This is a genomic window from Colwellia sp. F1 (assembly GCF_056238625.1).
In genome coordinates, this window is the sequence record NZ_JBWDLI010000003.1 from 1 (window position 1) to 57,671 (window position 57,671).

Annotated in this window: 46 protein-coding genes (1 of these 46 running past the window's edge); 12 read left to right on the forward strand and 34 right to left on the reverse strand. The window is 38.9% G+C overall.

Features of this window, described 5'->3' with window-relative positions; genetic code table 11:
* Window positions 1–825: 825 nt before the first annotated feature.
* The 3 genes from AC0UA9_RS03100 (at window position 826) to AC0UA9_RS03110 (ending at window position 6,929) form a co-directional block, all read left to right on the forward strand.
* Window positions 826–3,366 carry a TonB-dependent receptor plug domain-containing protein gene (locus tag AC0UA9_RS03100; RefSeq protein ID WP_475656901.1) on the forward strand — a complete coding sequence of 847 codons (2,541 nt, stop codon included), beginning with the start codon at window positions 826–828 and terminating at the stop codon, window positions 3,364–3,366.
* A gap of 709 nt (window positions 3,367–4,075) precedes the next feature.
* On the forward strand, window positions 4,076–4,942 hold the full coding sequence (locus AC0UA9_RS03105) for a PEP-CTERM sorting domain-containing protein (RefSeq protein WP_475656904.1): 867 nt from the start codon (window positions 4,076–4,078) through the stop codon (window positions 4,940–4,942).
* 190 nt (window positions 4,943–5,132) lie between these two features.
* Window positions 5,133–6,929, forward strand: coding sequence for a DUF885 domain-containing protein (locus AC0UA9_RS03110; protein ID WP_475656907.1), 1,797 nt, complete (start codon window positions 5,133–5,135; stop codon window positions 6,927–6,929).
* A 100-nt stretch (window positions 6,930–7,029) separates the two neighbouring features.
* Here the strand turns inward: AC0UA9_RS03110 and AC0UA9_RS03115 are convergent, their stop codons facing one another.
* From AC0UA9_RS03115 to AC0UA9_RS03140, 6 genes are all read right to left on the reverse strand, one after another.
* Window positions 7,030–8,964 carry a hypothetical protein gene (locus AC0UA9_RS03115; RefSeq protein WP_475656910.1) on the reverse strand — a complete coding sequence of 645 codons (1,935 nt, stop codon included), beginning with the start codon at window positions 8,962–8,964 and terminating at the stop codon, window positions 7,030–7,032.
* A gap of 405 nt (window positions 8,965–9,369) precedes the next feature.
* Window positions 9,370–10,788 carry a polysaccharide lyase family 7 protein gene (locus AC0UA9_RS03120; RefSeq protein ID WP_475656913.1) on the reverse strand — a complete coding sequence of 473 codons (1,419 nt, stop codon included), beginning with the start codon at window positions 10,786–10,788 and terminating at the stop codon, window positions 9,370–9,372.
* Between the two features lie 319 nt (window positions 10,789–11,107).
* A complete protein-coding gene (locus AC0UA9_RS03125; protein ID WP_475656917.1) occupies window positions 11,108–11,989 on the reverse strand; it encodes a mechanosensitive ion channel family protein in 882 nt (293 codons plus the stop codon).
* A gap of 47 nt (window positions 11,990–12,036) precedes the next feature.
* On the reverse strand, window positions 12,037–12,822 hold the full coding sequence (locus AC0UA9_RS03130) for a DUF432 domain-containing protein (protein ID WP_475656921.1): 786 nt from the start codon (window positions 12,820–12,822) through the stop codon (window positions 12,037–12,039).
* A 103-nt stretch (window positions 12,823–12,925) separates the two neighbouring features.
* The gene (locus tag AC0UA9_RS03135) at window positions 12,926–13,423 is read right to left on the reverse strand and encodes a hotdog fold domain-containing protein (protein WP_475656923.1); all 498 of its coding nucleotides are present in this window, start codon (window positions 13,421–13,423) and stop codon (window positions 12,926–12,928) included.
* Window positions 13,424–13,630: 207 nt separating this feature from the next.
* Complete coding sequence (locus tag AC0UA9_RS03140) at window positions 13,631–15,823, reverse strand: OsmC domain/YcaO domain-containing protein (protein WP_475656927.1); 2,193 nt, start codon at window positions 15,821–15,823, stop codon at window positions 13,631–13,633.
* Window positions 15,824–16,063: 240 nt separating this feature from the next.
* Here AC0UA9_RS03140 and AC0UA9_RS03145 point away from each other — a divergent pair, with 240 nt between their 5' ends.
* Window positions 16,064–16,519, forward strand: coding sequence for a methylglyoxal synthase (locus AC0UA9_RS03145; protein WP_475656930.1), 456 nt, complete (start codon window positions 16,064–16,066; stop codon window positions 16,517–16,519).
* 191 nt (window positions 16,520–16,710) lie between these two features.
* Entirely contained in the window at window positions 16,711–17,010 is a 300-nt protein-coding gene (locus AC0UA9_RS03150) for a DUF6172 family protein (RefSeq protein ID WP_475656932.1), read from the forward strand.
* Between the two features lie 229 nt (window positions 17,011–17,239).
* Here AC0UA9_RS03150 and AC0UA9_RS03155 read toward each other — a convergent pair whose 3' ends face one another.
* From AC0UA9_RS03155 to AC0UA9_RS03180, 6 genes are all read right to left on the reverse strand, one after another.
* A complete protein-coding gene (locus AC0UA9_RS03155) occupies window positions 17,240–18,580 on the reverse strand; it encodes a tetratricopeptide repeat protein (protein ID WP_475656935.1) in 1,341 nt (446 codons plus the stop codon).
* 101 nt (window positions 18,581–18,681) lie between these two features.
* On the reverse strand, window positions 18,682–19,311 hold the full coding sequence (locus AC0UA9_RS03160) for an energy transducer TonB (protein WP_475656937.1): 630 nt from the start codon (window positions 19,309–19,311) through the stop codon (window positions 18,682–18,684).
* Between the two features lie 34 nt (window positions 19,312–19,345).
* A complete protein-coding gene (locus AC0UA9_RS03165; RefSeq protein WP_215974551.1) occupies window positions 19,346–19,756 on the reverse strand; it encodes an ExbD/TolR family protein in 411 nt (136 codons plus the stop codon).
* 66 nt (window positions 19,757–19,822) lie between these two features.
* Window positions 19,823–20,350, reverse strand: coding sequence for a MotA/TolQ/ExbB proton channel family protein (locus tag AC0UA9_RS03170; RefSeq protein ID WP_475656940.1), 528 nt, complete (start codon window positions 20,348–20,350; stop codon window positions 19,823–19,825).
* Window positions 20,351–20,353: 3 nt separating this feature from the next.
* Complete coding sequence (locus AC0UA9_RS03175; RefSeq protein WP_475657557.1) at window positions 20,354–21,712, reverse strand: MotA/TolQ/ExbB proton channel family protein; 1,359 nt, start codon at window positions 21,710–21,712, stop codon at window positions 20,354–20,356.
* 79 nt (window positions 21,713–21,791) lie between these two features.
* Window positions 21,792–22,580 carry a DUF3450 domain-containing protein gene (locus AC0UA9_RS03180; protein WP_475656943.1) on the reverse strand — a complete coding sequence of 263 codons (789 nt, stop codon included), beginning with the start codon at window positions 22,578–22,580 and terminating at the stop codon, window positions 21,792–21,794.
* A gap of 342 nt (window positions 22,581–22,922) precedes the next feature.
* Between AC0UA9_RS03180 and AC0UA9_RS03185 the strand changes: the two genes are divergently transcribed.
* Entirely contained in the window at window positions 22,923–24,038 is a 1,116-nt protein-coding gene (locus tag AC0UA9_RS03185) for a polysaccharide lyase family 7 protein (RefSeq protein ID WP_475656946.1), read from the forward strand.
* Window positions 24,039–24,380: 342 nt separating this feature from the next.
* On the opposite strand, the gene AC0UA9_RS03190 is transcribed toward AC0UA9_RS03185, so the two are convergent.
* Window positions 24,381–26,198 (reverse strand): acyl-CoA dehydrogenase C-terminal domain-containing protein, encoded by a 1,818-nt coding sequence (locus tag AC0UA9_RS03190; RefSeq protein ID WP_475656948.1) that lies wholly within the window; start codon window positions 26,196–26,198, stop codon window positions 24,381–24,383.
* A 227-nt stretch (window positions 26,199–26,425) separates the two neighbouring features.
* Here AC0UA9_RS03190 and AC0UA9_RS03195 point away from each other — a divergent pair, with 227 nt between their 5' ends.
* A complete protein-coding gene (locus tag AC0UA9_RS03195) occupies window positions 26,426–26,860 on the forward strand; it encodes an RNA-binding S4 domain-containing protein (RefSeq protein ID WP_475656951.1) in 435 nt (144 codons plus the stop codon).
* Window positions 26,861–26,932: 72 nt separating this feature from the next.
* Here the strand turns inward: AC0UA9_RS03195 and AC0UA9_RS03200 are convergent, their stop codons facing one another.
* From AC0UA9_RS03200 to zwf, 4 genes are all read right to left on the reverse strand, one after another.
* On the reverse strand, window positions 26,933–27,580 hold the full coding sequence (locus AC0UA9_RS03200) for a bifunctional 4-hydroxy-2-oxoglutarate aldolase/2-dehydro-3-deoxy-phosphogluconate aldolase (protein ID WP_475656955.1): 648 nt from the start codon (window positions 27,578–27,580) through the stop codon (window positions 26,933–26,935).
* Window positions 27,581–27,701: 121 nt separating this feature from the next.
* Window positions 27,702–29,519: a phosphogluconate dehydratase gene (edd, locus tag AC0UA9_RS03205; protein ID WP_475656958.1), complete on the reverse strand. Its 1,818-nt coding sequence runs from the start codon at window positions 29,517–29,519 to the stop codon at window positions 27,702–27,704.
* Between the two features lie 76 nt (window positions 29,520–29,595).
* Window positions 29,596–30,291, reverse strand: a complete 696-nt coding sequence (gene pgl, locus AC0UA9_RS03210; protein WP_475656962.1) for a 6-phosphogluconolactonase — start codon at window positions 30,289–30,291, stop codon at window positions 29,596–29,598.
* 2 nt (window positions 30,292–30,293) lie between these two features.
* On the reverse strand, window positions 30,294–31,763 hold the full coding sequence (gene zwf / locus AC0UA9_RS03215; RefSeq protein WP_475656964.1) for a glucose-6-phosphate dehydrogenase: 1,470 nt from the start codon (window positions 31,761–31,763) through the stop codon (window positions 30,294–30,296).
* Between the two features lie 546 nt (window positions 31,764–32,309).
* Here zwf and AC0UA9_RS03220 point away from each other — a divergent pair.
* Both AC0UA9_RS03220 and pyk read left to right on the forward strand, forming a co-directional pair.
* Window positions 32,310–33,158: a MurR/RpiR family transcriptional regulator gene (locus AC0UA9_RS03220; RefSeq protein ID WP_475656967.1), complete on the forward strand. Its 849-nt coding sequence runs from the start codon at window positions 32,310–32,312 to the stop codon at window positions 33,156–33,158.
* A gap of 157 nt (window positions 33,159–33,315) precedes the next feature.
* Complete coding sequence (gene pyk, locus AC0UA9_RS03225) at window positions 33,316–34,767, forward strand: pyruvate kinase (protein ID WP_475656970.1); 1,452 nt, start codon at window positions 33,316–33,318, stop codon at window positions 34,765–34,767.
* A gap of 105 nt (window positions 34,768–34,872) precedes the next feature.
* On the opposite strand, the gene AC0UA9_RS03230 is transcribed toward pyk, so the two are convergent.
* The 10 genes from AC0UA9_RS03230 to AC0UA9_RS03275 form a co-directional block, all read right to left on the reverse strand.
* On the reverse strand, window positions 34,873–36,345 hold the full coding sequence (locus AC0UA9_RS03230; protein ID WP_475656972.1) for an NAD-dependent succinate-semialdehyde dehydrogenase: 1,473 nt from the start codon (window positions 36,343–36,345) through the stop codon (window positions 34,873–34,875).
* Between the two features lie 884 nt (window positions 36,346–37,229).
* On the reverse strand, window positions 37,230–38,600 hold the full coding sequence (gene nhaD / locus AC0UA9_RS03235) for a sodium:proton antiporter NhaD (RefSeq protein ID WP_475656975.1): 1,371 nt from the start codon (window positions 38,598–38,600) through the stop codon (window positions 37,230–37,232).
* A gap of 89 nt (window positions 38,601–38,689) precedes the next feature.
* Complete coding sequence (locus AC0UA9_RS03240; RefSeq protein WP_475656978.1) at window positions 38,690–39,250, reverse strand: CBS domain-containing protein; 561 nt, start codon at window positions 39,248–39,250, stop codon at window positions 38,690–38,692.
* Window positions 39,251–39,457: 207 nt separating this feature from the next.
* On the reverse strand, window positions 39,458–39,787 hold the full coding sequence (locus AC0UA9_RS03245; RefSeq protein ID WP_475656981.1) for a hypothetical protein: 330 nt from the start codon (window positions 39,785–39,787) through the stop codon (window positions 39,458–39,460).
* Window positions 39,788–39,900: 113 nt separating this feature from the next.
* Window positions 39,901–40,779: a glucosaminidase domain-containing protein gene (locus AC0UA9_RS03250; protein ID WP_475656983.1), complete on the reverse strand. Its 879-nt coding sequence runs from the start codon at window positions 40,777–40,779 to the stop codon at window positions 39,901–39,903.
* Window positions 40,780–40,802: 23 nt separating this feature from the next.
* Window positions 40,803–41,636, reverse strand: coding sequence for a hypothetical protein (locus tag AC0UA9_RS03255; protein WP_475656988.1), 834 nt, complete (start codon window positions 41,634–41,636; stop codon window positions 40,803–40,805).
* Window positions 41,637–41,790: 154 nt separating this feature from the next.
* Window positions 41,791–42,441, reverse strand: coding sequence for a LysE family translocator (locus AC0UA9_RS03260; protein ID WP_475656990.1), 651 nt, complete (start codon window positions 42,439–42,441; stop codon window positions 41,791–41,793).
* A 16-nt stretch (window positions 42,442–42,457) separates the two neighbouring features.
* Window positions 42,458–43,054: a DUF1415 domain-containing protein gene (locus tag AC0UA9_RS03265; RefSeq protein WP_475656993.1), complete on the reverse strand. Its 597-nt coding sequence runs from the start codon at window positions 43,052–43,054 to the stop codon at window positions 42,458–42,460.
* Between the two features lie 149 nt (window positions 43,055–43,203).
* The gene (locus AC0UA9_RS03270) at window positions 43,204–44,028 is read right to left on the reverse strand and encodes a substrate-binding periplasmic protein (RefSeq protein ID WP_475656996.1); all 825 of its coding nucleotides are present in this window, start codon (window positions 44,026–44,028) and stop codon (window positions 43,204–43,206) included.
* 21 nt (window positions 44,029–44,049) lie between these two features.
* Window positions 44,050–45,837 carry an ABCB family ABC transporter ATP-binding protein/permease gene (locus AC0UA9_RS03275; protein ID WP_475656999.1) on the reverse strand — a complete coding sequence of 596 codons (1,788 nt, stop codon included), beginning with the start codon at window positions 45,835–45,837 and terminating at the stop codon, window positions 44,050–44,052.
* A gap of 167 nt (window positions 45,838–46,004) precedes the next feature.
* Between AC0UA9_RS03275 and AC0UA9_RS03280 the strand changes: the two genes are divergently transcribed.
* Together AC0UA9_RS03280 and AC0UA9_RS03285 are read left to right on the forward strand one after the other, a co-directional pair.
* The gene (locus AC0UA9_RS03280; protein WP_475657003.1) at window positions 46,005–46,253 is read left to right on the forward strand and encodes a DUF3297 family protein; all 249 of its coding nucleotides are present in this window, start codon (window positions 46,005–46,007) and stop codon (window positions 46,251–46,253) included.
* A gap of 171 nt (window positions 46,254–46,424) precedes the next feature.
* On the forward strand, window positions 46,425–47,024 hold the full coding sequence (locus tag AC0UA9_RS03285; RefSeq protein ID WP_475657005.1) for a 3'-5' exonuclease: 600 nt from the start codon (window positions 46,425–46,427) through the stop codon (window positions 47,022–47,024).
* 178 nt (window positions 47,025–47,202) lie between these two features.
* Here the strand turns inward: AC0UA9_RS03285 and AC0UA9_RS03290 are convergent, their stop codons facing one another.
* On the reverse strand, window positions 47,203–47,772 hold the full coding sequence (locus tag AC0UA9_RS03290; protein WP_475657007.1) for a PhnA domain-containing protein: 570 nt from the start codon (window positions 47,770–47,772) through the stop codon (window positions 47,203–47,205).
* Between the two features lie 213 nt (window positions 47,773–47,985).
* On the opposite strand from AC0UA9_RS03290, the gene sstT reads away from it, so the two are divergent.
* On the forward strand, window positions 47,986–49,212 hold the full coding sequence (sstT, locus tag AC0UA9_RS03295; RefSeq protein ID WP_475657010.1) for a serine/threonine transporter SstT: 1,227 nt from the start codon (window positions 47,986–47,988) through the stop codon (window positions 49,210–49,212).
* A gap of 104 nt (window positions 49,213–49,316) precedes the next feature.
* Here the strand turns inward: sstT and tilS are convergent, their stop codons facing one another.
* From tilS to lpxA, 6 genes are all read right to left on the reverse strand, one after another.
* Window positions 49,317–50,672 carry a tRNA lysidine(34) synthetase TilS gene (tilS, locus tag AC0UA9_RS03300; RefSeq protein ID WP_475657014.1) on the reverse strand — a complete coding sequence of 452 codons (1,356 nt, stop codon included), beginning with the start codon at window positions 50,670–50,672 and terminating at the stop codon, window positions 49,317–49,319.
* Between the two features lie 31 nt (window positions 50,673–50,703).
* A complete protein-coding gene (gene accA, locus AC0UA9_RS03305) occupies window positions 50,704–51,660 on the reverse strand; it encodes an acetyl-CoA carboxylase carboxyl transferase subunit alpha (RefSeq protein WP_475657015.1) in 957 nt (318 codons plus the stop codon).
* Between the two features lie 243 nt (window positions 51,661–51,903).
* Entirely contained in the window at window positions 51,904–55,464 is a 3,561-nt protein-coding gene (gene dnaE / locus AC0UA9_RS03310) for a DNA polymerase III subunit alpha (RefSeq protein WP_475657018.1), read from the reverse strand.
* Complete coding sequence (gene rnhB, locus AC0UA9_RS03315; RefSeq protein ID WP_475657020.1) at window positions 55,457–56,089, reverse strand: ribonuclease HII; 633 nt, start codon at window positions 56,087–56,089, stop codon at window positions 55,457–55,459. Before rnhB ends, dnaE begins: the two co-directional genes overlap by 8 nt.
* A gap of 16 nt (window positions 56,090–56,105) precedes the next feature.
* On the reverse strand, window positions 56,106–57,257 hold the full coding sequence (lpxB, locus tag AC0UA9_RS03320; protein WP_475657560.1) for a lipid-A-disaccharide synthase: 1,152 nt from the start codon (window positions 57,255–57,257) through the stop codon (window positions 56,106–56,108).
* 138 nt (window positions 57,258–57,395) lie between these two features.
* Window positions 57,396–57,671: the final stretch of an acyl-ACP--UDP-N-acetylglucosamine O-acyltransferase gene (lpxA, locus tag AC0UA9_RS03325; protein WP_475657022.1), read on the reverse strand. The gene runs 495 nt beyond the window's last position; only the last 276 of its 771 coding nucleotides appear in the window; its start codon lies off the right edge, out of view — the gene reads right to left on this strand; the stop codon is at window positions 57,396–57,398.

Here is a 57,671-nt window from a genome sequence, read left to right on the forward strand (position 1 = left end):
ACCACGAGCATAGACTGAAGACAGGTGTCACGACGGAACAAGTAAGGTAGGCGCTGTTAACCAACAGGTTAATAATCCACGAATATCAGCATGATAACCGACGAAATTACTTGCTTCATCTACTGCGTTAACTCATTTTTTAAACATAAAGCGAATATGGCTCGAAAAAAAGCAGAGATTTTTATGGTTTAACTTGACGTGGGGAGTCATACCAACGCCCCAAACAGGGGCTTTATGTAGTTTACTAAAATGTGAAGCGCAACGGAACAAAGCAAACTACAAAATCCCGCTGATTTGGCTTGTTATGTGCCATTTCCCGAGTATTCTTTTTTTTACAATATCCTGAGCTGCTAAAACTGCGTCATTGTGATTACCAAGTGTTTAACCTTGATAGTAGCGCCACTGCTATATAGAGAAGTTAAAAAACTAACGCGCAAACACAAAAACATCCCTGAACAAAAACTTGCTAATTCGTATTTAAAATTAACTATACTAGCCATGTTAATTTTTATTGGCCTTGTTAACTTTAGGCATAAATCACAAGCCATTCACGATTTACATAGGCAATTATGTGCCATATGGTCAGGCTTGAGCTTTTACTAAACAAGTGTGCGCAACTAACCAACATGTTCACTAAATTCATAAATAGCTCAATAAACAGCCAAGTATTACGTTAGTTTTGATATATTGAACTTTATTCATTTATTTTGAATAATAATACTATTTTTTCGTATCTTTTTATTCATATAAATTGCTAGGATGTTCCCTACATACTAGGATTAGCACAATTATAAAATATAATAGAATACAAACCGGAACATCATTATGCAACATTACCGTTTAAACACATTAGCACTCGCCATTACTTTAGCCGTTAGTGCCCCAAGTATTGCCAATGCTCAGACGACAAAAGTAACCGCAACAGAAAACCTTGAGCGAATTTCTGTGTTAGGGTCGCGCGTATCTAACCGCACCTCAACTGAATCATCCTCCCCTATTGATTTAATTGACGCAGACGATTTAAACAAAGGCGGTTTTACTGAACTTGGACAAAGCTTACAGGCGACAGCACCGTCATTTAACTTTTCTCGCACACAAATTTCTGATGGATCAGACTTATTTAGACCTGCTACCCTGCGTGGTTTGCAACCTGATCAAACCTTGGTATTAATTAACGGTAAACGTCGTCATAACCAGTCTATTTTTGGCCTTAATGGCACAGTTGGTGCTGGAGCCGCAGGCACTGATATGAATGCTATTCCGCTAACAGCGTTGAAAGGCGTAGAAGTATTACGCGACGGTGCAGCTGCACAATATGGCTCAGACGCGATAGCAGGTGTTATTAATTTATCACTTAATAACTCTACCGGCGTTACAACGGGTTACGTGCAATATGGTGGTACTAGTGAAGGTGACGGAGATACCCTTTCTACAGGGATTAACCGTGGTTTTGAACTTGGTGATAATGGCGGATTTATTAACTTGTCTCTTGAATACCGTGATGCCGACGGTACTAACCGTGCTGAGCGCGATATAGGCGGTTCACTTGACGTAGAGCCTGGCACATTATCAGACCAGGTACGTTGGAGCCAAGGAAATTCAGCAAGTGAATTTACTTCCTTGTTTTATAATATGGCCATTCCGTTTGGCGATAACGAGCTATACTCATTTGGCGGTTATTCTGAACGTACTGCCTTAGGTAATGGCTTTTTCCGCAACTTTGACGAAGCAAACAAAAACGTGACGCAAGTATACAGCGACGGTTTTTTACCACGTATCTTTAACGAGGCTGAAGACACATCTATTGCACTAGGTTTAAGAGGCGACATAAGCCCTGATTGGGCGTATGATATTTCAGCCGTCTATGGCGAAAACCAGTATGATTTCTCTTCACGTAATACCATAAATGCTTCTTATGCGGCTGAGTATTTATTTAATAACCCGTCGGCAACTGATGCAGACATTGCCGCAAATGCAGGACCTTCAGGGGGTTATTCCGGTGGTTTTAGGTTTGACCAAACAACAATAAATGCTGATATTGAGGGTATTATTGACATAGGTAGTAATGAGCCACTTTACGTATCCGTTGGTGCTGAATACCGTGAAGAAAATTATACCATCGTAGCAGGCGAAGAGGCATCATACGCCTGTGGCTTAGCCAATATGGACACCTCATATCCTGCAGTGAATGATCCAACGCAATTTGCTGAATGTGGTTTTCAGGCATATAACGGTTTACGCCCAGAAGCAACTAACGACAGTAACCGTAACAGCTACGCTTTTTATGCCAATATTGAAACTATGATTACCGATACATGGAACGTTAGCGGCGCACTACGTTATGAAGACTTTTCTGATGCCGGTGATGATATCATTGGTAAATTGGCCACACGTTATGAAATTAGCGATGATTTTGCCATGCGCGCTGCCGCATCTACAGGCTTTAGAGCGCCCTCACTGCAACAAAGTGGTTATACTGCTTTTACAACCAACTTAGGCTCGGATGGAGTTTTAACACAATCATTCACAGCAACTACAGGCTCTGAATTTCCTAGTGCCTTAGGCGTTGATAGCCTAGCACTGGAAACATCTAAAAATTTAAGTGCTGGTTTTGTTTACGATGTTAATAGTGAATTATCCCTAACGGTAGATTTTTATCGCGTAGAAATTAAAGACCGTATTAACTTAGGTAGTTTACTGTCTGCTGATGATGTTGCCTTTAGTGCTGACGCCGTCAGCGCGCTACAAGCAACCGGCGCTGTACAAGCTAACTACTTTTCAAACTCGGTAGATTCAACCACACAAGGTGTTGATGTGATTGCGTCATATCGTACCCAGCTTGATGATGCTAACCTAGCTATTACCTTTGCCGGTAATATCAACGATACCACCATTGATAAGGTTAATGCGTCTGAAGGTATTCCTGAAAGTGTTGCCTTAGACGACTTACAACGCAGTTTTTTAACTGACGGACAACCGGGCGAGCGCGCAACGCTGACGTTTGATTACGGATGTGATGCCTATATAGCGACATTACGTTTTAATTATTTTGGTGAAACTGACGTTAAATATTTCGGTAACGACCATATTTCTTTACCAGGTGAGCTTTCGCCAACGGGCTCATTTAAACCAACCAGTACGGTTGAGTCTGCGGTGCTAGTTGATTTAAATATTAGTTACCAAATTAATGACATGTTAGCACTTTCACTAGGTGCCGATAATCTGTTTGACGCAACACCAGACGAGCTGGGAGAAGATGAGGTACTAAACTTTATTACGAATGGCGCCTTAAAATACCCAGTACGGGCATTGCCTTATGGCTTTGATGGCAGAACTTATTACGCTAAATTGAGCTTTAGTTTTTAATGACTAAAACCACTGATTAAGTCAATAAAGGCTCTCTCATAAACGCAGTTAATTACTGCGTTTTTTATGCTTTGTTTTGTCCTTGAATAACAATATTTATTTTGCTAAAACATACTAAACGACCATAATAATGCTTGCCTGCTGGTAAATTGAGCATACAATCGCCACCTTACTAGTAAGCTGATTTGAAGCAGAGCGTTAATTAGAGGCATAGCATCATTGATAATGCCATGCCTTTATTGTTGTAAGCTGCTATAACATAATCTTATTTACCCTCCCCTCGCACAGTAAAATAGTAGAATTTTTTCAATATTTACGCTGCATAAAAAGCTGACACTTTTTACCTATAAAATCGATAGCGGCTAACAAACCGCCTAATAATTGAGCAGCAACACAACTGTTTAACGATAGTATTAATGTTTATTGCGTTAAGTGTCAGGTTTGCACTTCACATAGATCACAAGATGAAACTTTTAAAGCAAGCTAAGCCCTAAAGTAAACATTTAAGCGCAATGATGTTTGGCGACATAAAATTTAATGCCAATGTATCAATTTTATATTTTTCATATAAAACAATGGCTAATATTATTTTGTATAAAATACTATTTAAACAATCAACTTGTAACCAAAAGAAAACTGCAGGGTAAATAAGATGTAAACAGCTACCGCAAGCTTAGTAAATTTTCAGACGTTTAACGGTGATGTTGCTATGTCAAGCGATGGCTGGGGTGGCTTAAGCAACGAAGGTATCATTAGTGCGAAAGTAGATTCAGGCTCAACTGTTTTAGCTGCTTATTTATATGTCGCTACTCAAGGCTCAACTGGTATGCCAACGGTTCTTCTCGATGGTAGTACTGTCTCTTTAGGGCCAGAAGTAACGAATACTTCATTTTCACTCACAGGGTCGCATCGTGCTGATGTAACCAATATTGTAAAAAATACAATTGAAACCGGTCCTGGTGGTGTTTATGATTTTACAATAGAAGAGACTGTGTTGGGTAATAATGTAGATGGCTCTGCATTAGTGGTCGTTTATGAAAATCCATTATTAGCACTTGCGTCAGTAGGTATTTTTGATGGGTTCTCTGCGATTGGCGGCGAAACAACCTTTATTAATTTTGACGACCCGCTTGATCCAAGTGCGCCAGGTTTTTTTGCCGAAATGATCTTAGGCATAAACTTTAGTTGCTGCGATCAGGCATCAACGATTGAGGTGAATGGTAATGTCATTTCTACCGTTGCTGGTAACTACGATGATGGCGAAGATTTAGCGAATGGCTCTCTAATTACCGTAGGTGGGTTTGAAGACGCTTTTACACCAGATAATCCAACCTATCTTGAAGATCACGAACGCTATAATTTAGTGCCTAATATAACGACAGGAGATACAAGCATTGAAATTCACACCAATAACCCTAGTAGTGATGATAATATTTTTCTAGCGGGTTTTTATGTTGCTGGCAATGCTGGTTTTAATGAGCCGCCTCCATCAACATCGGTACCCGAGCCAACGACATTAGCTATTTTTGCTTTTGGGTTAATAGGCTTAGCATCAAGAAAATTTAAAAAGCAGTAAACTAACCTGTTCACTTAATGTTACTTTAAAGCACCACTTAGCTGGTGCTTTTTTATTGCCTATAGTTTCTTCTACTATGTATTACTGTAAACTCATTAATATGAATCATAAAACCCAAATAAACTGGCTAGAAAGCCTATTCGCTTTGTTGTTAGTTACTTTACAATAGTTGATAAACACTAGGAATATAATGAAAAATATAACATTCACTAGCATTCGCAATATCAGTTGCAGGCTTATCTTTGCTTGGTTTTTACTTTATAGCAACAACTCCATTGCCAATGACACATTGCCTAAAAATGCGAATGAGAAATTAACAGACATTATTAACGAAAGATGGGACTATTCTTTAAAAGAAAACCCTTTATCAGCCACACGCGCTGGACTGAACGATTACAACCATTTACTTCCACGCGTGTCACAACAGGCTAACGATAAACGCTGTAATAAAGAAAGAGCGTTTTTAACGCGTTTAACAAACATAAATATTAACGCATTAACGGACGAAAACCGCATTAACCATCAGTTACTGCAATGGGTAATTGAGGGGGCTATCAGTCGATATGAATTAAACTTGTCGCGTATTCCATTAAATACTTTTAGTAGTTTTTTTCTGTCGGTACTTAATATGGGTAATGGTTTAGTCATGAATACCGCTAAAGACTACCAAAACTATATTGCTCGGATAAATGAGATACCAAGGTACTTTAATGAAAACACCATTAATATGCGTACTGGTATTGAAACTAACTTTACTCTGCCTAAAGTTGTGGTTGAGGGCATTCTTCCAACGGTTAATGCACAAAACTATCAAGACCCAACAAAAAGCAGTTTATATAAGCCTTTTATAAAGATGCATCATTCACTATCGCAAGCAGACAAAGCAAAACTTAGAGCCAGTGCAAAACTAGCTATATCACAGTCTGCTATACCTGCTTTTGCAACATTCGCTGAATTTTTTGGCGGTGAATACCTGCAAGCAGCTTCAAAAACACTCGGCGCTGAGCAAATGAATAACGGCAAAGCGTATTATGCTCACCAAATAAAAACCTACACCACATTAACCAATATTACCGCGCAAGAAATACATCAAATAGGGCTCAATGAAGTAAAGCGTATTAGAGCAGAGATGGAGCAGGTGATAAAAGATCTTAATTTTAAAGGTTCTTTTGAAGAATTCACCCATCTGCTTCGTACAGACCCGCAGTTTTACGCGAAATCAGAGAAAGACTTATTAAAAGAAGCTTCATATATTGCTAAACGTATTGATTATGTAATGCCTGAGTTTTTTGGCAAACTGCCACGTATTCCATATGGTATTGTCCCTGTACCTAAAGAAATTGCGCCTAACTATACAACAGCCTCTTATAATAGTGCCGTCGTTGGTGGTAATCGTGGTGGTGCCTACTGGCTAAATACCCACCAATTAGATCAAAGACCACTCTATGAATTGACCGCATTAACTTTACACGAGGCGGTACCTGGCCATCATCATCAATTTGCTATTTCTCGTGAGTTACAACATGTGCCTAAATTTCGTCAAGGTCTTTATTTTAGCGCTTATGGCGAAGGGTGGGGTTTATACACAGAAAAATTAGGCATAGAAATGGGCGTTTATGACACCCCTTATGACCACTTTGGCCGGTTAAGCTATGAAATGTGGCGCGCAAGCCGGTTAGTTATTGATACAGGGATTCACTCTCAAGGCTGGAGTAGACAACAAGGTATTGATTTCCTTGCCAGCAACACCTCTTTATCTCAAGCAAATGTTAAGGCTGAAGTAGACCGCTACATATCATGGCCAGGACAAGCACTTTCTTATAAATTAGGTGAAATCGCTATTTGGCGTTTTAGACATAAAGCAGAGAAAGCACTCGGAGCCAAGTTTAACCTGCCAGATTTTCATGATGCTTTATTGGGGAACGGTGCATTACCGTTAACCATGGTTGAAGCCGAAATTGACCGATATATTACTGCTACTAAATAAGGTTAATAAAAGCGTTAGTCAACAATGCAAAAAAATAGCGCTAATCAATAGCGCTATTTTTTAAACATCAAGAGTTAACTTTTTTAGTTATTCACTATGATTAATTTCCAACAACAACTTCTGCCGAGCTACTGTTATAAGGTGATTCAGCATTATCTGTATCAAGTGAGTCACCTAAGTTATAATCTTCAAAGTTATCAGAAAATACTTCTGTAGTACCCGCAATATCTGAATAAAGTACAAAGTCATCAATTAAAAACTCTGCTGCGGTTACACCGCTATTGTCACCTAGCTTAAAGATAACTGTTGATACGCCGTCAGCGGTTAAATCACCTGGCTCTGGTGCTGATGACAGGAATGGTCCGTACATAACACCATCAATTGACAGCGTTAATTCTGTCACTTCTGTACTACTTGTTGAATCCCAAGTTATTTCAACGTCATGCCACTCACCTAAAGTATAAGTTACCGCCTCAAGGATAGCATCACTATTGTCACGAATTTCAAAAACACCATTTTGAATTCTTAAATCAATAACCGCATTTTTAACACTGGTTGAGCCGCCATACAAACCGATGTAAGCATCTTTACCATCGTCCATCGACTTGTTAAATGAAACAGTCATTTTACCTTGCTCTAAGATTGAATCTTTATAACGTAGTTCACCTGCGTCATCTGTCATGTTGTCAGTAATTACTGCAAATTGACCACGTGGAACAGCGGGCGTTTCTGGCTCTGTTGGCTCGTTGCTACTACCTTCTTTGATAACTTCAACAACAAAAGCTTCTGCTGTACTTGAGTTATACGGTGCACCATCAAGTGATGTATTAATCTCATAACTTTCAAAGTCATCTTCAAAAGCAACAGTAGTACCTGCTAAATCAGAGTAAAGGGTGAAGTCATCAACCAGGTAAGCACCTGTAACAGTAGAGCTTGTATCACTGAGCTTAAACACAACGGTTCTAACACCGTCCATAACTGAAGCAAGATCCGTTGAAACTGAAGAGAAAGCTTCGGTAGTTACAGCGCTACCATTAATCGCGATTGTCACTAAAGGCGCAACAGAATCACTTGCACTTGAGGCATCCCAAGTCATTTCTACGTCTATCCATTCTCCGGGGGTAAAAGTAGACGTAACTTCAATATCACTATTGCGTATAGTGTAAGTACCATTGCCAATCCTTAAATCAACAACTGCCGCGGCCGTCGAGGTCGATGAACCATATAAAGCAATGTAAGCTTCTTTTGCTGTTCCGTCTGCGGTCATTACTTCATCTTTAGCAAAAGATACAGAAATTTTACCTGCCTCTATAGTTGCGTCATGCTTATATCTTAACTCACCTGCATCATCTTCCATATTGTCAGTGATAGAAGCAACTTTACTCGCTACCACATCAGAAGGTTTAACTGTAATTGCTGCAGTAGGGTAAGATATTAGGTTTGTTTCTTCAAAACCATCATTGTCTGTGTAGCTTACGGTAACTGTAATTGTTTTGCCAAGCTCTGCTTCTGTTAACTTATAGCTTTGTTCTGTGGCGCCTTCTATAACAACACCATCTGCAGACCAAACATATTCAATAGGCGTATCACCATGACCATTGTCGTCTGTTATCGCGGCAGTTAATTCAAAGTCTACGTATGCATCACCTGTGATAGCAACACTACCTTCAGATTGTACAGCAGGAATTTCAACCGTATCTGATTGGTTAGAAGTTGCTACTTCGCTATAACCGTCGTTATCAACATAACTCACATTGACTGACAGTTTAGCACCTTCATCAGATGCAGCAACAACGTACGAGTCAGACGAGGCGCCGGCAATAGCAACGCCGTCAAGCATCCAAGTATAAGTAACACCGCTGGCTTCAAAACCATTATTATCAGTAATATCTGCTGATAATGTTTCGCCAACAATGGCATTACCCGCTAAGGCAACACTGCCTAATGAATTACCACTTGATGGTAGCTCATAATCACTTTTACATGCACTTAACGCTAGCGCACTGGCTATTGCGATAAACAATTTTGTTTTCATTATAGTTATCCCCGTAAAAATTTAATTGTTTTAGTTATTAAGTTATCTAGCTATTTAGTTAAAGGTAACCCAGAAAATATGCTATTTAACTAAAATACTGACCACCATAATTACAATACATTACCAAACTGTCAACCAATAATGGTAACAAAAGTAAAATTTTAGTGAAATTGGTAAGTCTAAGCTGATTGATAGCTAAAGTAAGCGCAACAGCAAAAAATACTTATCGATAACGCTTTAAGCAGGTCTAGCGGTGAGTTGTTCGGTGCTAGCTAGGTAATCTAATGTGCTGGTCTACTTTGAATACGGCAACAATGTGCCATGACACCCAATTATCACGTGAGAAGACCCAAGAGCCCTGTAATAATGATTATTACAGGGATGGTCAGGTAAGCTTAACTTAATTTATTGCGTATAACCTGTGTGGCTATTTTCTATTGAATAAAAAGTAGCCTGCACATAATCTTTAGGCTCACCGGTATTATTTTGATTATACACCCCAGCTTTAAAATACATGTATTGACCCCCTACATCATAACCGCTGTTACTCATATCAACTTTTTGAATAAGATCAGACTGGCCCGCTCTTGTTAACGTGAAAGTTAATAAGTTACCTGTAACCGATATACGGTAGCCAAAACGTTCATTTAAACGAATACCATCTGTAGGATTACTCGCACTTTTAGAACGACTGCCAATTAATTCATAATAAATATCATTGCCACCTTCCACTTCATGCGCAAGATAAATAGCACCTTTGCTATTATTCGGCAGTTTACGATAGTAAACCCGTATAGGTTCGTCATCATTTGCGTGAATTTGACCAATAATAACCCGGCCAACTTGTGAGTCATCACCCGTTTCAGTAACATGGTTTACCGCTAGCTCAGCGACTAATTCACCGTCTACTCCCCCAGCGGATTGTTGGTCACTGATTGGCGCGCTTGAAAACACCCAGTTATTCTTGTTCACACCTTGCGTTTTAATGCTCGTATTGCCTGATCTCAGCATTTCTCTAAGCTCTGTACGGGTATAACTCGTATTGGCTGAGGTTTTAGCACCTTCAATTGGTGCACGAAAAACGAGGCCATTATCTTCACTTGGGAAGAAGAACTCATGATGAAAATAATCATTATTTAACGCTGACTCATAAATACTCTTCGCTTTCGCATTGGTGTGTGCATCAACGGGTATACTTAAATACCAATCGTTTAACTGAATGGCCGTACTTATATTACGCTGACAACCAAATGCCTCAACCTCAACTAGGTGTGTCGTGTTATCTTTGGTATTGCCTTGTGGCATCACTTTCACATAGTTAACTGAATGGGGTGGAATTTCAAAAAACTGCGCTCGTGTCGATGTCATATCAGAATTTGCAGACGAAATTACCGGCGTCCAATTTTCATTGTCTTTTGAAACCGCAACATCATAGCTGTAGCTGCGTGCATCATTATTATGCCAAGTAAATGATAAACCTTTAAGTAAGGCAATATCATTAATTTTTAAGGTGAGTGAAGCATTGCTCGCAGAGGCTGACCAACGAGACTTGGCTAGAAAGTTACCATCAATACTATTTGTCGCTTGATAATTAGCCATTTCATCTGTGGCAAATGCATCAATAAAATTAAGTTTTGCCATACCCGAACAAGTAACATCTTGTAGCGATATTTCATTGTCTGTCGGTTGCCCCACTTCTGGCTGTTCTACCTCAGGTTTTTCTATCTCAGGTACCGGTAATTCATCTTCCATATTAGAAGATGAATTACAACCGCCTAAAATTGTTAATAAACAGATATAAACTAAACCACTATAAATTCGCAAAGCACACCTCAATAATTATAAAATAAAAACCATATTACCAAAAACCAAGGCGCAGTAAACCAAAATAAAGTTTTTGGTATGACAATGAGTTTTACGTTAACCATAAAGTTGAATACGTAGTAGTATGTTTGTGAGCACGCCTTGCTGCTATGTTATTTATAATCTTAACAATAATACCTTTCGATATTTTTGCACAGGAGGTAGTTCAGCAAGTTTATACGCTCCTTATCCTGTAAGGTATCTTATATGAAATGTCAGCTGTTAAATCTGGAGCGTTAAAACGGTTGAATATTGAAGATATTCAACCTTGGTAAATGCGCTATTTTTCCGGGTCTGATCCTAAAACAGTGTTTTCGCCCTTGTTTATTTTTTTTGTCATTGCAACGTCAAAAGGCTTACTTTGTGCACCTGCATACAAGCTGACGTGGGGGAATGGAATTTCAATGCCTTGTTCATCGAACGTTTTTTTAATGTTTTGATACATTTCATTTTTAAGCGCACGGAAATTTTCTCTTTTTGACCAAACAGAAAACTGAATATCAACAGATGAAGCGCCAAAACCCGTTAACATGAAAAGTGGCGCGGGTTCTTCTAAGCAAATAACACTTTTTTCTGCTATTGTTAACAAAACTTCTCTTACCCGTTCAATGTCTTCTTTGTAAGCAATTCCTATTGTTAAATCAGCCCTTCTAATAGGATACTTCGTTAGCGTGGTAACAGCGCTTTTGATCATACTTTCGTTTGGTATTCTAACAAATAGGTTGTCGAAAGTTCTTAACTTTATTGATAATAGGTCAATAGAAATTACTTCGCCTACAATGTCATTCACTTTAATAACATCTCCAATGGAAAAAGGCCGCTCTATCATTAAAAATAAACCGCTAATTAAATTCGAGGCTGATGTCTGAGACGCAAAACCAATGGCGACCGTAAAAATACCTGCCGCGCCGAGCAATATCGTCAAATCTATCCCTATATGTTTTAATGCAGACAAAACAAACAGCATTAACAAGGTATAGAATACGGTTCTTTTTAATAAAAAAAGGCCATGTGTTGTCATTTTCTTTTCAGCTGCTTTCGATGCGGCGCCACTGATAGCTTTAGCAATGAAATAGCCCACCAAAACGAACACTAATGCTTGAACAAATATATATAAATGCGATGCTTTTGACATACTAAAAAATTCAGAAATAACGGCCATTATTTATTACCTACTGGTTACTTAATTAATGATTAATTGGACTACAGTTAGCCAAACAAGTTACTGAGCCTGCGTATTAGTTTTCCATGTTCTGCTGAAATTCTTGGAGTACTCACCAGGGTATGAGGGCCAAATTCAGTAGGAAAATTTTTATCGATAATTAATTCAACTTCCGATGACACACCTTCTATTTTAATTGAAACTCTTGATGTCCATAGTTGATTTTTAGCATCACTGTACAGAGTTAAATAGTTTACAGGGACATTAATTCGGTTAATGGTTAAGGGCTTATTATGGCTATTAAATACTATAATAGCCGTTGTAGCCCTATGCGGGTGTAAGTCAAGTTCATCAAGGTTAGTTTTGGCTGAGGTGTATTTTGCATAACATAACTGCCCATCTATGGTCGAGCTACCAAACCAGGAGTCTGATGGCCGCCAAAAAGGTAAATCAACTATACATTTACCACTAGGGAGTGTTTGTGCATAAAACCAAATAGGCGTGCTAACATAGAGCTGAATTTTCTCGCCCGCTAAAATGGTGAGCGGTGAAGACGGTCTTGCGATCATGGTGCGGTCGGCTAAAGCTGGGTAGACCTTAATTTTTTCTGACGTTTGTTTTTCCAAAAAGCGATCAATAACGGCGTTATTTTCTACAGTAAGCGCTGCACCGTTAGACACCAATATGTCGTTCTCTGTGGGTTCACTTTCAAGGCTCCAAGTATTCCATTCGGTTAGTTTTCGTTTGATTAAAATAGCTCGCTCGCCAATACTCCAACACTTTATCTCTTGGGGTTCAAAAGCAAATTCTCCCCACCAAACATTGTTACTCATACGCTACTCTTTAGACATTAATGTTAAACACCTCAACTAGCCTAGTATAAATGATAGTGAACTAAAAAGTTTAATTACTTGCGGTGACAAAGCGTGGGGTTTCTTATTTTTCAGACACCCAAAGTTTAATGTGCCCTTTTACCACAACAACATTGTTGCTGTCGTATGCCGTTACCGCCACTAATAAATCACCGGGTTGCCATTGCTCGGGCTCAACTTGGGCAACACAGCGTATGTCTGAGCCAGCCTTTGCGGTATAGTCTAACGACATGCCTTTAGGGATCCAGCGTAAATGTTTTGGTATGGATGCTTCAGCCATAACCCCCATCGCCATTTCTAAACCATTACAAATGGCGATAACATGCATGGTTTTTATATGGTTTTGTACTCTTTTATGCTTTTTAATAAAACACTCACAGTAGTTGGGCCTTAACTCGGTAATCATGGGTTTAATAGTAGTAAAGTAAGGAGCCATGCGCGCAACAATGAGAGAAAATAATTTGTGCCCAAAAGGCAGGCGAGTCACCCGTTTATATAACGACATAACTTTAGTGGGTTTAGTTTTTTTGGCTTTTGTATTTATAGATTTATTTTGCGCCATGATTAGCATTCCTCAGTGATTTTGCTTTCGCCGATAGGGTTAAAGGCACCTGGTCGGATGAGTTTAACATTAAATGACCAAAACGCAAAAAACATTGGTGTTGCCTTATCAAATAAGTACGGTCAAAAACTTAAGGCGTGTGTAGTGCTATTTTGTATTGCTATATAGTGTTTGTAGAAAGTTGCATCCTTGCAACTAAGTGTTTATTTAAGCTAATTGTTGTGCGTATAAAGCCCGTGCTTTATGTAGCTTTTTGAAGCTGTCAATTAACCTTAAGTGCTTATCTAATCCTTCTAGTTTCATACTCGTTTTCGTTAAACCGTAAAACCTAACTTCACCCCATACTGAGCCAACAACATTGCTCATGGTTTCTTCGCCGAACATTCTATTTAAGTTGTCAATATAATCTTCTAGTGCCAATTCATCGTTTAACGTAATTTCAAGCACGGCACTAACTGCTTGATAAAATAAACCCCGTTCGACGGTATTGTCATTGTATTGTAAAAACTCACCAACAAAGTCGAGCGCATCTTCAAGCGCCCCTAGGGCAAGACAGATGAGGATTTTAAGTTCCAGAATTGTTAACTGGCCCCAGACAGTGTTCTCATCAAACTCAATACCAATTAAGGTTCTAATATCAATATAGTTGTCTTGCTGACTATCTTCTAAGCGCTCTAGCAAGTCTACTAGGGCTTCATCAGTCAAACTGTGTAAGTTTAAAATATCTGCTCGATAATTGAGTGCATTATTCGTATTATCCCAAATAAGATCTTCAACAGGATATACTTCTGAATAGTTCGGCACTAACATGCGACACGCGGTAGCACCTAGTTGGTCAAATACTGTGGTGTATACTTCTTTACCGAGGGCTTTAAAAATGCCAAATAAGTTGTCGCATTCCTGTTCGTTAGTACCTGAGAAATCCCACTGACAAAATTGATAATCATATTTTTTGCTAAAAAATCGCCAAGAAATAACCCCGCTAGAGTCAATAAAGTGCTCCACTGAGTTTTCTGGCTCTGCCACTGTCATGCTATTAAAAGTGGGTTTGGCTATGTCGTTAAGCCCTTCAAAACTACGACCTTGCAACAGCTCTGTTAAGCTGCGCTCTAACGCTACTTCAAAACTTGGGTGCGCGCCAAACGAAGCAAATACGCCGCCAGTTCTAGGGTTCATTAGTGTCACGTTCATAACGGGAAACTGCCCACCTAATGAAGCGTCTTTAATCACTACTGGAAAGCCCTGCTCTTCTAGCCCTTTTATACCAGCTAATATAGTGGGATATTGTTCAAGTACCGCGTGTGGTACATCGGGCAAAATAATTTCTTGTTCTATTATTTGTCTTTTAACTGCCCGCTCAAGAATTTCAGATAAACACTGCACTTGGGCTTCGAGTAAATTGTTTCCTGCGCTCATGCCATTACTTAAAAATAAGTTTTCGATTAAGTTGGAAGGAAAATAAACCGTTTCGCCATCACTGTGGCGCGTGTACGGAATAGCACAAATACCTCGTTCAACATTACCTGAGTTAGTATCGATTAAATGTGAGGCGCGCAATTCATGGTCTGGATCATAAATACTCAAACAGTACGCGTCTAGTATACCTGCGGGTAGTGCATCATTGGCTGCGGGTTTAAACCACCTTTCATTGGGATAATGGACAAACTCACTGTTGGCAATGTCTTCACCTAAAAACTGATCATTGTAAAAGAAGTTACAATTTAAGCGTTCAATAAATTCACCAAGAGCCGAGCAAAGTGCGCTTTCTTTGGTAGCGCCTTTACCATTGGTAAAACACATTGGAGAGGCTGCATCACGAATATGTAAAGACCATACGTTAGGCACAATATTGCGCCATGAAGAGACTTCTATTTTCATGCCAAGGGAAGCCAAGATACTTGTCATTTCAGCAATTGTTTGCTCTAGGGGTAAGTCTTTACCCAAAATATAGGTATTGTTATCACCGGTTGCCTGTTCCATAAACATAGCTTGGGCGTCATCTTCTAGGTTATTTACCGCTTCCACTTTAAATTCAGGCCCAGTCTGTACGACTCTTTTAACGGTACAACGATCAATAGAGCGCAAAATTCCTTTTTTGTCTCTGTCTGAAATTGTGTCTGGCAATTCAACCTGTATTTGAAAAATTTGATTATAGCGATCTTCGGGGTCAACAATATTATTCTGTGATAAGCGTATATTTTCAGTGGGAATATCACGTGATGAACAATACAACTTAACAAAATAAGCGGCGCAAAGTGCAGACGATGCTAAGAAGTAGTCAAAAGGACCCGGCGCCGAACCGTCACCCTTATAACGAATTGGTTGGTCGGCGATAACGGTAAAGTCATCAAACTTAGCTTCAAGTCTGAGGTTGTCAAGAAAATTAACTTTGATTTCCATGAAAAAGTTTCCCACATTATGTGTTGCAATAAAAAAGCGATGAGCTGATATGAATAGATTTTAACATGCCTATTGCGTATAAGGATCTTAATTAAGATAATAATCAACTTTTTGTTGTATTTACGGCTGTTTAATACTGCTAACATTAGTGCTATTAAGCAAAATAGGCGGTGCTTCGCTAAGTCCATTACCTTAATAGCGCTTATCACCACCTTTAGCATTACACCTTGAGAACGAATTATGAAATATACAACACGGGTATTAGGGCAAAATAAACACATAGCACTTGTTGCACATGATCATATGAAAGAAGCACTGCTTGATTGGGCTTTGCTTCGCATAGAGGCATTAAAACAACATCAGCTTTACGCCACAGGCACAACAGGTTCACTGCTTAGTAAAAAATTACACTTACCAGTACAAGCCTTACTTTCTGGCCCTATGGGTGGTGATCAGCAGCTTGGTGCTAAAATCGCGCAAGGAGAAATAGACATACTGATATTTTTATGGGACCCGATGAATGCTGCTCCCCATGACCCAGATGTCAAAGCCTTGTTAAGGCTAGCCGCTGTTTGGAATATTCCTGTGGCAACAAATATTGCAACAGCTGATTTTATTTTAGATTCAATTCACTTAAATAACACTTACCATGCTCGCATACCAGATTATCAAGGTTACTTAGCTAAAAGAACTTAAAATCAGTTGGTGTTTTTACGTATCAGCTATAGACTCTTTTGTGTTAATATCATTTCACGATAGAGTTTTCCGCAGGGTTAAAGCAAGATTTACGCTAAGATAAATAACATTGCGCTCAATCACGTTAGCATATTTGTTTTTTAACAAATAGTAGCAAATATTTAAAATAAAAAGTCTGAACAAGGTAACTAATGAAAAAAACATTTTTATTAACGCACAAGAAAATTAAAACCCCAAGGCTTGTTGATTCCATTAAACATGAAGTAAAAAAATACCTTAAAAGAGAGCGCAACAAAAAGTTGCCGAATGATGCTGATTTCTGGGATTTTGATTGTAAATATGGCCATACCGAAGCAACGGCTGATATTGTGCATGTGTCTGCGCTTAATAAATGTATTGATGATGCCGTACAGCATGATCTTGAAAGCTTTTATTTAGAAATTTTAGCAAAACCTGCCAAGCGAACACCAAAACCTATTCTTGAAGAATAACATTCTCTACTAGCTAGCGGCTACGCGTAAAATCTAGGACCTCAAGCACAATTTTTATAAGCCAGTTTTATGCATATTCATTAAGTGTTGCGCTTGTAGCGTTAAAAAGCATGCAGTAAAAAAAAAGCGCCAATCGGCGCTTATAAAGGTGGGGAAAATAAAAATTTTATCCTACGTTATTCGTTATTGTTAAATTGAGAAGATCGGTCTTCATTTTATTAACTATTTTTTAGTTAAGCATAGCCAAACGCATTTCTTGTTGTCGTTCAAACACTGTTTGCTCACGTTCAACATACTTCGCCCATTGCTGTGCTGTTTTCTTAATTTTAGGCAAATGTTGCGCTTGGGTAAACGCTGCGAGGGCAGCATCAAAAGCTTTCAAATTATAGTTTGCCATGCCTATAACAAGGTACATGTTACCTAAGTAAGCTGATGAGCTGTCATTGTCACTTTTTTTAAGTGCTTGTTCAGCGGCACTCATGGCTAGTTGCCATTGTTCTGTGTTTAGGTATGTTTGTGCTAGTAAGGCGTCATACTTCCCATCATCAACCAATGCAGTTAACTGTTGTAATGTTGCAATGGCTTTATTAGGCTCTTTGGCGCTTAAATAAGCGCGTGATAGCAAGTCTAAGCTTTTTTCTTGCGCTAAAACTGTGCCATTTGCAATCGCATTATTAATTAATTTTGCTGCTTTAAAAGGGGCACCGTGAAATTGATATAACTGGGCAAGTGTCATAACTTCGCTTGATTTAGTAATGTAACCTGCTTGATAGGCTGCTTCCATTACCGCTATTTGTTTTTGCTCTTCGCCAATTTCTCCATACATTCCTGCAAGCTGTAACCAATATTGTGGTTTACTATATAAACGCACCAGTTGCTCCATTACTTGGGTAACCCTATCTGGCTGATTTAGCTCATAATGGGTAGCGCGTTTTAACACCAGCCAGTTTTCTTTTGGCACTTTATTCTGTTGTGCTGCGATATTAATCGCATTTTCAATATGCAGTAAACTGTCTATAAATTGTTTATCTTGATAATAAATTTGGGCAAATAACATCTCTTGATTTGAGGTTAAAGGCTTAGTGTTAATTGCTTGCCATGCTTTTAAATGCGTTAAGGCCATAGCATATTCTTGCTTTTGCATCGCTAATTGCGCTAACGAGTAACGTGTTGAGAGCAGTAAACTATCAGGGATAGTGCTTTCATCACTGATTACTTGGGTGAAGCTACTGATCGCGCTGTCAACATCATCATTGGCATAATGTATAAAGCTATAGAAGTTATAAAGCATTGCACGTTCGTAACCATTCAAGCTGTCAACGCGTTGCTCAACTTCCGCTAACACAGCTAAACCAGCCGTTAAGTCACCGTTATCAGCTAACTGTTGTGCACGCGCTAATTGGGTATAAACACGATTACGCATCGCCGGCACTTTTTTAGTTGAACGGTAACTCTTGTGCGCTTGTTTGGTGTTTGCTGTGCTGTTTTCATTAGCACTTACCTGTGTAGAGGGCAAACATACCATCACACTCAATGTAGTAGCTAAGAATAAGGAAGTTTTCATACTCATTTTAACTCTCCTATAATTTATTGAAAAAATCTGTTGTTAATGTTTGCAATATGCAAGTTAACTTTCGCTTAAGATATTCGTGAAAATGCGCTGTTAAAAAATTAGCCATCAATTTCAAAACTAATTTTATTTTGTACGCCTGCAACCGGCATCGCTTCACCGTCAACAACGCGAGGTTTATATTTAAATTTCAGTACGGCATCGAGCGCTGCTCGGTCAAACACGCCTTCGGGCTCAGCATGCACAACAACAGGGTTAGTCACTGCACCGGTTTTTGTTACTGTAAATTCCACCACAACAAAACCTTCAATACCACGTGCTTGCGCTCGGCGCGGATAGACCGCTGCTACTTTAACTATGGGTAAGTAATCACCGTCACCGCTGTCTAAACTTAAACCACCTGACAGGCCTGTATCTGCTTGTATGTCAGCTGTGAAACTATTTTTAGCTGAACTTGCATTAGGATTGCTCTGTTGCATGGGCGGTGTTGTCATTTGCGGTGGTGGCGCTTTAGGCTTTGCTGGCTTTTGCACCTCACGTTCTTTTTTTACAACCGTTTCATCCTTTTTTAAACGAATGAAGTCAAGCACATTACCTTTGACTGGCTCAGACATGGCGTCGCTGCCACCAGCAATAAGCTTTTGCATGCCCCAAAATAAGACAAATGTCATACTTATTGCTAATACAGCTGCGATAAGGTATCGAACTCCACTGCGCACAATGATTGTCATTTAATACACTCCAACTACTATATTGCAACGCTTACTATGCTTCTTGAGCTGCAATCGATACATCAAACACACCAGCGGCTCGCGCTGAATCCATTACCTTAATTAAGGTGTCTGTTGTTGCTTTTTTATCTGCTTGAATAACAACCGTGCCTTGTGGATTCTCGGCTTTTAATCGTTCAATATTTGCTTGTACGCTACGGATATCCACTTTACGTTTGTTTATCCAAATATCGCCTTTATCGCTAATAGCAACCAGTATGTTAGCGCGTTCTTTTTTCACTGCTGTGGCTGCTTCTGGACGGTTAACATCTATACCTGCTTCTTTTACAAATGAAGCGGTAACAATAAAGAAGATGAGTAAAATAAAAACAACATCGAGCATTGGAGTCATATCTATTTCTTCTTTTTCTTCTTGCGCTTGGATCATTTTATTTAAGTGACGCATGATTTTTCCTAATAATTTATCTATTTAGTGCCAACTACTAATAACAACGATTATTTTGTGGCTAGCTTAATGGTTTACCGTTAACGCATCCGCTAATAGCTCAGTTTCTTTTTTGGCATTGCGCTTAATCCAGGCAACGGTAAAAACCCCCGACAACGAACCAACCATACCTGCCATGGTAGGGATAGTGGCGCGTGAAACTCCTGAAGCCATAGAGCGCGCGTTACCACTGCCAGAGATTGCCATTACGTCAAATACTTCTATCATACCGGTGACCGTACCTAACAAGCCTAGCAATGGACAAAGCACAACTAATGATTGAATCAAGGTTATGTTGCGGTTGAGCTTAGTTGCACCACGCGAAATTAAAGCCGTTCTAATTTGCTCACTGTTCCATGATGTTTGTTCGGCTCTACTATTCCATGTACTAAGCAAATGCTTTTTAACGCTTTTATAACTTAATGAAATAAAGACAAACCGTTCAAAAATCATCAACCACATAATGAAAATAACAAAGCCAATAACAGTTAATACTTGTCCGCCAGTATCCATGAACTCTACAATAGCGCTGTACATTTCGGTTAAGGCAATCACGTGTTATGCTCCTTGCCCTGCAAACTCTGTGTTCTCAGAACGTTGGGCAATAATCCCCGTGCTTTCTTGTTGCAAAACATTGATAATATTTTTACTTCGGCTATTTAAATAAGCGAAAATAAATACCATTGGGATGGCAACCACTAAGCCAAGTACCGTGGTCACTAGTGCTTGAGAAATCCCCCCTGCCATTAATTTGGGATCACCAGTACCAAACAAGGTGATCGCTTGGAATGTATTAATCATACCGGTCACTGTCCCTAACAAGCCAATTAACGGTGCCACCACTGAAATAATTTTTATCAAGGTTAGCATGCTAGAAAGCTTGGGTAGCTCACGTAAAATTGCTTCTGAGAGCTTTAGTTCTAAAGAGTCTGTGTCTAAGCCAGGATTATCATCTTTGACTTGCATAACACGGCCTAACGGATTGTCGTTTGAAGCAATATCTGATTTCAGTTGGCGGTTAACTTTCGCTCCTACTGATATCAAATTAATCAGTCGTATTAACGCAATAAGTAAGCCCACAGCACCAATGGCTAAAATGATATAACCAACCACCCCACCTTGGTCAACACGCTCACGGGTATCGGGTGCCTGTACTAACAAACTTAAAATTGAACCGCCTGTTGGGTCTAACGCAAAAGCGGTTGTTTCTTTACTTGAGGTTAAGGCGTTAATCGTTGATAAGTAGCGATTTGCAGGCTGTCTAATTAACTCTGCCACACTGCCTGTTTCATCAATATATTCGAGGTATTTACCGTTAGCGATTAAGTTGAAACCGCCAACCCGAGTCACATTTGTATTAATGCGTTCACCATTGGCCAAAACCACTTCACGATTAAAGGTATGAATTTTACCGTTTTGTGTCATTTCTCGTTGAAGTTCAAACCATAAACGTTCAATTTCTTCGATCGACGCTAACTTACTGGTTGAGCCCATACTTTTTGCAAATTCATCTAAAAACTCGCCGCGTCCTGGTATTTGTGCAGAAACGACTGACGTTTGAAATTTACTACGTGTGTCACCTGAAACCTGTTGAAGCACGCCAAATAACTCTTTCAATTCACCTAACCGTTTATTAAGTGCCTCGGTACTATTGGCTAATTTAACTTCATTGTTAGCAAATGTTTTCTCTAAATCAACACTGAGTGTCAACGCAGCATCTCGTTGGTTTTTAATGTCGTTCAGCATTGACTGCTGCTGATCTACTTTCGCTTTAAATTCAGCTTCTCTGGTTTTATTTTGCTTGGACTGTGCAATCTTTCCTTGTTCAAGTTGATTTAATAAGTCATCAAGGTTTGTTGCTTGTTCTGCGGCGTTTACACCGCCTATTAACGTTAATGAAAAGAGCGAGGGCAGCATTACAGTTGTTATTGTTTGCTTGGTAAAGCTGATTAACGATTTAACAGGTTTTATAATAGTCATGGTTGTGGTTACTCTGTTATAACTTGGCTTGTGTGTTGGTCAAGGGCACCATGATTAGGTCGGGTGCGAGTTGTTTGCGTGCAATACGAAGGGCTTTATTAATGCCTAAGCGATAGTCTTGTGAAAGCGTGGTCCATTGACCTGTTGCTTGGTCCCACTGCCCTAACCGGCTACCGTCGCGTGTTTGATAAATATAACTAACACGTCCAACACGTAAAAAATCTACGTCCATTGGTTGATTATCAACAGTTAATTGGCCACTGTAAGATTCAATAGTGCGGCCATAATCTACTTCTATTTGATACGCTTCTAACACACGGCGAAACTTCTCAGCAATTGATATGTCGGCATGAGCCATCATGGCATTTAAATCATTGAGCCTTTTACTACGCTCTTGTGACAAAAATGGTACATCAAGCTGTACAAATTGTTCTAATGTAGAAATCATCCGCGCCATTAAAGGCGATATTTGACGTTCAACAACACTTACCTCATCCATTGACTTGGCAATTTGTGCCAACTCTGACACCTGGTTGTCTAATTGCAGCTGCATTTGTTGGTTATATACCTTTAACCCATCTAACTCTTTAGTCACTGCATTAAATTGTTGTAATTTTGTTTGTGCTTGCTCGGTAAAGTTATTCACTTTCAATTGTGAATTAGCTGCAGACTGGTTAATTTGATGTCCAACTGCAACAACTTCATCGAGTTGTTTTGCATCATTTTCATTGGCAATAGCATTTACTATGTTACTAGCACTAAGGCTAAGTAATAAGCTTGCTTTGGCAAGGTGAGATAACTTCATTGGTTTACCTATTTTTGTCATAAAATAATTGTGACAAAGTCTAACGAAGGAATATGACAGTTAAGTTTCAGTAATATTTCATTTTTATGAATTTATCACTCAATCAAAAAAGCAAACTGTACCTGTTGAGTAGTATAAAAAGAGAAAAGACATTTATGGCATTACCAGAAGAAAATAAGAGGTAATAACAATAATTTCTAATTGGTTTGTTTTACATTTTCTATTGGTATGATAAGTTATGGTTTGAATTTCAAATTATAGCGAAGTTATTTTACTTTAACGTTTGCCTACTTATTAAGATAAGCGTTCAACAATCAGTCTATTAATTATTAAGAGAACATTATGAATAAATTCAAAATAAAACAAATTATTTTATCCTTAACCATTATACCTGCTTCTGTTGCACTGCTTATGTCATGTGCCAGTAGCGAAGACAAAACATCTTCATTTACGCCAAAAACTAATGCTGTTATTCCAGCCGATAAGTTTGATTTATCTCATTGGAAAATGAATGTCCCTGTTGATTTAAACAACGACGGCAAAATTGATGAAATTAAAGTAAAAGCAATGCAAAGCTATTCTCATCCTGATTTCTTTTATCTTGATGAAAATGGCGGATTGGTTTTTGCTACCCCAAATAAAGCGATCACTACCGCCAACTCAAGTAATACACGCAGTGAGTTACGCCAAATGCTTCGTGGTATGAACACTAAAATAAAAACCAATTACCCACGCAATAACTTTGCCATTGCCGCTCACCCTATGGCTAAGCATTTCGGTGCTATAGGTGGAAAACTTGAAGCAACTTTAAAAGTTGACCATGTGGCACTAAGAGCTAAAAATGTTAATAAACCCCCAGCCTATTCTGTGGTAGTTGGTCAAATACATGCAGGTAAAGACAAAGCATTAATGAAAAAAGGCTTTGGCTTTGGTGCAGGCAATGAACCGATTAAAATTTATTACAAAAAATGGCCAGATCACGATAAAGGCTCTGTCTTTTGGAACTATGAGCGAAACCTAATGAAGGATGATCCCAACAGAACGGATATTGCCTACCCTGTATGGGGCAATACTTGGGAAAACCCAGAAGAGCCAGGTGATAAAGGTATAGCACTAGGTGAAGAGTTTAGTTATACCATTAATGTACACGAAAACATGATGCATTTAACCTTTACAGCGGCAGGCAAACCAACCGTTAAATATAGTGTTAACTTGGCTGATAATGTTGACCCTTATGGCGTAGTAGATGAAAAAGATAACAAATGGGGATATACCGGTGACTGGTTATACTTTAAAGCTGGTGCTTATAACCAATGTAGCACACAAGATTCACCCGGTATGTGGTATGCCGCTTGTTTAGGTACCGGTGATTGGGAAACAGACAAAGCAAATGGTGACTATACTCAAGCAACGTTTAGTAAGTTGGTCTTAAGTGACTCAACTGACCCTGCTCAATAAATGGTAACTGATATCAATGCTCTATTATAGTCTTTTGTCTAGACTTGCACAGCAAAGGACCTATAAAAGACAACGCTGGTGGATTTTACCCCGCACCTGACTAAAGTTAAGCAACGCATCAGCAGGTAGCCGATAACCATCAATACAAAAGCCTAGCAGTAAAAGTTAATTCACTTTGATGCTAGGCTTTTTTGTTATGTTTATGCGCACTCAGGCTATATTGTTTAGCGAGCACAATAAGCCCCAGTATATTTGTCTAGTGCAACAACCATGAAGAAACTGCTCTAAACAAAAACGAGTTACCTTGCGTTGCACAAGCCTTATAGCTGAGTGCTAAGTTTATCAAAATGACAATAACTCTTGGTCTAGCTGCATAAGGGTTTTAGGATCTGCCATCATAGTTTTTGCGAGTGATTTAGTTCTAGGTAACAACCGTTCAAAGTAAAATTCTGCCGTTTTAATTTTGGCACGGTAGAAGTCACGATTTTCTACATCAGTTGCCAGCTTTTCATAAGACGCTTGCGCCATTTGAGCCCAAAAATAAGCCATTACGATATAACCTGAGTACATCAAGTAATCTACCGAAGCTGAGCCAACAATATCTCTATCTTTTTTAGCCTTGAGCGCCAACCTAAGCGTGTACTGTTGCCAATTAGCGACATTTTTACTTAATGGCCAAATAAATTTATTCATTTGGCGTTTATAAGGGTTACTTGAAATCATGCTTGTATCTTTACAAAAGGTTAACACCTCTTTAGCAAAAGCTTTTAGCGATTTACCCCGGCTAAGTAAAATTTTACGGCCAAGTAAATCAAGGGCTTGTATACCGGTAGTGCCTTCATAAAGTGTGGCAATACGGGCATCGCGTACAATTTGCTCCATGCCCCACTCTTTTATATAACCGTGGCCACCAAATATTTGTAAACCATGATTTGCACTTTCTGAGCCAAGCTCAGTTAAAAATGCTTTAAGAATTGGCGTAATAAACCCTAAACGTTCATCAGCGGCTTCTTTGTCCGCTGTAGTTTTGGCCATTTCAATGTCATCTACGAGTTTGGCCGTGTAATAAATCATCGCGCGGCCGCCTTCAGAGATAGCTTTTTGTGTCATCAACATTTTACGCACATCGGGGTGTACAATAATAGGGTCAGCAACTTGCTCCGGATACTTTTTGCCGGTAAGTGAACGCATTGATAAACGCTCTTTAGCGTAAATCAATGAGTTTTGATACGCTAATTCTGCTGAACAAACCCCCTGTAATGCCGTACCAACACGCGCAGTATTCATAAAGGTGAACATGCATTCTAACCCCTTATTTTCAGGGCCAATTAACTCACCAATTGCATTATCAAAATTTAATACGGCTGTTGCAGAGGCTTTAATACCCATTTTATCTTCAATTGAGCCACAGGTAACCTGATTAGACTCACCTAAGTTACCTTGAGCATCGGTTTTGATTTTAGGTACAATAAATAGTGAAATACCACGTGTACCTTCAGGCGCACCTGGGAGCCTAGCAAGTACAATATGAATAATGTTGTCAGTTAAGTCATGCTCTCCGGCTGAAATAAATATTTTAGTGCCGGTGATACTATAAGTGCCATCACCATTAGGTTCGGCCTTAGTTTTAACTTGGCCTAAATCGGTGCCACATTGTGGCTCTGTTAAGCACATAGTGCCAGTCCAGGTACCTTCGGTTAAACGTGTTAAGTACAGTTCTTTTTGTGTTTCGTTGCCGTGGGTTTGTACCGTGTTCATTGCACCATGACTTAAACCTGGATACATAGCCCAAGACCAGTTAGCTGTGCCCATCATTTCTTGTTTAGCCATACCCAATGACGGTGGTAACCCTTGTCCACCATGTTCAACTGGGTGAGACAAGCTTTGCCAGCCTCCCGCAACATATTGATTATAAGCCTCTTTAAACCCTTTAGGTGTAGTCACAGTGCCATTATTGAAGGTACAACCTTCTTTATCGCCACTTTGGTATAAAGGGAGAAGTTCATTTTCACAAAACTTAGCACACTCTTGTAGTATTGCATCGGTTAAGTCAGGCGTAGCCTCTTCAAATTCAGGATACTTTTTATAGTGCCCGTAATAATCAAATACGTCTTCAATTAAAAATTTAATGTCTGCTATCGGTGCTTTGTAACTAAGCATTTCGTGCTCCTACCATAAGCGTATTTATGGTGCTGTGGTGTTATGTATACATTAATTAAACACTGGTCTTACCACTTATTCAAGCTATATTTAAATTTTTCTGTTCATTAGGCTTATAGTTTAATACAAGTTACTGTTTACTTTAGATAAAATATTAAACATTATTTACAATAATAATGTTAAAATAGCCTGTAAATACCCACTTATTTTCAATGTTTGAGCGCGCTATGGCAGAAAGTTATTTAGAAATACAGTTAGATCAACAACCAATTGAGTTATACAAATTACTCAAAATTGCCGATTTAGTCTCTGGCGGTGGAGAGGCGAAAGTTGTTATCAATGAAGGCTATGTTTTACTTAATGGCGAGGTGGAATATAGAAAAAGAAAAAAGGTTTATCATAACGATATTGTGGAGTTTAACGGTGAAGTACTGCAAATTATTATTAATGATGACTTAAAGGAAGTCACAGACTCTACCAGAGCAGCTAACGAAACAGACTCGATAGAAACAATAAATAAGCCAGACGATTACCCATTAGGTCAAGGGAGCGCTCCCCCCTCAATCAAGCAGGCTAAGGCGAAAAAGAATAAACCAAAAAAAGCAGTAACACCGGTTGATGTTACTGCGCAAAGATCGAAAAGAAAACCAATCTCTTTTTAGGTTTAGCAAAAGTAACGTTAATAAACCTAGCCTAGGCTTTATGATAAAGTTGTTTTGCCATCAGAGTTAAAATTATTTAACGAAGTTAATTACTTCGTTAGATAACTTCGTGATTTCAGCCCAGTTTTTATCTACAACCGCTTGATTAGGTACTAACCAAGAACCACCACAACAAGCAACATTAGGTAGCGCTAAATAATCACGAATATTATTCAAGTTGATACCACCTGTTGGGCAGAAGGTAATGTGTGGGAATGGGCCACCAATTGATTTAATTGCGTTAACACCACCTGAGGCTTCAGCAGGGAAAAATTTCAAATGGTCATAACCAAGGTCCGATGCAGTCATCAAGTCTGAAATTGAAGAAATACCTGGAATTAATGCAATGCTACTTTCATTACCCGCTTTCAATAAATCCGTTGTTAAACCAGGGCTTATTGCAAATTTAGCACCTGCATCAACAGACTGTTGTAATTGATGACGGTTCGTCACAGTACCTGTACCAACAATGGCTTCAGGTAACTCTTTAGCAATAGCACTAACAACGTCTAGCGCTGCAGGCGTACGTAATGTTACTTCTAACACTTTAATACCTGCTGTTAAAAGTGCTTCAGCTATTGGCAGAGCGTCTTCTACTTTATCAACCACTAAAACAGGAACAATAGGCCCCATCGCGAAAAGCTCTTTTGGCATGATCTGCCAATTTTTTAATGTTGTCATAAATCCTCTATGTTGTTTTATTTTAAATATACTTGGTGCGTAATGGTTAAACTATGCCCTGGTTAACAGTGAAGGCTCAACCAGAGCAATTGTTTAATGGTACAACGGATACCCGTTGGTGTTATTTATTATCAAAAAGTGAACATGCGCCGGTTTCTGCAGAGCTTAAGTTGCGACGCATAAAGCCGAAGAGTTCACGTCCCATACCTTGATGATGTCCGTTAACATTAAAGTGTGAATTTTCACGAGCCGCTAGTTCTTGCTCATCTACCAGTAATGTTAGCTCGCCTGTTTCACCGTTTAAATTAATCATATCGCCATTTTTAACTTTAGCGATCAAGCCGCCATCTAAGGCTTCTGGACATAAATGAATAGCTGCAGGCACTTTACCTGACGCGCCAGACATACGGCCATCTGTGACTAAGGCAACTTTAAAGCCTTTATCTTGTAACACGCCCAGTGGCGGTGTTAACTTATGTAATTCTGGCATTCCACGGGCCTTAGGACCTTGAAAACGTACAACCGCAATAAAGTCTTTTTCTAATTCGCCATTGTCAAATGCCGCTTGTAATTCATGTTGGTCTTCAAATACTACCGCAGGTGCTCTAATAACCAAGTGGCCTTCGGTTAAGGCCGATGTTTTCAACACAGACGTGCCTAAGTTACCCTTTAAGGTTTTTAAACCGCCATCCACTTTAAAGGGTTTTTCAACGGTAGCAATAACATTTTCATCAAGTGATTTTTCCACACAGTCAACCCATTTCAGCTCGCCATTATCTAATATCGGCTTTTGGGTATAGCGTGTTAAACCACGGCCACAAACGGTTTCTACATCTTCATTTAATAAACCTGCATTAAGCAGTTCTTTAAATAGTAATGCCATGCCACCCGCTTCTTGGAAGTGATTAATATCAGCGTGGCCGTTAGGATAAATTTTTGTAATTAACGGTACCACGTGTGACAAGTCATTAAAGTCTTGAAAGTTGACAATAATGCCAGCTGCACGGGCAAAAGCGATTATGTGCATGGTTAAGTTAGTTGAGCCACCTGTTGCCAATAAAGCAACAATGGCATTAACGATAGAGCGTTCATCAACCATTTGTCCAACAGGCATATAATTGCCCGACTGTTGTGTTAAACGCGTGACTTGGCGCGATGCAGCTTTAGTTAGTTCTTCACGTAATGGTGTGTTTGGTGGAATAAACGAAGCACCGGGTAAATGTAAGCCCATGACTTCAACAACAAGCTGATTAGAGTTTGCGGTACCAAAAAAAGTACAAGTACCTGGTGCATGGTAAGAGGCTGATTCTGCCTCTAGTAAAATAGTTTCATCTACTTCACCTTGTGCATATTGCTGGCGTACACGGGCTTTTTCTTTATTTGGAATACCCGATGGCATTGGTCCAGCTGGTACAAATACTGTAGGTAAGTGACCAAAGGTAAAGCTAGATATTAATAGGCCTGGGACTATTTTGTCACAAATACCCATCATTAACGCGCCATCAAACATGTTATGAGATAAACCAATAGATGAAGCCATCGCAATAACATCGCGGCTCATTAAGCTTAAATCCATACCCGGTTGACCTTGTGTTACACCATCACACATTGCTGGAACACCCGCAGCAAACTGGGCAACGCCACCAGCTGATTTAACCGCTTCTTTAATAATTTGCGGATAGGTTTCATACGGTTGATGCGCACTTAACATGTCGTTATATGCTGAAACAATGGCGATGTCTGAATGGGTTAACCCTTTAACGGCTTGTTTATCGTCTTTTCCACAAGCAGCAAAGCCATGTGCTAAGTTACCGCATGATAGACTTGCACGGTGAACTGTTTCTGATTTTGCTGCGGCTATATTTGCCAAGTACTCTTTTCGTGTGTCTGCACTTCGAGCGATTATACGCTCGGTAATATCTATAATTTCTTGTTTCATAATGTTTCTCAAATTCTATTTTTGATGGTTTTAGATAATCTATTATTTTTTATTGTTGTTATTATAGGTTTACTATTTACGGAGCCCAATAAACTTGGGTATCAATATCATCCCCTTGTAAGAAGGCTCTTATAGGCATTTCAAAAATATTGTTATCACTAAGTGCTTGCGTTAACACTTGTTTTTTATTGTCACCGCTTAGGTGTAAAAAGATGTTTTTACTTTCTTTTAATGCCGCAAAGCTAAATGTTATACGCTGGTGCGGCGCTGTGGTTGGCTCTACTTTCAATAATGGATTAGCATTGTTTACATCTAAACCTTGTTGTATTTGAGCGCTACAAGGAAAAAGGGAAGCAGTATGTCCATCTTCGCCCATCCCTAAAATAGTGACATCTAATGGCAGTAAAGCATTATCAGCAGCTAGGTTAAGGTCAACTAATGTCTCTTTAGATAATGTTTCCCCTTGTTTTAAGTGGAAAAATTTGGCTGAAGATGCTTTATTTACTAAAAGATTTTCATGCACTAAACGGGTATTACTATCGTTTGAATTAATATCAACCCAACGTTCATCCGCTAAAGTAATCGTTACTTTTTTCCAGTCAATATCTTTGTTAGACAGCGCTTTAAAAAAGCCTTTTGGTGTAGAGCCACCAGAAACAGCAATACTTGCTTTACCACGTGCCGAAATGGCTGTTTGTAATATTTGGCTAACATTTTCTGCTAACGCTTCGTCTAATAGTTCTTTGCTTTCAAAATCATTTAATTTATACATTGTTATTCAACCCACTGGCGATCATCGCGCGCAATTAAAGAAATAGAAGAAACAGGTCCCCAAGAACCGGCTGCGTAAGGTCTGGGTGCCTCATTTGTTGATTTCCATGCATCTATAATACTGTCTGCCCAAGTCCAAGCAGCTTCAACTTCGTCACGGCTTACAAATAATGATTGGTTACCATTAAGCACTTCAAGCATTAAGCGCTCATAAGCGTCAATAACTCTTTGATCTTTATATCTATCGTCAAAGCTTAAGTCGAGTTTGTTTTCTTGAATATGCATTTGTGAGGCAATACCCGGAATTTTGTTCATCATTTGTAATTCAACCCCTTCATCAGGCTGCAAACGAATAGTTAATTTATTAGCGGGTAAGTCACTGTAGCTGTCTTTAAAAATATTATGTGGTTGTTCTTTAAAATGAACCACTATTTCGCTGTGCTTAAGCGGCATACGTTTACCGGTTCTTAAGTAAAACGGTACGCCTTTCCATCGCCAGTTATCAATTTCAGCTTTAATGGCAACAAAAGTTTCAGTTTTACTGTTAGTGTTAGCACCTTCTTCATTTAAATAACCCGGAACAGCCACACCATTTAAATAACCGTCAGCGTATTGGCCTCGCACTGTTTTGTCTTTAACATTTGTACGGTCAATGGGTGAAAGCGCTTTAACCGCTTTGAGTTTTTCTGCGCGAATGCTTTCTGCGCTTAAGTCTGCGGGGGGCTCCATTGCTAATAGTGATAGTATTTGTAATAAGTGATTTTGAATCATATCGCGCATTTGCCCGGCTTCATCATAAAAACCCCAACGCCCTTCTATACCAACACTTTCGGCAACGGTTATTTGTACATGATCAATACTGTTACGGTCCCAGTTAGTGGTAAATAAGGAATTAGCAAAACGCAATACTAATAAGTTTAACACCGTTTCCTTACCTAGATAATGGTCGATACGGTAGATTTGGTTTTCACTAAAAAAGCGAGATACTTGGTCATTAATTACTTTTGATGACTCTAAACAGTGGCCAATAGGCTTTTCCATTACTACTCGGTCTTTATCAGTAATAAGTGAAGCATGGTTTAAGCCATCACAAATATCACCGTAGATAGCCGGAGGGGTTGAAAAGTAATAAATGCGTGTATTATGGCCTGTTGATAATGTTTGTGCTAAATTCTCATACGCACTGACTTCTTTCATATCAAGCTTTTGATAAACTAAACGCGCAAGAAAACGCGCTAAAACAGCTTCATCAATTGTTTCTACTACAAACTCTTTAACGTTTTCTAAAACAAACGCTGTAAATTCTTCTACACTCTGGGCTTGGCGAGCAACACCAACAATACGGCTTTCTTCGTTAATTAATCCACACGCTTCCAGTTGATATAACGCGGGTAATAACTTACGACGAGATAAATCACCTAAAGCACCAAAAATAACGATTTCACTAGCAAGTTGACAATTTGATTTGTTCATAACTCTCTCTGGCCTCCTATCTGAATATACTCATTGGCCTTAAACCTGAATATATAATGTTGTTAAAAATTATCACTTGACTAATAAAGATAAATATTATTATTCACCCTTATCAGTAAAGACTGATACATAATAACAATAAAACAGTAGCTTTGTAACTTAACTACATATAGTGCTAATCTAGCGCTTGAGTCTAGATCAGTAAAGTACTTTTTGTAATTTTACTACATATTATCAATAAAATCCCTTAAAAGACTAAGAAATACAATAAAGCAAATGTATATTTTGTTTATATGGGCTTATTTTGTTATGGAATGCTAAACTAAAACCATATTTACCGATTAAGTATTTGCAAAGACCCTGTGTTTTACATTATATTAGCCTTAGTTTATGAAATAAAATTTCATTTTTTACGTCATTTTTATAGAAAACAAATTACAGTAATTAAATGCGGTAACAAAACAGTAGCTATTATTGGTTATTGAACATCAATGTTACACGCCAACGATTTGGCTAATAATTAAGTAGAGCTAGGGTCACAAAATAATGAATATATTAGAAAAGATCACTAACGAACTGGATCTTCTGAGTAAGTCGGAACGAAAAGTTGCTGAGGTTATATTAGCTTCGCCAAGTACTGTTATTCATTCAAGTATAGCGGCACTCGCAAAACAAGCTAACATCAGTGAGCCAACGGTTAATCGTTTTTGTCGTCGGTTAGACACCAAGGGTTACCCTGATTTTAAACTGCATTTAGCACAAAGTTTAGCCAATGGTACTCCTTATGTTAATCGTCACGTTGATGAGAGTGATACGGCTGATGAATATACAGATAAAATTTTTGAATCAACCATGGCTAGTCTTGAGTTAGCACGCAAAAGTTTAGATCCTAGTTTGATCAACCGCTCTGTGGATGTACTAACGCAAGCAAATAAAATATCTTTTTTTGGCTTAGGTGCCTCAGCCATTGTTGCCCATGATGCGCAAAATAAGTTTTTTCGCTTCAATGTTCCTGTTGTCTATTTCGATGACATATTAATGCAACGAATGAGTGCTATAAATAGCCGTCAAGGTGATGTTGTTATTGTTATATCACATACAGGCAGAACAAAGTCATTAGTTGAGGTGGCTAGCTTAGCAAAAGAAAATGATGCTACTGTTATTGGTATCACCACTAATGGTACACCGCTAGCAAAAGAGTGCAGTATTGTTTTATCGGTTGATGTTGCTGAAGATACCGACCTTTACATGCCTATGTCTTCAAGGATTGCGCAATTGGCGTTAGTTGATGTCCTAGCAACGGGCTTTACTTTAAGGCGTGGTAGTAAATTTAGAGATAACTTAAAGAAAGTCAAAGACAGTTTAAGAAGCTCACGTTTCGAACGTAAAGATTAGCATTAGCACTATGCCAATAAAATTAACAACACCTGTTTACCTACGTGTTAAGTATAAAGCGAAAATAACCGCGCAATAACATGCAAACAGGTATAAATTGTAAACCAAGTATTTAAACCGATGATCATTAGACACATTAAAAAAGTTAAGGATTAAAATGCCTAGAAGAACGAAAATTGTTGCTACCCTTGGTCCAGCAACTGATGACAAAGACGTATTAAAAGCAGTACTTGCTGCGGGTGTAAACGTTGTAAGACTTAATTTTTCTCACGGCGTACCTCAAGATCATATCGATAGAGCAAATAACGTACGTGAAGCTGCAAAAGAATTAGGTATCTATGTTGGTATATTAGGTGATTTACAAGGCCCTAAAATTCGTATTTCAACATTTAAAGACGGCCCGATAACACTTGCAATTGGTGACAAATTTGAACTAGATGCCAACTTAGAAAAAGGCCAAGGTTGCCAAGAAAAAGTGGGGATTGACTATAAAAAATTAGTACAAGATGTTTCTAAGGGTGATATTTTATTACTTGACGATGGCCGCGTACAACTTAAAGTATTATCTACGAGTGATAGCTCTGTCTTTACTGAAGTTACTGTGGGTGGTCCTTTATCTAATAATAAAGGGATAAATCGTCAAGGCGGTGGTTTAACAGCCCCTGCATTAACCGCTAAAGATAAAGAAGATATAAAATTAGCAGCCAAAATGAATGTTGACTTTTTAGCCGTATCTTTCCCACGTGATGCTGCAGACATGCGTGAAGCGCGTTTATTAGCGCAAGAAGCAGGTTGTGATGCTCGTTTAGTTTCAAAAATTGAACGAGCTGAAGCCGTTAATGACGACGAAGTGCTTGACGGTATCATTTTAGCGTCTGATGTTGTGATGGTTGCGCGTGGTGATTTAGGCGTTGAAATTGGTGATGCCGAGCTTGTTGGTAAACAAAAGCACATTATCGCCCGCTCTCGTCGTTTAAACCGTGTTGTAATTACAGCAACTCAAATGATGGAAACTATGATAGAGCAACCAATGCCTACGCGTGCAGAAGTAATGGATGTTGCTAACGCTGTATTAGACGGTACTGATGCAGTAATGCTAAGTGCAGAAACGGCTGCGGGTAAATACCCTGTTGAAACAGTTACTGCAATGGCCAGTGTTTGTCATGGCGCTGAAAAACATCGCTCGGTCAATATTTCTAATCATAGAATGGATTTAACCTTCGATGAAATCTCTGAAACAGTGGCTTTATCTGCTATGTATGCAGCTAATCACCTAAACGGTGTTACCGCTATTATAGCACTGACAGAGTCAGGCCATACAAGTAAATTAATGTCTCGCATCACTTCTGGCTTACCTATTTACTCATTATCACGTCATTCAAAAACCTTAAATAAAACGGCTATTTACCGTGGCGTTTACCCAATTGCTTTTGATTCAACTAACAGTACAGATGAAGCATTAAGTGATGATATTTTGAAAATAGTGTGTAAAAACTCTGAGTTGTCTGTTGGCGATAAAGTTATTTTGACCCACGGTGATCTTATGGAAACCGTTGGCGCATCAAACACATTAAAAGTGTTAACACTTACTAAAGCACACTTTAGTTAAGTACAAGCTGACTAAGGCAAACTAACAAAACGGCGACTTGATAAAACTTCATTATAAAGTCGCCGTTTTTTTGCGCTTACACTCTCACCCTGTGTTTGCTTGCTATTATTTGTCTAAGCCGCCCATACACAAATATTTAATTTCTAAGTAATCAGCCAAGCCATACTTAGAGCCCTCACGACCATTACCTGACTGTTTCACGCCGCCAAAAGGGGCTGCTGCATTAGAAATCATACTTTCATTAATACCGACCATCCCAAAAGTTAAACCTTCAGCAACCCGCCATATTCGGCCTATGTCACGAGCATAAAAGTAAGAAGCAAGACCAAATTCAGTATCATTAGCTAACGCGATAGCTTCATCTTCTTCTTTGAAACTAATAATAGGGGAAACAGGACCAAAAATTTCATTTTGTGCTATTGGCATATTGTTAGTGACGTTACTGAGTATGGTAGGCGCTAAGAAGTTTTCACCAAGCGATTTTTCTGCTGTTGAGGACTCCGTAGTACCCAACACAAGTTGGGCACCTTGGCTAACAGAATCGGCGACTAATTTTTTTACCTCGCTCACTGCTTGCGCGGTGATCATCGGGCCAATAGTAACACCTTCATCTAAACCATTACCTACCGATAAACCTTTCACTGCTGCAATAAATTTTGCAGTAAACTCTTGTAACACCCCTGCTTGCACCAAAATACGGTTAGTACACACACAGGTTTGTCCTGCATTTCTATATTTAGACGCTAAAGCACCCGCAACAGCGGCGTCAATGTCGGCATCATCAAAGACAATAAAAGGCGCATTACCGCCGAGTTCCATAGACACTTTTTTAACCGTGGAAGCACATTGTTTAATAAGTGACTTGCCCACCTTGGTAGAGCCTGTAAACGTAAATTTAGCAATATCTTTGTGCTCTGTTAACACCTTTCCAATGCCTTGGGCATCATCGCCAACAATAACATTAAAAACACCGGCAGGAATGCCAGCACGCTCGGCAAGCTCTGCCATTGCAAGTGCCGATAACGGCGTTTGAGTGGCTGGGCGAACAACAAAAGTACAACCTGAAGCAAGTGCAGCAGCAGCTTTTCGGGCTATCATTGCGTTTGGGAAGTTCCAAGGCGTTATTGCTGCAACAACACCAATAGGCTGTTTTATTACAATTATGCGTTTATCACCTGATGGCGCTGGAATGGTGTCACCATAAACACGTTTGCCCTCTTCAGCAAACCATTCAATAAAAGCTGCACCATAGGCTATTTCACCTTTGGCCTCGGCTAAAGGCTTACCTTGCTCTAAGGTTAAAATACGCCCTAAATCATCTTGATTCGCCAGCATGAGATCAAACCAGCTGCGTAACAGAGTAGCACGTTCATTGGCTGATTTTGCTGACCACGCTTTAAAAGCATTTTTTGCCGCTGTTACTGCTAATTCTGCTTCAGTAACACCAGCATTACTGACCTGAGCAACGGTTTTCCCCGTTGCGGGATTAATCACGGCTATTTTATCAACGCTACTATGCCAGTTGCCATTAATATATGAGCTATTCTTTAATAATTGTTGATCATTTAAATGATGCATACTTGCCCCTAAAGCCTACAGATTGAATTAATATTATATAAAAAATAGCAAAGTTAAAGGAAATAATATATGTTTTTTAATCAATGGTTAAGCGCAAAAATAAGTAGCTAAGTGTTAAGCGCTTAATGGGACAAGTTACCTGAGATAGCACTGCATGAAAAGTACGGTGTAATAACTACCATAACAGAAAGAGAAAAGCCTAAAACAAGTTTTGTTTTAGGCTTTTTTAGTCGTGTGGTTTAGGGTTTTGCCCATACTGTTATTGGTTCGTTATTAGTGACGAGCTTTCACCATTAATTAAAATTTATAATGAAGTATTATAAACCCACGCTAAAAAACATTTTGAATCGCTTACATTCGTAAACTTAATTAATGTTGGACCATTTTGATCAGTAACAACAATGTTGTTTTTGTTAACTGAAATAGATTGTACTGGTGATTTAATTGAATAAATCATTCCGTTATATGTATAAGACATAATAAAACTCTTTTAATTTGCGTTGAACGCATTAATAATAAAAGCTCTATCATTGTGTGAAAACTTCTAGATATTTGACAGCCAAGTTGATAAAGATATTTTTAATTAGCCTATAGCTAACTATGATATTAATTTAATCAAGTGGCGATAATATCAACTCAATTCGAGAATTGATCTCGATAACTCAGACAATAATTAAAGCTTGATAATTTGAGTGATGGCTAACTGTGAAAGGTAAGACAAAACATGGAAAACCGTAGAAGGTAACCTGTTATATAAACGAGAGGAGAGTAGATAACGCAGAGACTATATAGGTTAATCATGGGGAAGTAAACCATTATAAGTAAATAACGCAATTAAATTACGCTATTTACTTTAACAAGCCCTGGTAATGATACTTTTGTCATTAACTATTGATAAGAAAATGTACATAAATACTTAAAGCATAACCCATAGCAATAGCCCAACTCCACTTTAAGTGGCTAAAAAAGCTATACATACCCTTAGATTGGCCCATTAAGGCAACACCAGCAGCAGAGCCAACCGAAAGTAAACTACCACCAACTCCTGCAGTGATGGTAACCAATAACCACTGAAAAGTGTCCATGTTTGGGTTCATGGTTAAAATAGCAAACATGACTGGGATATTATCAACAACAGCCGAAAGCAAACCCGCTATAATATTAGCATTCGTTGCGCCCAAACCTTCATATAAAAAGTGCGATACACCAGCCAAATACCCTATAGCACCTAAACCACCAACACAAAAAATAACTCCAAAGAAAAACAACAAGGTGTCCCACTCGGCTTTCGACACTTCATTAAAAATATTAAATTCACTAATTTCACTGTGTTTACTATGTGAACTCAGCTTTAAATAGTATGAGTAAAAAAGCAAATACGACAAACCTGTCATCATGCCTAAAAAGGGGGGTAAATGAAGTAACTGCTCAAACGACACGGCAGTGACAATAGTCGCTAAAAACAGTAAGCAAATCACAAGGGCTCCTTGCTTTAAAGACACCGATTCAGCAGTAGATTCTGGTGTTTCCTTCGGCACGGCAACACTCATAATCAAGGCAGGCACAAGAAAGTTCACTAACGCTGGCAAAAACAAAGCAAAAAAACCAAAGAAGTGCACATTACCCGACTGCCAAACCATGAGCGTGGTAATATCACCAAACGGGCTAAAAGCTCCACCAGCATTTGCCGCAACAACAATATTAATAAAAGCAAGAGAAACAAATTTAGGTTTGTCTGAGCCAACGGCTAAAACCACCGCCCCCATTAATAGTGCAGTAGTTAAGTTATCTGCTATGGGTGAGATAAAAAAGGCAAGAAAACCTGTGATCCAAAAAAGTTTCCTATAATTAAAGCCGCGTTTAATCAACCAAGCCCTTAACGCTTCAAATACATTTCTTTCTGTCATGGCATTGACATAAATCATTGCTGTTAGTAAAAACAGTAACAATGCGGAATATTCTAGCAAATTATGGTTTAGCGCATGCGCTAAGAGTGCCTGCCCATTGGCAGAATTTTTAGCGAGTAAAGCGGTAAAAATCCAAATAATGCCAGCCGCTAATATGACCGGTTTTGACTTTCGTAAATGAATAAACTCTTCAGCAATCACCAAGATATAAGCAAATGCAAATATTGCCAATGCTGCAATACCTAATGTTGAACTCGTCATATTTAAATGATTAACACTTGTATCGCTTGCCAGTGCTGGGGAAGTCCCAAAAAAGCTAAGCATGACACTTAGCAGTACTCTTTTCATAAGTTGTGCCTCGGTAACATAAAAAAATTGAAAATACTGAGCAGGCATTAAGGTTAACACCCACTCAGTTGTAGTTAAGTTGAGTATGATTAATCGCTAATAGAATTAAATATTTTGCTAAAAGACGTTGATAAATCAATGATAACGGGTAGTTTTAATTTTCTAGCCAAATCGCTAGAAGAAATCACACCGCGAATATGGTTATGCTCGTGATCTATCACCAAACAATGCCGAACTTTGTAGTATTTTAACGCATCGATAACATCACTTACTGTTGCCTTTTTGAGTGCTTCAAAACTAAAGGCATGCAACGCAGCGCGAGCGATCATAACGTCAGACACTAATAAGTCTTCACGGGTAAAGCCCTGTGCAATTTTTGCCATAATATTTTGTTCACTCACTTCATTGCTGCTAATTACCCCAAGAAAGTTTTCCTCAGGCGTGACAACAATTTTCATATGCACGTGCTCTTTTAACATCAGTTTTATCGCATCTGTCGCTAAAGTGCTCGAGTCAATAAGCAACGGTTTATTAAGATGAAAATCCGTAAAAATACTCATTGCGGGTGAGTGCATATTAATTTCTTGTAATTGCTCGGGACTTGCAATTTTATCTATTTTGTCTATATCAATCAGTGATAGTTTTTTCATAATAACCTCAAACATTTAGTGCTGGTAAAGCCTGCCGTTAACTACTTTTAAAACACAAAGCACTCATCACTATTGCGCACTACAAGCTACGCTTAGTTATTTAATTAAATAGATAGCTTCAGACTGAATGTACAAATTATGGCCGCAAAGATAGCGTTGTTGGCAAACTATTGACAACAAAAGCATTTTTATACGGCAACGTATGAGTTACAAAATGGGTGGGGCTCTAGGGCTACTGACAAAGTGCGTTGTAGTAAAAAGTAGAATTGCTTGCGTAAATGTTCGCAGTGCCTGAAATATATGACTTTGATAAATAGGTGCGAGTATTAATAGCGAATCTGAGGGTTGATCGTTAGCTTCGCTATTATCTATTGACGATTGAACAATAACGCTGTCAAAACTTACGATATCATCAGAGTTATTAATCTCTGCAACACTACTAGCAGTTAATAAAACGAGTACAGTGAATAAAGCGATGCAGTACCGAAAAAAGGCATACCGGCATACTGAAGACTGAAGTAGCGTATATAAGTTCATCGCTTGTGACTAAGTAAACTTAGCTTTAATAGAGATTAAAAAGAAATAATACGCGATTAGTCAGCAAATTTATACTTTATTTTGCAAAATTCAACTATAAATTTACTGCTTGCTCACTCAAGAAAATAGTGCTGGTTTTGTCTAAGCATAGTGGTGAGGTCTACCACATAGTCTGCGCCACGCTCAGAATAAGGTAACAAGCCTGTTGCTAAAATTTCTGGGTGTAGAGGTTGCTCTTGTGATCTTAATTCAAACCGAATTGAACGAAAAACGCGATAAGCATTATGGGAGTTAATATTGTCAAAGTAACTCGTTACTGCTTCATTTACACTTTGAAATGCAGCGACTTCATGTTTAGCCCCTTCGTTTCTGCCATTCGGTACCATGCCGCACCCTTTTTGGTAGCACCAAATACCAAAGAAGTTAAGTCCGATTCGAGAAAATCGCGACGTTCCCCAAGCAGACTCATTAGCCGCTTGCACCAACACTAACGGCATTGGAATAATGTCTACGCGTAATAGCAGCGCATTTAACTGTGCCAAAATTGAACTGTTTTTATTAACACGGTAGCGTTTAACTAAGGCGCTTAATTCTTTATGCTCTTGCTCGGTTAAAGGCAGTTCTAAAGAAACATGCTCAAGCCACGTATTAATCTTTTGTCGCGTTGCTAATAACTGGTTATTTTTTTTTATCACAGCAGGTTTAAGGAAATTAAAAAACTTCTTCTTTTTAGCCTGTACATTAACAGTATTAGCAAAGTCAGGTAATTGCACATTGTGCAGAGGTTTTTCTGGCGCTTTAACTTTGGTTATGGCAACTTTTTTCTGCTGATTTAACGCAGTATTAGGCGATGTTTTACGTGAAACTTTATCACTTGGTAACTGCTCAAGCGTATCTTCGTCGACAGTTGGTTTTAAGAAAGTAAAAGGGGCTAACAACGCGGTGAGTAAAATTAAAAATATTACCGCATTTATTCCTAGTGAGCTTTTCATAAAGAGTCCATTATTAATTATATTTAAGCTGAAAACGTGTCATCTGAATCAGAGCTAACTTTACTTGGCGTCGTGCCATCTGAAGTCGGTTTTATACCAAGGCTTTTATTAGTTGCTAAACTAACACCAAATATTTCACGGTATATAATTCCTTTAACATTATAATAAAGGGGGGCAATAAATGAAAAACCAACCAACAAAATAATAATACCTAAGGGCGCAAAGCTTGTTTCTAGTAAAAGCGCTAAAGGAATAAACAAAACAATCATCGATATAAATAAGAATAAATAAATAAAGAACAACGACAAAAATTTAAACCGTAATGCTTGAATTGATAACGTTATTGCACGCATTGGCGTCATCTTTTTCTCAATAACTAAAGGAATAGTCAGCGATAAAGTAACGGCTAAAAAAATACCTGGCAAAACTAACAACTGAAAACCTATACTAATTAATACTGAGGTAAATAAGGCACATAACACAACCCAACTCGCGCGTTGTAAAAAAGAGAATGTCATTTTCGCATTCGTTTTTAACCCTACAGCGTGTAACACGCCCATCATTTCAACACCGCCAATAAAAGGCCATACAGCGATTGTTACAACAACTTTGAGTAACATGCTTGCTTGAGGGTCGGCTATTACCGCTTCAATCCCCCCGAGGTAACTACTTCCGATAAACGATACAAGCATGCCCAGTAATAATGAAAACAACAAACCGACGTTCATAGATATTCTTGATTTTAATGTTTGTTGCCATGCTTCTGTTAAAATGGCTTTGATATCAATTTGGTAGTCACCTTTAAGGGCACTTTCAATATTACCCCCTACTTGCACAATAGTTATCTTTTCTGGCAAAACAATGATCCTTCTATACCTTTGATTATTTATTTATTGTTATTTTCTATACCTTGCGACTAAGTTAGATAGCAGCATAAACAAATAAATGTGAGAAAATGAAACGCAGGATATTATACCCGTATATAAAACACAATGTAGATTCAACTCAGTGTTAAAAACTTAAATCACTTACAATTAATTGCACCGCAAGTAATAACAAAACGCCCCCCATGACTCTGTCTACTATATATGCTTTATCTTGTAAAAGCTGTCTGACACTAGTGTGTGTTAATACATAAGATAAAAAAATGAACCAAACTGCTGTAGCTATTGCCATGTAAAGTCCATAACTCAGTTTTATCAAAAAGGGGGTTGTCGGGATAATAACCACAGAAAACAAGCTAACAAAAAATAAAGTCGCTTTAACATTTAAACCATTAATTAAAAAGCCTGTAAAATAAGCATTTTTGGCTGAGGGTGTTATATTATTAGTAACCTTAGTGTTTTCCGTTGGAAGCTCACCAGTGCCTTTTGGTTTTTTCGCACGCAAACCATGCCAAGCAATATAGCAAAAGTAACTCGCTGCAATATATTTTAATACAGTAAATAAGCGCTCATCGCTGGCAATAATGAGCCCTATCCCCACTAATGAATAGGTTAAGTGCAATAAAATGCCCGTTGCAATACCTAAACTGGTGTAAATAGCAATACGGCGATCATATCGAATACTTTGCTTTACAATAATTGCAAAGTCAGGGCCTGGGCTTGCAACAGCAAGCAAATGTACCACAGCAATAAGTAAAAATTGTTCTGAGTAAGACATAAAAGACGCTGTTTTATTATGTTAAAGGATACTGTATGTGAATATTTTTCAATATTTGTTGAAAAAAATAGCTGCCTTTTTTATTGGCCAAAGCAATATTGTTTTCTGGTATTTTTTCCGGTTCATTATAAACAGCTAGAACTCGCGCCATACTCGCTTCACGGATAATATGAATAACTGGATAAGGTGAGCGATTGGTAAAATTACTACTGTCATCATAATCTTCACCATCAAAACAATATTCGGGATGCATGCTGGCTAATTGAAAAATGCCTTCAAAGCCAGACTGAACTAATAAGTCATTGCCATAGTCAACTAATTCTAAATAATGTTCAAACCGACGAAAGCCCTCATTATAAATGATCAATGTTGTTTCTATTTTCTCGTGTTCTTGTAAATAACGGCACTGTTCAATGAGTTCATGTAAGGCAGTTTTCACCTGGTCATCACAAGAAACATGATAATGAATCGTGTTATTGACAAATTCCTTTTTCGCAAAGGGACAAAAATTGAGGCCAATGATGACCTCTGCTAACCATTGTTTAGTCGCCTTTATTTCATTGGGAAGCTGGTCACTTGAGATCTTGTCTTGGTTTATTTTACTAAGGGGCATAAGTTAGTTAACATCACTAGAAGCATAAAGGCGTAGTTTATCCTGAATAGTAGCTAATTTATATGGTATTTACTTATTATCAAGCCTGTTAGTCTGATAATAACTTGATTAATACGAGCTCGCTAAACAATGCCTACTGCTGATAAAGGTTAATGCAAATAATGGTTAATGATTTTCTCAAAGTCCGCTTCTTGTTTAAACTCAGCTAAGGCTGCTTTAAACTCCGTTACTACTATTTTAGGCGTATTAAGGCTAAAAGCCATGTACAATTTATCAGTAGCAAAACAATATTCTTCCTTAACAATATTATTAACTTGATACCCGCGGTTACGAATAAGCTGCGCTAAAAATATTTTAGGACTGGCAATTAAGTCAATTCGGCCCGCTAACAACATTGAAAAATTACCGGTCATTGATACTGTGAGTCTCATTTTCTCTTTAGTTGCTACCCCGCGGGTAATTAAACTTTCAGCTAAACGTCCTTGCAGGTGTGTAGTTATTGTATATTTTTTAAAATCTTCAAGTGAATTAATTTTTATGTTGGTGTTACTCTTGAGTGAAAAAATACAAGCTTGTATTGGAACAATACTACCCACCCACTGAAATAAAGATTCTCTTTCTTCTGAGCGAGCCAATGAGTATATTAAAGTGTTTTTTTGTTCTAATGCCATTTTATAAGCGCGAGGCCAAGGGTAAACTTGGATGTTTGCGGTATAGTCAAGTTTATCAAATACCGCGCGTACAACGTCGGTACTCGCCCCTACCAACTTCCCTTCTTTTAGGTAGCTATACGGGCTAAACTCCTCAGTTACTACTTGAATATTTTTTATATTGCTACTGTCTCCATGCTGGTTTTGTATTTCACTACCGACAGATGAAAAAGAAAAAAAGTAAAAATAAAAATAAACGGCACATAAAATAATAAAGCGCAGTCTACCTTGTGGTGTATTAAACAGAGCGTAATTAATTGTCATAATTAAAGTATAGCCATTATTTTATTTAATGGACTGTTGTAGTTGCCACATTTTACAATATTGTCCTTGTAAAGTAAGTAATTCTTGATGGCTGCCCTGCTCTATTATTTCACCTTCGCTCATCACAATAATAGTATCACTATCAACAATGGTCGATAACCTATGTGCAATTACTACGCTTGTTCTATTTTTCGTGACTTCATTAATTGCCGTTAAAATAGCTTGTTCTGATTGACTATCTAGTGATGAAGTAGCTTCATCAAAAACCAATATATGTGGATTTTTTAAAATGGTGCGTGCAATCGCAACACGCTGTTTTTCACCGCCAGACAGTTTTAAGCCTCGCTCACCCACTTTGGTGTCTATTCCTTCAGGTAAGCTATTTATAAACTTAGTTAAATGCGCTAATTCTATTGCATGCATTACTTGTGCTGTACTTGCTTTAGGGTTGCCATAATGGACATTGGCGAATAGGGTATCGTTAAACAATACGGTATCTTGTGGCACTATACCAATATGTTGGCGTAACGAGTGTTGCGTTAACTGACTGATATTTTGCTGATCGATACAAATACTCCCTGAGCTAACATCGTAAAAGCGAAATAATAACTTCACTAAAGTTGATTTTCCTGAACCGCTTTCACCGACAATAGCTACTTTGTCACCCCCCTTTATGGTAAAGCTAACCCCTTTAATGATTGGGCGCTCTGAACTGTAGGCAAAATGAATATTATTTACGTTAATCGCTGCCTGGCTGACAATTAACTCAGTTGCTCGTGCGTGATCTTGCACCTTAGGTGTCTTATCTAACAAACCAAATAAGTTTTCAATATTGGCAAGCGAGCCTTTAATTTCCCGATAAACAAAGCCCAAAAAATTAAGTGGCATAAAAAGCTGCATCATAAACGCATTGATTAAAACAAAATCACCAAGGGTCATTATGCCTTCACTTACATGTACCGCAGCCAGTGCTAACATAGCTGTCATTGCTAACGCGATAATAATTGCTTGCCCGCCATTTAAGGCAAATAATGACAAGCGATTTTTTATTTTTGCCTGTTCCCATGTACTTAGCTGTTGATCATACGCCTGTGCTTCATAGTCTTCGTTGGTAAAATATTTTACAGTTTCATAATTTAGTAAACTTTCAATAGCACGAGTATTACTCGATGAATCAGCTTTATTAACCGCCCTAACATAGCGCGTTCTTAATTCAGTTGCATAAACTGAATAAGCAATATAGATAACAATTGAGCCGAATGTTATTAAAGCAAACCAAAGGCCATAATTAATAAATAAAATAGTAACTACCATGACTATTTCAAGCAAGGTGGGAACAATATTAAACACCATAAAGCGCATTAAAAAACTAATACCTGAAGTGCCGCGTTCAATATCACGAGAAAGCCCGCCCGTTTGACGGTTTAAATGGAAATCTAAATCAAGCTGATGTAAATGACGAAAAACATTTAAACCAATACGGCGTATGGCTCGCTCGGTAACTCGGCCAAACAAAGTGTCACGAATTTCAGCAAAAAGCACAATAGACAAGCGCACTAAACCATAAGCCAGCACTAAACCAATAGGCACAACTAATGGTTGTATAGTATCTGGAGCATTGGTATCTAAGGTATCAACAATATCTTTTAAGATAAAAGGCAGGTAAACACTGGCAATTTTTGTTAATACTAAACAGCAAAAAGCGAAAGCAATACGCTTTTTAAACTCAAATAAATAAGGGAGTATCAGTTTAAAAGCCTTCCAGTTTAACGTGGTGACTTCTTGTTCCGTGTAGCTTGAGCGACGCATAATTCACTAATTGCAATGGGAGTTGCGACTATTCTATGTTAATTATCGCTGTTTATCACTTGCTATAGCATCGAAATTTTACCAAATAAGAAACCATGATTAATCGCTTGAGCGAATAATAGATATTGTCTAAAATAAGTCACTTTTTTATTATTTAGGTTATTAACATGAGCGACACAAAATCGTTACCTACTTTACCCGACCGGCTTTCAGGTAACCCACGTAGCCCATACCATGTGGAAGAAGTTTTTGAGCATAATATTGGCATTCGATTAAACGGTAAAGAGCGTAATGATGTTGAAGAATACTGTATTAGTGAAGGTTGGATTAAAATTGCTGCGCCTAAAGCGTTAGACCGACGAGGACAACCGCTGCTAATAAAGTTAAAAGGAGCTGTAGAAGCGTTTTATAAATAATACCAGCTCGCTCTTATTTTACGCTTTTTATGCGTAAACAGTACAGCTGTTATGGTAATGTCAGCCCAAGTTTAGCTCTTTAATCTGTCACTAAGCTTGGGTTGTAGAACAAAAAATTGACAGCTTGAGCTTAGCTTTCTTGCTTGTTTAACCTTCCCTCAAAGGATAAAAATGATCCGACCTACCAAGGAAGAAATAAATACCCTACCACTTTATGTTGGCCTTGGCCTAAATGATATTACCATCATTGAAAATGAACGTGATGCTGCACAAGCGTTAACTGTGTTAACAACAGCAACTTGTCTTGGTTTTGATACCGAAAGTAAGCCACTTTTTCAAAAAGATGAAGTTAATTTAGGACCAACGTTAATACAACTTGCCACTGAGTTTAAGGCCTATTTGTTTCCAACTCAATTTCCGGTTGCCGTTGCTGCCGCGAGGCAAATACTCGCCAATGATAATATAAGAAAAGTCGGTTTTGGTATTAAAGGCGATAACAAAGCACTACGCAACAAGCTCAATATTTCAATTGCCAATATTGAAGATTTATCGCTTACTTTACAGCGCTTAACGGGTGATAAAAATAGTATTGGTGCTCGTGCTGCAGTGGCCATGGTGCTTAATTATCGCTTGGGTAAAGGCGCACAAAAATCAAACTGGGCTGCCTACCCACTAAGACAGAGCCAAATTTTATACGCGGCGAATGATGCTCACGCAGCTATTTGTGTTGCTCAAGCATTACAAATTGGGAAAAGCGAAAGGTTGACATGATAACTCAACCCTTAGGACAACGATAAAGTAACCCAAGACAAACAAAGCGCATTGCTAAGTGAATGGCAGTGGTAGCTTTATGAAGAAATACAGCAAACAAGACTTTATTTCTTGTTTGCTCTCGCCTTAGTATATAGAGCTGTATAAAGCCCTTAGTCAAATCATCTATATACGCCAGTTAAGCCTTCTTTAAATAGGCTGTCACAAGTACGATACGGGTACCATTCACTTTACCTTCAATATGCTCTGGGTTGTCGGTTAATGTAATGCCACGCACTAAAGTACCTTGTTTTGCCGTAAAATTAGCGCCTTTAACTTTTAAGTCTTTAATCAGGGTAACATCATCACCATCTTGTAGGTCTGTACCGTTGCTGTCGCGGGTTGGTCCTTCACGTTGCTCGGCAGCAATACCTTGCTCTGCCCAAGTTTTTACTTCATCTTCCATATACATCATGTCAAGCGCATCTTGCGCCCAACTTTCCGATGACAACTTGTGGAGCATACGGTAAGACATTACTTGTACAGCAGGCTCTTGGCTCCACATACTGTCATTTAAACAACGCCAGTGGTTTATGTCTAACGGGTTTTCACCGTCAATTTGACTTTGGCATGTTTGACAAATATACACACATTGTTGTGCGCTTAAATCACTGGTTGGGGGTACAGGGTAAACCACAAGGTTATTGGTTGATGTACAAAGTTCGCAACTGTTATTGCTGCGTTGCTTTAATGCATTTTCATTAGGCATACTATTTCCTACTATTAATCCTATGCTCATTTATGAGTGATAAATTGCGATAAACTATGTTTAACTTTTTGCCCTGCTATTATACCTTATATTTTTATTTATTTTGTAAAAATACCTATACTCTGCTGGCCATTAAATATCAGCGCCAACTATAGACAAAGCGTAATAGCAATGATAAAAACCCTGACAATAATATTATTATAAGGCAAACCTATGTCAGTCTTGGCACCCAAAAATAAAAACATCTTTTTAAGCAAGCTACATTCCCTAGGATTAGTATCACAAATCATTATTGCGATACTATTAGGGACAGTGCTTGCGGTACTAGCTCCAGAAATGGCTAAATCTTTTTCTCTGCTTGGTAGTTTATTTGTTAATGCACTGAAAGCCGTCGCGCCAATATTGGTGTTAGTCTTGGTGACCGCAAGCATCGCCAACCAAAAAATAAATAGCGATGCCAAGTTAAAGCCAATTATAGGTTTATATTTACTCGGCACTTTTTGCGCTGCTTTTGTGGCAGTCATATTAAGTTTTCTATTTCCAACCTCATTAACTTTAGATATTGCTGGCGCAAGCGCAAACCCACCGCAAGGTTTAGGGGAAGTGTTAACAACCTTAGCGTTTAAAATAGTAGAGAACCCTGTTAGTGCGGTTGCCAATGGTAATTTTATTGCGCTTTTAGCATGGGGGCTTGGTTTAGGCTTTTCGCTTAAACATGCAAGTGAACAAACTAAAACCACCGTACATGATTTTAGCGAAGCGATTGCCAGTATTGTCCGTCTTGTTATACGGTTTGCTCCTATTGGGATTTTTGGTTTAGTGGCTAACACCATTGCTACTACGGGCTTTTCTGCACTTGCAGAGTACAGCCACCTTGTTGCGGTTTTAATTGGCGCAATGTTAATTATAGCCTTGGTGGTCAACCCGCTGATCACCTTTTTGATTATTAAGAAAAACCCTTATCCGTTAATATTTGTTTGTTTAAAAGAGTCTGGTATTACTGCATTTTTCACGCGTAGCTCGGCAGCTAATATTCCTGTGAATATGGCGCTTTGTAAAAAACTGGCGCTACACGAAGATACTTATTCTGTTTCAATTCCTTTAGGGGCAACCATTAACATGGCTGGCGCGGCTATCACAATTACCGTGTTAACACTTGCGGCGGCTAACAGTTTACAGATTACTGTGGATTTTGGTACGGCAATATTATTGTCAGTTGTTGCTTCAGTATCAGCTTGTGGTGCATCAGGCGTTGCCGGTGGCTCATTATTATTAATCCCACTGGCTTGTGGTTTATTTGGCATTAATAATGATATTGCTATGCAAGTTGTCGCTATTGGTTTTATTATTGGTGTTGTACAAGACTCGGCCGAAACGGCACTTAACAGTTCAACCGATGTTGTGTTTTCTGCTGCTGCTTCACATCATTTAATGAAATAATCGTGTCGGTTTAGCAAGTTAGATGTGGGAATAAGATTGCAAGTGACAACGATTGGCTGCCTAGTGTCTGTCATGGTGACTTGAAACTTATGCTGCTTCTCTATTTACGCCTGCCACACTAGTAGTCGTGGCTCTGTATCTTGGGGAAGAAATGCTTGGCACACAAAGTAGCCGATTGCCGCCACTAACGTGTCATCGTAATATAAAAAAGGGATACGTTTTCGTTGCCAAACGGGGATATCTAGCTCTTGCAGTATTTTTTTTAAGCTGCGTGAATGGTGCCGGTAGTCAGGCAAACATTTTGGGTTAGTGTGCGTAAAGCGTATCGATACGGCTTGATGTGCTTGCGGTAACACAATAGTATGCGAGTTTTTATGGGTATTCGGTGCCATGGTGTGCTCAATATATAGCGTGCCTAAATGGTCGGGCAAGATGACTTTCGACTTTTTATTGTGCTCAAGTTCTGGCAACACAAGCGAAGCATGCCAATGGCTAATATCATGATACGCGGTAGTTAAGAATAGCCCCCCTTTATGACGACGTAGGTAATGTTCTCCCACTTTAACAGCGGGGTTTTTATCGTTGTCGGCATTGAGTTGTCGATAAAGTTGCGCTAATTGTTCCGTGCTTGGCATTAAACAATTATGTTGTGCTAAAAAATAGCGAATTAGGTTATTAAAGCGTTGTTGAGATAAGCTTGCAAGGTCTTTTACAATTAAGCTTTTCTCTTTAAGTTGGCACCGTTTTAAATCCTCTGTGGCTAATTCATCAAGCAATAATTGTCCTTCTCGGCAATGCTCGCTACTGCGGTTAATAGTGCTGACGATACTAGGCCAGCGTTTCGTTAATAATGGCAGAATATCATTACGGAGAAAGTTTCTATCATAACGAGAATCATTATTTGACTCGTCTTCCACCCAAGCTAAATTATTAGCGATCGCATAATCAACAATGCTAGCACGGGAGATGTTAAGCAGTGGGCGTACTAATACATCTTTACCATATTTTGCTTGCAACGACATAGCTGACAAGCCCTTTAAGCCTGAGCCTCGTTTTAAGGCCAGTAAAAAGGTTTCGGCTTGATCATCGCCATGGTGTCCGGTAATAATTAATGAGCTTTCAGGGTAAACCGTTTGTAAAGCGTTATACCTTGCATTACGTGCCAACGCTTCTAGCGATTGTTGTGCTTTTGGCTGAATATTTACCCGACAGACAGTAAGAGGAAGGTTAAGCTCAAGGCAAGCTTGCTGTGCGAATGCTTCCCAAGTGCTAGCATTATTACTTAAGCCATGATTAACATGGCAAACTGTAATAGGGTTAGCAATTCGTTTTTTTTGCTTGAGTAATGCGAGGGCTTGCAATAATACTTGCGAGTCAACACCTCCGCTGTAAGCAATAACCAAAGGTAAAGTTGGCTGTTGACTAATCGCACTAAGCAGTGCTGACTCGATAGAATGCATATAAAGAGGTGCTGTATTGACGTGTGGTGTTTTAGCAATAACCAAATGACATTAATTTATCATAACGCTTTTCAATTAAGTCGGCTTTATCTAAAAGATCTAACTCGGCTAAATCACTTTTAAGCGCTTGCTTTAACATTGCACCCATTTCATCCATATCTCGATGCGCGCCGCCTAGTGGCTCTTCAATAACGCTGTCGATCAAGTCTAATTCTTTAATACGTTTTGCGGTAATTCCCATGGCTTCTGCGGCAGTAGGTGCTTTTTCAGCTGTTTTCCACAAAATAGAGGCACACCCTTCGGGTGAAATTACTGAATAAGTAGAGTATTTTAACATGTTAACTTTATCACCAACACCGATAGCTAATGCACCACCTGAACCACCTTCACCGATAACAGTACAAATTATTGGCACCGATAAGCGCGCCATTACTTTTAAATTAGTAGCAATAGCTTCACTTTGCCCACGCTCTTCTGCGCCAATACCAGGATAAGCACCCGGAGTGTCAATGAAAGTAATAATTGGCATATTAAAGCGCTCTGCCATTTTCATTAAACGTAGTGCTTTACGGTAACCTTCTGGGCGAGGCATGCCAAAATTACGCTTTACTTTTTCTGTTGTAGAACGGCCCTTCTCATGGCCAATAACCATCACAGCTCGGCCATCTAAACGCGCAGTTCCGCCAACAATAGCTTTGTCGTCGGCATAGGCTCTATCACCTGCTAACTCATCAAACTCAGTAAAGATTCTAGGTAAATAATCTAAAGTATGAGGGCGCTGTGGATGGCGAGCAATGCGTGCTGTTTGCCAAGGGTCTAAATTAGCAAAAATTTTCTTGGTTTGTTCTTTGTTTCGTTCACGTAGTTGAGTGATTTTTTCTTCTAAATCAAGATCTAATTCTTGCCCTGTATTAATCAGTTCAAGCTCATCTATTTTTGCATCGAGTTCGGCAATGGGTTGTTCAAAATCTAAAAAATTTAATGACATATGCTGCTTTGCACCTAAAAATGGTCTTCATTTTCTTCTATTACCGACATTATAATCGATAACTCTTAATTAGTTACTTTAAATAGTATTTTAATGACTTATTTAAAGGTAGTGCTTTAAATATTAACTTAAAAGCTCGCCTTTTAAAATGTTACCTTTAAAAACTTTTCCTATTGGCGTAAGAACCTAAGATTATACACGCTTAACTATTAGTACGTCTGTAGGCAAATAAAAGTCATTATACTATTTAAACTGTAAAGTGACGCACTCTTCACCTAACAACTCTTTTAAGTCGTGTAATAGTGTATCTGTTGGCGATACTCGCCATTGTACTCCAAGTTCTAACATGCCGCGAGCTTCTTCTCGTTGGTAAAATACTCTCACTGGACAAGTACCTTCTTTATGTGGCGTGAGAACTTGAGTAAATTGTTCAATAAAACCATGCCCTAACTTGGCTTTATTCACTTGAAGGTCAAGTGAAGTAACATAGTTTTCCCGAGCATCGGCTATGGTCATAATATCTCGGGCGGTCATTGTATTACCTCCAGAGTAATCATCAAAGCTGACCTGTCCGCTACAAACTAAAATCGCATCTGTTTCCAACAGCTCTGAAAATTTGTCATAGTCATCAGGGAATAAGCGAATATCCATACGTGCACTTTTATCATCAAGGGTTACCAATGCCCAGCGACGACCTCGTTTGTTAACCATCACCCGCACACCAAGTACTAAGCCCACTGCTATCGCTTGTTTGTCTCGCCCTGTTGGTTGCATATTAACTAACCGACCAGTAGCGTATTTTTTAATTTCTGTTAAGTAGCGGTTAATTGGATGTCCGGTTAAATACAGCCCTAATGTTTCTTTTTCACCATCAAGCCACACTTCTTCTGGCCATTTTTTTACTTCTTTAAATGTTTGGCGACTGTCGGCTTCTTCGTCATTGATTAATCCAAAAAGGTCATTTTGCCCTAACGACTCGGCTTTAGCATGTTGCTCTGCGGCTTTAATTGCCTCTGGCAAGGTTGCAAATAAAGCAGCGCGATGCGGTAAGTTTTTGCCATCACTACTTAATTTATAAGTCGGACCAAGTGCGTCCATTGCCCCAGCTTTTATTAGTTTTTCTAAGACTCGTTTATTGGTTTTCTTTAAGTCTAAGCGCGCGCAAAAATCAAATAAGTCTCTAAAGGGGCCACCTGCTTGACGGGCGGCAATGATTGCTTCAATGGGGCCTTCACCAACACCTTTAACTGCGCCAATACCATAGACAATTTGGTTGTTATCATTGACTGTAAACTTATATTGACCAGCGTTCACGTCTGGCGGAAGTAAATCAATTTTCATATTGTTACATTCATCGACTAACGTAACAATTTTTTCAGTGTTGTCCATGTCTGCTGACATAACTGCTGCCATAAAGGGCGCAGGATAATGGGCTTTCATCCATAATGTTTGATAAGACACTAGCGCGTAGGCAGCAGAGTGTGATTTATTAAAACCGTAGCCAGCAAATTTTTCTACTAAGTCAAAAATTTTAATGGCTAATTCACCGTTAATACCTCGGTTTATTGCCCCTTGTTCAAAACCCGCCCGTTGCTTTGCCATTTCTTCTGGTTTTTTCTTTCCCATAGCACGGCGAAGCATGTCTGCTTCGCCTAAGGAGTACCCGGCAAGTACTTGTGCTATTTGCATGACTTGTTCTTGGTATAAAATTATACCGTAAGTTGGCTCTAATACTGGCTTTAAGTCTTCATGCTGCCAGGTTGAGTCGGGGTAACTGACTTCTTCACGGCCATGTTTACGCTCTATAAAGTTATCAACCATGCCTGATTGTAATGGCCCTGGGCGAAATAAGGCAACTAATGCAATAATATCTTCAAAGCAATCAGGTTTAAGTTTATCAATGAGCGATTTCATACCGCTTGACTCTAACTGAAACACTGCCGTAGTTTGAGAAGACAGTAACAAGTTAAAGCTGGCTTTATCTGCCAAATCTATTTTAGTAATATCAATGGCCTGTTGGCCAGATTTCAATAGCTTTTCATCGGCAATTTCAATAGCCCACTGCAAAATAGTGAGCGTTCTTAGCCCTAAGAAGTCAAACTTAACTAAACCAGCATCTTCTACGTCATTTTTGTCAAACTGTGTGACCGGGTTTTTACCTTCTTCATCGCAGTAAAGAGGCGCAAAATCAGTGATGGTGGTAGGGGAAATAACCACTCCCCCCGCATGTTTACCTGCATTTCGCGTCGTTCCTTCTAATATTCGACACATATCAATCAGGTCTTTTACGTCACTATCTTGAGCATAAACCTCAGGTAATTTAGGTTCTTCTTCAAATGCTTTCGCTAAAGTCATCCCTGGCGTTGCAGGGATAAGTTTCGATATTCGGTCAACAAACCCATACGGGTGACCTAACACTCGTCCTACATCACGAATTACCGCTTTTGCGGCCATAGTACCAAAGGTGATTATTTGTGATACGGCATCTCGACCATAGAGCTCAGCCACGTGTTCGATAACTTCGTCTCGCCTGTCCATGCAAAAGTCAATGTCAAAGTCGGGCATAGAAACACGTTCAGGGTTAAGGAAACGCTCAAAGAGTAAGTCATATTCTAGCGGGTCTAAATCGGTAATATCTAACGCATAAGCAACTAAAGATCCCGCACCAGATCCCCTGCCTGGTCCAACGGGTATATTATTGTCTTTACTCCATTGAATAAACTCCATTACTATTAAGAAATAGCCAGGAAATCCCATGTTATTAACAACTTCAAGTTCTACCGCTAAACGTTCATCATAAGGCTTTCGAACTTCGCTAAAGTTATCAGCATTGGTATCAAACAGTTGCTTTAGGCGTTTTTCAAGCCCTTCTTGTGATACTTTAATAAAGTAGTCATTGATGGGCATTCCCTGAGTAGGAAAATCGGGTAATACGTATTCACCTAAGGTAACGGTGACATTGCAGCGTTTGGCTATTTCTACTGTATTTGCAAGGGCTTCTGGTATATCACTAAAAAGCGCAGCCATTTCTGATGCTGAACGTAAATATTGCTGTTCGCTGTAGCGTTTTGGGCGGCGCTTATCATCTAAGGTATAACCATCGTGAATAGCAACACGAATTTCGTGGGCGTCAAAATCTTCGGGGGAAAGAAACACGACTTCGTTAGTAGCAACAACCGGCAAGTTAAAGTATGTTGCCAGCTCAACAGCAAGATGAAGATAGTTTTCTTCATCAGTTCGGCCAGTACGTATTAGTTCTAGATAAAAGCTGTCGTGAAAATGTTGTTGATAAAAACTCACCATTTGCTTGACTAAGGTGTTATTGCCTTTTAGTAACGCTTTACCTATATCGCCTTCTCTACCACCCGATAAAAGTAATAGCCCTTGTTTAAACTCTACTAACCATTGTTTGTTTATAACCGCTTTATTTTGCACATGGCCACGTAAATAAGCCTTAGAGATTAATTCGGTTAAGTTCTTATAACCCACATTATCAGTGGCAAGTACCACCAGGCGAAAAAGCTCACTGCCTAGTTCATCACTTTGTACCCAAAAATCACAACCAATAATAGGTTTTATACCTGCACCGTGGGCTGCATGATAATACTTGACTAAGCCACAAAGGTTGGTTTGATCGGTTAACGCAATTGCGGGCATATTGTGCTCTGCCGCTTTTGCAATAATAGGCTTAACTTTTTTCAGCCCATCACACATTGAGTAATCACTGTGTACACGCAAATGAATAAAGCTTGGCTCAGTTACCGTGAGTTCTGTTGTTATCACTTCAGCCACGTCATCACTCATGTAAACGACCTAAGACTCTAGCCACGGGTTTAAAGCTTTGTCGATAACAAGGCAATACGCCATGTTCAATTATTTTTTCTAGGTGTAGCTTGGTTGGATACCCTTTATGCTGGGCAAAGCCATATTGTGGATGAAGTGTATCAAGGGCAATCATTTCATTGTCACGAGCAACCTTAGCTAATATCGACGCTGCACTTATTTCTAGCACACGATCATCACCTTTAACAACCGCTTGGCTAGCGATATTGCCTTGCTCAGTAACAAAGGTTGGTGTACGGTTACCGTCAACTAGAACATAATCTGGGGTCACTGTTAAACCTTGTACCGCTCGTTGCATCGCTAGCATGGTGGCATGAAGGATATTTAAGGTGTCTATTTCTTCAGGAGTAGCACGGCCAATGGACCAAGCAACGGCCTTTTCTTTTATTTCATCACTTAGTATGGCGCGTTTATTTTCAGATAACTTCTTGGAGTCTTTTAACCCCTCAATTGGGCTGTCGGGATCTAAAATAACCGCGGCAGTGACAACATCTCCAACCAATGGGCCTCGACCCACTTCGTCCACACCCGCAATACAATAAGCAATAGGGTATTCAAACTCAGGAATAATAATTTTATTGGCCATGATAAATCTTACTTAATTAATGAGCGCTATTTGAAGGGGTCAACAAGTTAATGACTGCATTAGCGGCTTGTTTACTGGCATCGCACTTCAATTGTTGGTGTATAGCGTTAAAGGTATCGTTTAACTGCGATTGGTCTTGATATAAGCGCGCTTTAACTAATGGCACTATCTGTGCTGGACAAACATCATCTTGCAGCAGCTCAGGCACTAAAGCTTGGTTAGCTAATAAGTTAGGTAAAGAGAACCACTGTAATTTTACCAACCATTTTGCGAGTAAGTGTGTAAGAAAGTTAAATTTATAACAAATAACCATTGGCCTTTTAATTAAGGCGGCTTCTAGAGTAACTGTGCCTGAAGCCGTTAATAAACAATCGCTCGCTGCCATCACTGTTTGTGTTTGTTCTATAACCAACACCACCTTCAAATCTGGTGCGAGTTGCTCTTTCATTGCGTTAAATTGCGCTGCACGCTTTTCGCTGATCATGGGGGCAATAAAAAGTAAGTTTTCGTCTTCTTGTTGTAATTGCAGTGCACTTTGAAAAAAAGGAGCTAATAATCGGGATAATTCACCTCCTCGGCTACCGGGCATTAACGCTAATATTTTATTATTAAGGGGAAGGTTAAGCGCCATTCTAGCTTGGGTTTTATCACTGGTCATTGGAATATCATCTGCCAAAGGGTGACCAACAAAGGTACAAGGTACTTGATGTTTGTCATAGAAGGCTTTTTCAAAAGGTAATAACGATAGTACCATATCTGTCGCTTTTGCTATTTTAAAAACTCTATTTTCACGCCATGCCCAAACGGATGGACTTACATAATGCACAGTTTTTATCCCTTGCTGCTTTAAGCGCAGTTCTAAACCAATGTTAAAGTCGGGTGCATCAATACCAATAAACACAGCGGGTTTGTGCTCAGTAAAATAGTTAACAAGTGATTTTCTTACTTCAAATAAGCGTCTAATACGCCCAAGTACCTCAACAATTCCCATCACTGCTAATTCTTCCATGGCAAATAAACTTTCAAAACCAAGTTTTTCCATTTTAGCACCGCCAATGCCAATAAATTTAGCATGAGGATAGTGTGTTGTTAAGGCTACCATTAAGCCCGCACCTAAGGTGTCGCCTGAGTGTTCACCAACAACGATGGCGAAGGTTGGTGTGGTCATTGTTGAAGCTGATAAGTTATGTTCAGGTGTAGCAGGAAGTGTCACGGTTTGGATCCTAGGTTATAGGTCCTAGAGCTTAGGTACTAAGACCTAGATTACAACCTAGTGTTTAGTGCCTAATGTCTAGCGCCTCACTGTCTAACGAATAATACCACGGGTAGAGTTTTTAATAGAATCGGTAAAAAGTTCAAGCGCAGATGACGGCGAACCTTGCTCAGAAATAGCTTGTAATGCCTGGTCAACCGATTGTTTTTTACGATATATTTCTTTATATGCACGTTTAATTGATAAGATGGTATCACTTGTAAAGCCACGACGTTTTAATCCTTCACTATTTAAGCCAAATGGTTTAGCTGGGTGCCCTGACGCCATCACATAAGCAGGGACATCTTTTAAGACAATAGCATTAGCAGC

Excerpts from the sequence above, each read along its gene's own strand:
- AC0UA9_RS03155 (WP_475656935.1), bottom strand. The coding sequence starts at position 18,580 with ATGAGTATGAAAACTTCCTTATTCTTAGCTACTACATTGAGTGTGATG.
- AC0UA9_RS03240 (WP_475656978.1), bottom strand. The coding sequence starts at position 39,250 with ATGAAAAAACTATCACTGATTGATATAGACAAAATAGATAAAATTGCA.
- rnhB (WP_475657020.1), bottom strand. The coding sequence starts at position 56,089 with ATGGCCAATAAAATTATTATTCCTGAGTTTGAATACCCTATTGCTTAT.
- nhaD (WP_475656975.1), bottom strand. The coding sequence starts at position 38,600 with ATGAAAAGAGTACTGCTAAGTGTCATGCTTAGCTTTTTTGGGACTTCC.
- dnaE (WP_475657018.1), bottom strand. The coding sequence starts at position 55,464 with ATGAGTGATGACGTGGCTGAAGTGATAACAACAGAACTCACGGTAACT.
- AC0UA9_RS03220 (WP_475656967.1), top strand. The coding sequence starts at position 32,310 with ATGAATATATTAGAAAAGATCACTAACGAACTGGATCTTCTGAGTAAG.
- accA (WP_475657015.1), bottom strand. The coding sequence starts at position 51,660 with ATGTCATTAAATTTTTTAGATTTTGAACAACCCATTGCCGAACTCGAT.
- AC0UA9_RS03190 (WP_475656948.1), bottom strand. The coding sequence starts at position 26,198 with ATGCTTAGTTACAAAGCACCGATAGCAGACATTAAATTTTTAATTGAA.
- AC0UA9_RS03130 (WP_475656921.1), bottom strand. The coding sequence starts at position 12,822 with ATGAGTAACAATGTTTGGTGGGGAGAATTTGCTTTTGAACCCCAAGAG.
- AC0UA9_RS03160 (WP_475656937.1), bottom strand. The coding sequence starts at position 19,311 with ATGACAATCATTGTGCGCAGTGGAGTTCGATACCTTATCGCAGCTGTA.
- AC0UA9_RS03195 (WP_475656951.1), top strand. The coding sequence starts at position 26,426 with ATGGCAGAAAGTTATTTAGAAATACAGTTAGATCAACAACCAATTGAG.
- AC0UA9_RS03175 (WP_475657557.1), bottom strand. The coding sequence starts at position 21,712 with ATGCTGCCCTCGCTCTTTTCATTAACGTTAATAGGCGGTGTAAACGCC.
- AC0UA9_RS03200 (WP_475656955.1), bottom strand. The coding sequence starts at position 27,580 with ATGACAACATTAAAAAATTGGCAGATCATGCCAAAAGAGCTTTTCGCG.
- AC0UA9_RS03115 (WP_475656910.1), bottom strand. The coding sequence starts at position 8,964 with ATGAAAACAAAATTGTTTATCGCAATAGCCAGTGCGCTAGCGTTAAGT.
- zwf (WP_475656964.1), bottom strand. The coding sequence starts at position 31,763 with ATGAACAAATCAAATTGTCAACTTGCTAGTGAAATCGTTATTTTTGGT.
- tilS (WP_475657014.1), bottom strand. The coding sequence starts at position 50,672 with ATGCATTCTATCGAGTCAGCACTGCTTAGTGCGATTAGTCAACAGCCA.
- AC0UA9_RS03245 (WP_475656981.1), bottom strand. The coding sequence starts at position 39,787 with ATGAACTTATATACGCTACTTCAGTCTTCAGTATGCCGGTATGCCTTT.
- AC0UA9_RS03230 (WP_475656972.1), bottom strand. The coding sequence starts at position 36,345 with ATGCATCATTTAAATGATCAACAATTATTAAAGAATAGCTCATATATT.
- AC0UA9_RS03180 (WP_475656943.1), bottom strand. The coding sequence starts at position 22,580 with ATGAAGTTATCTCACCTTGCCAAAGCAAGCTTATTACTTAGCCTTAGT.
- AC0UA9_RS03270 (WP_475656996.1), bottom strand. The coding sequence starts at position 44,028 with ATGACAATTAATTACGCTCTGTTTAATACACCACAAGGTAGACTGCGC.
- AC0UA9_RS03265 (WP_475656993.1), bottom strand. The coding sequence starts at position 43,054 with ATGCCCCTTAGTAAAATAAACCAAGACAAGATCTCAAGTGACCAGCTT.
- lpxB (WP_475657560.1), bottom strand. The coding sequence starts at position 57,257 with ATGACCACACCAACCTTCGCCATCGTTGTTGGTGAACACTCAGGCGAC.
- AC0UA9_RS03100 (WP_475656901.1), top strand. The coding sequence starts at position 826 with ATGCAACATTACCGTTTAAACACATTAGCACTCGCCATTACTTTAGCC.
- AC0UA9_RS03260 (WP_475656990.1), bottom strand. The coding sequence starts at position 42,441 with ATGTCTTACTCAGAACAATTTTTACTTATTGCTGTGGTACATTTGCTT.
- pyk (WP_475656970.1), top strand. The coding sequence starts at position 33,316 with ATGCCTAGAAGAACGAAAATTGTTGCTACCCTTGGTCCAGCAACTGAT.
- AC0UA9_RS03280 (WP_475657003.1), top strand. The coding sequence starts at position 46,005 with ATGAGCGACACAAAATCGTTACCTACTTTACCCGACCGGCTTTCAGGT.
- AC0UA9_RS03250 (WP_475656983.1), bottom strand. The coding sequence starts at position 40,779 with ATGAAAAGCTCACTAGGAATAAATGCGGTAATATTTTTAATTTTACTC.
- pgl (WP_475656962.1), bottom strand. The coding sequence starts at position 30,291 with ATGTATAAATTAAATGATTTTGAAAGCAAAGAACTATTAGACGAAGCG.
- AC0UA9_RS03125 (WP_475656917.1), bottom strand. The coding sequence starts at position 11,989 with ATGGCCGTTATTTCTGAATTTTTTAGTATGTCAAAAGCATCGCATTTA.
- AC0UA9_RS03135 (WP_475656923.1), bottom strand. The coding sequence starts at position 13,423 with ATGGCGCAAAATAAATCTATAAATACAAAAGCCAAAAAAACTAAACCC.
- AC0UA9_RS03105 (WP_475656904.1), top strand. The coding sequence starts at position 4,076 with ATGTCAAGCGATGGCTGGGGTGGCTTAAGCAACGAAGGTATCATTAGT.
- sstT (WP_475657010.1), top strand. The coding sequence starts at position 47,986 with ATGTCAGTCTTGGCACCCAAAAATAAAAACATCTTTTTAAGCAAGCTA.
- AC0UA9_RS03140 (WP_475656927.1), bottom strand. The coding sequence starts at position 15,823 with ATGGAAATCAAAGTTAATTTTCTTGACAACCTCAGACTTGAAGCTAAG.
- AC0UA9_RS03275 (WP_475656999.1), bottom strand. The coding sequence starts at position 45,837 with ATGCGTCGCTCAAGCTACACGGAACAAGAAGTCACCACGTTAAACTGG.
- AC0UA9_RS03150 (WP_475656932.1), top strand. The coding sequence starts at position 16,711 with ATGAAAAAAACATTTTTATTAACGCACAAGAAAATTAAAACCCCAAGG.
- AC0UA9_RS03290 (WP_475657007.1), bottom strand. The coding sequence starts at position 47,772 with ATGCCTAATGAAAATGCATTAAAGCAACGCAGCAATAACAGTTGCGAA.
- AC0UA9_RS03285 (WP_475657005.1), top strand. The coding sequence starts at position 46,425 with ATGATCCGACCTACCAAGGAAGAAATAAATACCCTACCACTTTATGTT.
- AC0UA9_RS03110 (WP_475656907.1), top strand. The coding sequence starts at position 5,133 with ATGAAAAATATAACATTCACTAGCATTCGCAATATCAGTTGCAGGCTT.
- AC0UA9_RS03185 (WP_475656946.1), top strand. The coding sequence starts at position 22,923 with ATGAATAAATTCAAAATAAAACAAATTATTTTATCCTTAACCATTATA.
- AC0UA9_RS03145 (WP_475656930.1), top strand. The coding sequence starts at position 16,064 with ATGAAATATACAACACGGGTATTAGGGCAAAATAAACACATAGCACTT.
- edd (WP_475656958.1), bottom strand. The coding sequence starts at position 29,519 with ATGAAACAAGAAATTATAGATATTACCGAGCGTATAATCGCTCGAAGT.
- AC0UA9_RS03165 (WP_215974551.1), bottom strand. The coding sequence starts at position 19,756 with ATGCGTCACTTAAATAAAATGATCCAAGCGCAAGAAGAAAAAGAAGAA.